Origin of the sequence: Bacillus cereus group sp. BceL291 (assembly GCF_051776705.1) — a bacterium.
Taxonomy (GTDB): Bacteria; Bacillota; Bacilli; order Bacillales; family Bacillaceae_G; genus Bacillus_A; species Bacillus_A cereus.
Genome location: NZ_JBPWAP010000032.1, coordinates 1 through 57,671 on the forward strand (window position 1 = coordinate 1; position 57,671 = coordinate 57,671).

Here is a 57,671-nt window from a genome sequence, read left to right on the forward strand (position 1 = left end):
TATCAGAGGAAGCCCTTCAAGGCGTTACCCTATCATTTGACTTCTCGAAATAATAGTTCTGCTGAATATTGAATCAGCGCCTAACCTTTTCAGTTAGGAACGTGTCGCACAGCTATAACATTGCAAAGCAAGCATTTGAAAATGTAGGAAGTACTGGGGAACAAATTATTCAAACATATACCGAATTAAAATCAGCTAATGTAACATTCGTACAATCAAAAGTGGCAGAAGAACAACCAAAAACAACGAAAGAAAAATTACAGATCAATATTGAATCTGCAAAAGCAGTAGTGAAGAAAGCGCAAGCTGTAAATGTAACAGATGGTTCAGTGAAATCATTGCAACAAAAAATTACAGTTGCAGAAGCTGTATTACAAGATGTGCAAGTAAAAGATGCACAGGTAGAAACGATGAATCGTACATTAGAGTATGCGATTTCACTTGTTGAAAAAAGTATGAACAAATAAGAGAGAAGAAAAGAAGCTTATCATGATAGGCTTCTTTTTTGTTATACTAAAAGTAGCATAGAAAGAAGGAGCGAATAATTTGGAACAGAAAAAGCTAAAAAGAATTCTTGAATATGTATGGATCGCGGTTGTGCTCCTTGTAGGATATTATTTATTAAAAGATAAAAGTATTTGGGTTTTATTCTTAATGACGTTTTTATTAGCAGGATTAGGAACGTTATTTATTAACTTCTTCTTTGATAGTTTGAATGCCTGGAAGAAGAAAAAGAAGGGCACGAAGTAAAGGAGGGAATATATGCAAAAGTGGAAGCTCATATATCAGGTGATTATTTTCTTAGTGCTTGTGGGTATTGGAATGATCAAATACTCGACACCAATAGGAAATTGGGCATGGTTTACAGCTTGCATCGGCATATTTTTCATTTTACAATCGTTAACGAAAAAATATAATAGTACAGAAAGATAGCTCGCCATTTTATCGGCGAGCTATTTTGTTATGCTTTTTTCTGTTCATCATTTGTTTTTTCAATAGCTAAATGACTATGCTTTCTAGAGTAGAAGAAATAGAAGCATAAGCCGACTATAAGCCAAACTGCAAAGCTAATCCATGTTGTTTTAGACAAATTGATCATTAAATATAAGCAGCAAAGAATCGCGACAACTGGTAGTACAGGTACGAAAGGTGTGCGGAATCCGCGTTTTAAGTCAGGATGTGTTTTTCGTAAAATAAGTACTGCGCAGCAAACGAATGTAAAGGCTGTTAACGTGCCGATGTTTACTAAATTCGCTAGCAAATGTAAATCTAAAAGGCCTGCTAATAAAGCGGCAACAACGCCAGTAATCCACGTATTTAATAAAGGGATTTTTACTTTTTTATTTACACGTGCTAACGCTTTTGGAAGTAGACCGTCACGGCTCATTGCATATGAAACGCGAACTTGTCCATACATAACGACTAAGAGGACGGTTGTCATTCCAGTCATCGCTCCAACAGCGAGTAGTCCTGCAATTGCATCTTCACCAACGAAGTGCAATGCAAATGCAACTGGATCAGAAACGTCTAATTGTGTATAAGGAACCATACCTGTTAAAACGAAAGATACAATCATATATAAAATAGTACAAATAAGAAGGGAACCAATAATACCAATTGGTAAATCACGCTGTGGTTTTTTCGTTTCTTCTGCAGCGGTTGCGATTGCATCAAAACCTAAAAAGGCGAAAAACACAGTGGCAGCGCCAGTAATAATACCGTCGTATCCGAATGGAATGAACGGTGTCCAGTTTTCAGGTTTTACATATTTTGCGCCTGCTACGATAAAGGCGATAATAACTGCTAGCTTGATAAGAACCATAATATTATTAATGCGAGCGCTTTCGCGTATACCGAAGCTTAAAAGACCGGTAATGATTAGTAAAATACAAACAGCGGGTAAATCGATGAGGCCACCTTTTCCTACGCCAGGGGCCGAGGCGATTATGGCGGGCAGGTGTATATTGAAACCTTGTAGTAATGATTGTAAATAACCAGACCAACCGACAGCTACTGCTGCAACGGCAAGTAAATATTCGAGCATTAAACACCATCCGACGATGAAGGCGACGACTTCTCCGACTGTCATATATGCGTAAGTATACACACTTCCTGAGACAGGAATAGAAGAAGCAAATTCAGCATAACAAAAGGCTACACAAGCACAAGTAAATGCAGCAATAAGGAATGATAGCATAATACCAGGACCAGAATGTTTTGCTGCAACAATACCTGTTAATACAAAGATCCCTGTCCCAATTACGGCGCCGATTCCTAAAAACGTTAAATCGAGTGCAGTTAATGTTCTATCTAGTTGCTTTGGTGACTCAGTACTAAGCGCTTTTTTTCGTAATAATGACTTCACTTTGGACTCTCTCCCCCCGTTTTTTCATTTCCATAACTGCGACTATAGTATGAGCCCATTAAAAAAGAGTAAGTAAGTGGAGGTGCAGTTATGGTATGGAGTTTTTTAAAATTACTGGATTAATCTTAATATAATTCAGAATATTTTGTCAAATAAAAATATGACAAATAAAATGCGGATCAATAGGGGAAACTACTTGCAGAAATGGACGTGGGTTAACGACCCACTGATTAAAGTTAAAGTAGGAGCAGATGCTATGTTATTTTATTTTGAACTTGTCGTCATTTTACTTTGTACGAAATTAGCTGGTGATATTAGTGTGAGACTTGGTCAGCCTTCTGTACTTGGTAAGTTACTTGTTGGTATTCTTATCGGTCCGGCTGTACTCGGTATTATTAATAGTTCTGAATTGATTGATGAACTGAGTGAGATTGGTGTTTTGTTGCTTATGTTTATGGCGGGACTTGAAACGGATTTAGAAGAGTTAAATCGGAATTTGAAATCGTCATTTGCAGTAGCGGCTGGTGGAATTATTTTTCCTTTCATCGGTGGTTATGTAACAGGATTGCTGTTTGGATTAATACAATCCCATGCCATTTTTTTAGGTTTATTACTTTGCGCGACATCGGTTAGTATTACGGTGCAGACGCTACGTGATTTAGGAAAAATGAATACGAGAGAAAGTACAACAATTTTAGGTGCTGCCGTATTTGATGATGTCATTGTCGTTATTTTATTAGCATTTGTAATGAGTTTTTTAGGAACACAAGATGTGAATATAACACTTGTCATTGTAAAGAAAATTATTTTCTTTGTAAGTATTGTTTTTATTGCATGGAAAGTCGTTCCTTGGATTATGAAAATGCTTGTCCCGCTTCGTGTAACAGAAGCGTTAATTAGCGCGGCTCTTATTATTTGCTTCTCTTTTTCTTATTACAGTGAAATGATGGGAATTGCAGGTATTATTGGAGCGTTTGCAGCGGGAATTGCTATTTCTCAAACAGAGTATAAGCATGAAGTGGAACATAAAATTGAACCGATTGCTTATGCAATATTTGTTCCAGTATTCTTCGTAAGTATCGGAATGGAAATTACATTTCAAGGTATTGGAAGCCAGCTTTGGTTCATTATTATTATGACTCTTATTGCAATTTTCACAAAGTTAATCGGATCAGGTTTAGGAGCGAGACTGACAGGATTTAATCTCCAATCTTCTATTAGTATTGGCGCGGGGATGGTATCACGTGGTGAAGTAGCGCTTATCATCGCAGCAAATGGACTTACGGCGAATTTATTAGCGAAAGAAAATTTCACAGCGATTGTTATTGTTGTTATATTGACGACGATTATTACACCACCACTTTTGAAGAAATATTTTGCATAGAGAGGAAGGGCTTATCTGATGTAGGTAAGCTCTTTTTTTATTCCTAAAAGCAACGATCATATAGCATGAAGCGTTTGTAATTATGGTAAAATCTATGTATGTGATATGACAAGGAGAGGGAAGTGTGAAGATTACGAAGGAGAAGGTTATTGGTGTAATCGTACTTATTGCAGTATGTATACCATTTACTGCATGGAAAGAATCAAAAGTGAAAGATTTTCCGGTTTCTATTTTTTCGGAAGAAGCAGATGGTGAGTACGGTCAGAAGCTGAAATATACTGCTTTTTTACCTGATGTTGCGATTTGGATGAACGGTTGGGAAAAGAAGTGGACAGAAGGGGAAAGAACTGTTTATCAAAAAGGGAATCGCATTGTAAATGTGTTTCATCCTCCTGGCGATGATGGTTATTACCTTCTTGAAGCAAGAGAAAATAAGTGAACGCAACCGTAAGAAGTGGAGGTTAAATAGTGAAAGCTTCAACATTACTATTTAAAATTGAAAGTAATATGGATCAATTTTCACCAGCTGAGAAGAAGGTTGCCATGTACATAATGGAGAATGCAGAGATTGTACCGAATTTAACGACGAAAGAAGTGTCAACGAATGCAGGCGCAAGTGAAGCGAGTGTCGTTCGCTTTTGTAAATCGATTGGAATCGGAAGTTTTAAAGCATTTAAGATAGCACTCGTTCGTGAATTAACTATTGCTGATTATAATATTAACGATTTTTCAGTGATGAATACAGAAGATGGACCGTATGATTTATTTAATAAAGTTACTTATGTGAATAAAGCTGCAATTGAGGCGAGTGTTACTGCAATAGATAAGAGAGAACTTGAGAAAGCTGCAGATCGTATTGTAAATGCCGATAAAATTATCTTTTATGGAGTAGGCGGATCAGCTACGCCAGCAATGGACGGAGCTTATAAATTTACGCGGCTTGGATTTACAGCGATGATGCTATCTGATTTTCATATGATGTTGCCACTTGTGACGAATTTAAAAGAAGGCGATATATTTGTTGCGATTTCAACATCTGGTCGAACGAAAGATGTGCTTGAAATGGCGCAGTATGCAAAGAGACAAGGTGCAACTGTTATTGGAATTACGAAACTAGATCAATCATCACCGTTATATAAAGAAGCGGATATTCGCCTTTGTATGCCAGATGTAGAACAAGATCATCGTATTGCGAGTATTGCTTCGAGAATGACGCAACTGAATATGATTGATGCTTTATATGTGATTACTTTCAATCGGATTGGTAATAAAGTATTGGATCAATTTATGGAGACGCGAGAAGAAGCGTTGCGGTTACGGAAGTTAAAGTAGAAGCAAAGATGAGGAGACTCATCTTTTTTTATCCCCCTATTTGCCGGGCAGTAAGACCCTCACTTCAAAATTCAGCGGAAGCAAAGAAAGTTAGGTGGGGATCAACTGCCCGTAAATGCCCGATTGGTGCGGGCTAATAATCAGTGGGGATGAACAAAACCCACACTGATTAAAGTTTCACTTTATGATCTTTGACAAAAATATGTCATGTCGTGAAATTTTATTTCATAAAATAAGAAAGAGTAATTGATTTTTAGTTTCTTAAAGTTATAATAAAAGTGTGAAATATAATTTCAAAGAGGGTGGCAATATGTTAGAAAATTTATCGACAGAACATCGTAATGAGAAAACAATGAATTTGGATGAGATGAGCATAAAAGAAGTGTTGCAAAGTATGAATGAAGAAGATCGAACTGTTGCGTTAGCAGTTGAAAAAGAGATAGAACAAATTGAAAAGGTTGTACAGACTGTTATTAAATCTTTTGAAGAAGAGGGACGTTTAATTTACATTGGTGCTGGTACGAGTGGTCGTTTAGGTATTCTAGATGCAGTGGAATGTCCGCCGACATTTGGCACGGATGATAAAATGGTGCAAGGATTTATAGCAGGTGGATTGAAAGCGTTTACTAAAGCGGTGGAAGGTGCCGAAGATCGCGAAGAGTTAGCAGAAGAAGATTTAAAAAGTATTGGATTAAATGAGAAAGATACAGTGATTGGAATTGCTGCAAGTGGCAGAACTCCTTACGTAATTGGCGGCTTGAAATACGCACAGAGTGTAGGAGCGAGTACAGCGAGTATTTCTTGTAATAAAAATGCTGAAATAAGTAAATATGCAAAGTTAAATGTGGAAGTAGAGACAGGTGCAGAAATATTAACAGGATCAACGCGTTTAAAAGCTGGTACAGCACAAAAATTAGTGTTGAATATGATTTCAACAGCTTCGATGATTGGTGTAGGAAAAGTATATAAAAACTTAATGGTAGATGTTCAATCCACAAATGAAAAGTTAGTAGAACGATCAAAACGAATTATTGTGGAAGCAACAGGCACTAGTTATGAAGTAGCGGCAGAGTATTATGAAAAGGCAGAACGTAACGTAAAAGCTGCCATTGTTATGGTGTTGTTGCAGTGCGAATATGGGGAAGCACTGGAGAAACTAAAATGCGCAAAAGGGTTTGTGAAGAAAGCACTATAAAATAATAGGGAGGGGGATTCTATTATGAAGAAAGAAGAGAGAATGGCCAAGGAAATTTCGGAGCAACTTGGAGGAATAAAAAATATTCGTAGTATTGCTCATTGTATGACGAGACTACGATTAACGCTTCATGATGAAAGTAAAGTAAATATGGACCTTTTAAAAAAAGTTGAAGGCGTTATGGGTGTTATAGAAGATGAGACGCTTCAAGTTGTCGTTGGTCCAGGAACAGTAAATAAAGTAGCAGCTGAAATGGAAGGCTTAACAGGACTACGAATTGGTGAGATAGCAGATCATCACCTTGAAGATATTGGGCAAGAGATGAAATCAGAGATTAAGAAGAAAAATAATACACCGGTGAAAAACTTTTTACGAAAAATAGGAAGTATTTTCATTCCGTTAATTCCAGGACTTGTTGCGTCAGGAATTATAAACGGGGTTGCTAACTTTGCGAAAAACGCTGGTGCTGATCCAAATGCAACGTGGTTACAAATGTTACTACTCATTGGCGGCGGTATCTTTACATTCTTAGGGATTTTAGTTGGTTGGAATACAGCGAAAGAGTTCGGCGGGACACCGGTTCTTGGGGCAATTGCTGGCATTTTAATTTTCAACCCGGCGATGGCAAACGTAAAATTGTTTGGTGAAGCATTAGTGCCCGGACGGGGCGGATTATTCGCAGTTATTTTTGCAGCATGGCTTATGGTTGTAGTGGAAAGACAAGTTCGAAAAGCAGTGCCGAATGCAGTTGATATTATCGTGACACCACTCATTACTGTATTAGTTGTAAGTATTGTAACAATGTTAGCCATTCAGCCATTAGCAGGTTTCTTATCAGATGGTATTACGAGCGGAATTAATGCGATTTTAAATATTGGCGGAGCATTTGCTGGCGCAGTACTTGCGGGAACATTTTTACCTCTTGTTATGGTCGGATTGCATCACGGTTTAACACCAATTCATATGGAATTTATTAATCAAACACACGTAACACCTTTATTACCAGTACTAGCAATGGCTGGTGCTGGCCAAGTGGGCGCAGCAATTGCGATTTATGTGAAAACAAAAAACAAACGACTTCGAAATGTAATTAAAGGTGGATTGCCAGTTGGCTTTTTAGGAATTGGTGAGCCGCTATTATACGGGGTTACATTACCACTTGGGAAACCGTTTATTACTGCTTGTTTAGGAGCGGCTGTCGGTGGTGCATTCCAAGCAGTTATGCAAACAGCTTCTCTTGGAATTGGCGTATCAGGGCTATCTTTAATTCCGTTAATTGCTGACAATAAATATTTACTATATTTCTTAGGTTTAGTAATTGCATATGCTTTCGGATTTATCTTTACGTACTTCTTCGGATTTAAAGAAGAAATGGCAGAAAACATATAGAGAAAGGGATTCCTTTCTCTTTTTCTATTAATAGAGAGGGAGATTTATATGATCGGAGTTTCCATTTATCTTTCAAAAGAACGAGTAGAGAAACAAGAAGAGTGGCTAAAAGTAGCGAAGGAACATGGGTTTACATCTATTTTTACATCACTGCACATTCCAGAAGATGATCCAAATACGTATAAAGAGTTAATTCAAATATTAGGGAAACAAGCTTTTGCACATGAAATGGAGCTAATGGTTGATGTTTCTCCAAAATCGTTACACCATTTAGGGCTAACATATGAAAATGTGGAAGAGCTATTGGACTGGGGTATTACCGGTTTAAGAATGGATTACGGCATTGCGCCAAAAGAAATTGCAAGCGTATCTCATAAGATGAAAGTAGCTTTAAATGCGAGTACGATTACAAAGTCATTTTGGAAAGAATTACTTACAGAACATATAAGAGTAGAGAATGTAGAAGCATGGCATAATTTTTACCCGCGCCCAGAGACAGGACTAGCAAAGTCCTTCTTACAAAAACAAAATCAATATTTACAGAAGTGCGGAATAAAGACAATGGCATTTATTCCAGGAGATGCGGAAAAACGTGGTCCGTTATATGAAGGGTTACCAACGTTAGAAAAACATCGCAATATGCGCCCGCTTGAAGCGTACTTAGAACTTGTACAAGATTGTGGTGTTGATAAAGTATTGATTGGAGATATAAGCGCAAGTTTAGAAAGTATGCAAGAAGTAGCTAGTGCAAGTAGAGGGATTATTCCATTGCGTTACAAATCATTTATAACTGATAAAGAAGTATTAAAAGTGGTAGAGCAAGTGCATACAAATAGACTAGATCCGTCTCGTGATGTTATTCGATCTGTAGAATCAAGGGAAGGAAATAGAGTGGTGATAAAGCCGATGCATACAATTGTAAGAAAGAAAGGGAGCATTACAATTGATAATGAATTGTACGGTAGATATGCAGGGGAGATGCAAGTTGCCACATATGATTTACCTGTAGATGAGAAAGTGAATGTTGTTGGAATGGTTGTGGAAGAGGACGTTTCTTTGCTGCCTTATATTGGCGCTGGAAAAATGTTCCAACTTTTTCTATGCGATAGAATAAAAGCTTGAATTAGCGCTATTTTGTAAGAAAACATTATCCGTAAAACGGATAATGTTTTTTGTTTTATTTAAAAAAGTATTTGACGAATGAAATAAAATACCGTATTGTTTTGACTTGTAAATAAAAGTTCACCATAACAAAACAAAAAGGAGAGTTCAAAATGAATCAATATATTGGGAATTTAATTATTCGTATCGTGTTAGGAGTTACGTTCTTTGCACATGGTTTAGCAAAGTTTCAATCAGGTATCGATAATGTAGCAGGATGGTTTACAAGCATCGGTTTACCAGGTGGCCTTGCATATGGCGTAGCAACTGTAGAATTAGTTGGTGGTATATTATTAATTATCGGTTTAGGTGTACGATATGTAGGATTGTTATTCGCTCTTATTTTAGCTGGAGCTATCGTAAAGGTAAATGGAGCAGCAGGTTTATTAGGAGATGGAAAGAATCCAGGATATGAATTAGATCTTGCATTATTATCAATGGGTGCGTATTTATTCGTAGTAAAAGCAGAAGGATATGTAGATCGTTTCTTAAAAGAGAAAGTAATGAAAACGAAGTAAATTTTATTTATAAATGTTGACTTGAAGAAGTATTGTAACTATAATGATTACAATGAATAGATTAAGAGTAAAACAATTTAAATATTTTTTTACACAAGATGTAACTATGTCGGTTACGTCTTGTGTAAAAATAAATAAACGGGAGGAAGAAATATGCCTAAATCAAATTTAGAAATTATTAAAAGCACGTATGAAGGATCAGCTTCTTCGAATGCAAAGCATTTAGCAGAAGCCCTCTCTGAAAAAGTGGAATGGACAGAGGCAGAAGGTTTTCCGTACGGCGGAACATATAAAGGCGTAGAAGCTATAATGGAAAATGTATTTAGCCGTTTAGGATCAGAATGGGATGATTATAAAGCAAGTGTAAATACATATCATGAAGTAAGCGGAAAAGATGTAATTATTGCTGAAGGTATGTATTCTGGAGTTTATAAAGAAACAGGAAAATCATTTGAAGCAGAATTTGTTCATGTATGGCAACTGGAGAACGGAAAAATCGTGAAGTTTAAGCAATATGTAGATAGTCATATTGTTAGGGAAGCAATGAAGAGCTAATGCTTTTTAAATGGATCGTAGGTATATGCATTACAATTATAGTAATTTTCTCGTCTATAGTTGGCGGAATGAAATTGCTTGCATATGTAGAAAAAGAAAATAAAAATATTCAAACCGAGCGAGCGACAAACGAAAAAGAGAAAAAAGCTGCAGAAGAAGCTCCGCAAATTAGTGAAGGTGAAATTATTTCTACTATGCATAAAATGGTGCACCAAAAGGTAAAATCCTCTGAAAAATGGGGATTTGTAGAGATGACAAAAAAGGAAATTTCTAATGTAAAAAGAGATATTGAAAATAGTACAGGTTTTCAATATAAAATGAAGTTATTTTCTATTATAAATAGGTGGGAAAAAGGAGATTTTTCTCAAACTGTTGAGGAGCATAACTTTTTATGGAGCCTTCAAGGTGGAGATACTGGCAAGGCGACGGAACGTTTATCGCCAGAAGAGGAAAAGCAGTATATAAGAGAAATGAAGAGTAAATAAAAACATCGCCAACCTAGATGACGATGTTTTTTCATTAAGAATGTTTTCGTATTAAAGGTCTAGTTGGCTGAACGGCAACAGTTTTGAAATGAGAAAATAAATAACATCCTGTTACAACGATAATTGTCCCTAAAATTTGTATCCACGTTAATTCTTCTCCGAGAAATATGAATGCTAAAATGGCTGTGAAAATTGGATTGAAGTTTAGAAAAATACCTGATGTAGTTGCGCCTAATTTTTGTACGCCAATATTCCAAAATACCATACAAAGAACTGTCGAAATAAGCCCAGTATATAAAAGTGATGTGATGAAAGAAGTATTTATATTTGAAACAGTGAAGCTACCTATGTTAAACGGTAGTAATAAAATAACGCCGAAAATACCAGAGTACAACGTTGCCATAAGTGGTGTAGTTGTTTTTGTTGCCCATTTACTACAAACAGAATAGATTCCCCAAATACAAACCGCTGCAATCATCCATAAATCACCGCTATTAAAATGTAGTGAAAATAAAAGCGAGAAATCACCTTTTAATAGGACGAGGATGACCCCGAAGAATGAAAGAATCATGGATAGGATTTGAAGTGTATTTACTTTTTCTTTTAGAAATAATACTGAAAATAATGCGATTGAAATTGCATTCAATGTAGAAATAAGACCTACATTCGTAGCGGATGTTTTTTCTAATGCTAAAAATTGAAAGATGTTAAAAAGAGCGACTCCTGAAATTCCCATTAATATTAACGGAATTATTGCGGTACGTGGTGGAAGGATTTTCTTTTCTTTAAGCCATACCATTGGTAATAAACAAACAATCGCAATCATCCATCTTAAATTTGTCAATGTCATCGGTGATGCATGATCGACGAGTGATTTTCCAACGACGAAATTTCCTCCCCATAATAAGCTCGTTAGTAATAGTAAAAAGACGTAAAAATAAGGCATGATAAAATCCCCTTTTTTGTAATCAATACGAATTGTAAATAATTTTAGCATTTTTCTTTATTATGTAATATATTATTTTGTATAATGGTGAAAACTCGATAAAATCTTTAGTTTAAAATGATATTTACAGAAAGATATTCAGTTTTATATAAATTATAAGTTGTTTTTTCGAATAATCATCGGTAAGAAAAAAGGAGGAATTGTAATGGAGTCGTCTGTTATTAAAGTGTTGGATGATTTGGATGTACAAATTTTAGATATATTGCAGAAGGATTCACAAGTAAGTAATGCAGAGCTGGCACGTCGCGTTAATTTATCACCGGCTGCGATGCATGCAAGAATAAAAAGGTTAGATGGGGAAGGTTTCATCGATAAGCAAGTTGCGATTTTAAATCAAGAAAAGCTTGGGTTTGATTTATTATGCTTTATTTTTATGAGTACGAATATTCATCAATTTGACAAGTTAGAAGTGTTGGAGAAAGAATTAGAATCGATGCCGGAAGTGTTAGAATGTCACTGTTTAACAGGAGAGTACGATTATTTATTAAAGGTTGCAAATCGTGATCGTAAAGAACTAGAGCAGTTTATTAGAAAGCTGAATAAGCTTGGTATTACACGTATACAGACGAGTTTGGCACTTCGTGAAATTAAATATTCAACAGTATTACCGATACGAGATGAGGAACCGAGCATCAATTAGATTGCTTGGTTTTTTGTTTGTATAAAGTGATTGACGAGGAGAAAAGAGAGCTGTATTATTATATGAAATTATGAATTAAAATTCATTTTAAGTTATAAATATTAATATCGAGGGCAAGGGGATGTAATATGAAAATCTGTAATGCGGTGACGAGTGATGTGAAAGAAATTTATAGTCTTATTGAGGTTTATGCAAAAGAGGGAGTTGTTTTACCACGTTCTCTTTTGTCTCTTTATCAATATTTGCAATGTTTATATGTTATGAAAGAAGACGAGAGAATTGTTGGAGTTGCTGGATTGCATGTATTAGGGGAAGATCTTGCAGAAATACGATCGTTAGTAGTTTCGCATACATATGCAGGGAAAGGAATAGGGCGTATGCTCGTAAATCATGTAATGGAGGAAGCTACGAAAATAAATGTAAGAAGAGTAATTTCCTTAACATATGAAACAGTATTTTTTCAAAAGTGTGGATTTGATTTTATAAATAAAGAAGCGTTGCCAGAGAAAGTATGGATTGATTGTAGACATTGTCCAAAGATGGATTATTGTGATGAAGTGGCGATGGTTCGGTATGTTGGATAAAAAATTTATAGAGAAAAAGTTCCCACTATTATTTACAGATATAGTGGGAACATGTATTTACATAAGAAATGGACAGGTTATTAAGAATTTGAATTCGTTTGTCTTACGGCAAAATTATAAAGTGGATCTTTAAGTTCATAGTTATACGTTAAACCGTCGACAATTCCTACAACCTTATCATTATCATAAAGGTCAAGCATAAATTGTGCCATTTGTTTTGCAGTGTGGAATTTCGGTACAACATTATCGTATTCGAACTCATCAATACCAAATGAACGTTTTGCAAATTCTGTTTCAGTTGCCCCAGGTGCTAAAACCTTTGCTTGCAGTTTTGCGCCTTGTTCTTTCAGTTCGTGAGACAGCCCTTCTGTAAAGGCACTTACATAAAATTTTGTAGCGCAATACGTAACAGCATCAGCGACAATCGTGTATCCGCCGCCCGATGAAACGTTAATAAGCTGTGTTCCGTCAACCATTGAATAATCTCGAACGAAAAGAGAAGAGAGTATTGTTAGTGCTTCTATATTGACATGCAACATCGTCTCGATTTTATTTAAATTTTGTTCGGCAATTGAGGCGAAATTACCAAAACCTGCGTTATTAATCCACGTTTCAATTTGAAAAGCTTGTAGGCTTTCATAAAGTTTATAAACATCTTCAGTAACAGATAAATCAGTTCGTCGAATGACAACATCTAACTCTGGATGCATTTCGTTAATTTTCAATTTTAATCCATCTAATTCTTCTTGTCTTCGAGCTACAAGTACTAAATTTTTCCCGCGAGATGCAAATGCTAAAGCTGCTTCATAACCAATTCCGGAACTTGCACCAGTAATAACAGTGTATTTCATATAAAATCCCCCTAAATTCAAATTTATTTATGGTTAGATTGTATTTGTTAGAGTATACTCTAAGTCAAATGTTTTTTATAAATTTGATACGTTCATAAAATATATAAGGATAAGCATGTGGAGGGAGTTTAGTATGTATACAATTAGTGAGGTAGCAAAATTATTAGGATTGAGCACACATACACTACGTTATTATGAAAAGGAAAATATATTGATTGCAAATCGTGATACAAATGGAAATCGACTTTACGAAGAGTCACATATAAAGTGGTTGCAGTTTGTAATGAAATTAAAACAAACGCAAATGCCAATAGCGAAAATAAGAGAATACGCTAGATTATATACAGAAGGGGCGCATACAACAGAAGCTCGTTTACAGCTCCTAGAAGATCATAGGAAATCTATTCAGATTCAAAGAGAAAACTTAGAGGTTACAGAGAAGATGCTTGAGAATAAAATTCGTGCATACAAAGGCTCATTGGAAAATAAATAGATGGTTGTTATGTGATGAAAAATGGATTTGATCTATGAGTATTTCATCATAGTGTATGGATAAATAAAAAAGAGCAGCTAGCAAAAGCTAACTGCTCCATTCAAGGGATCTCTCCAAGGGGGAGTGGAGAAAATATTATGTTACTAGCATTATTGACAGATTATTAGGAAATATACAAATAGGATGAAAGAAATTTTAAATAAACTTTCGGCATTGACAATTTTTAAAATGTTCATGTACAATATATATGAATGACATTCAGTCATTTTCGTGTGACAGGATGCAGTTAGCTTAGAAATGGAACAAATACAATGGTAAATGAGGATGATAGTTGTTTTTATATAGTATTGATGAAAGAGTATATTTTTTTAAAACAAAAATGACTGATAGTCAGTCATAAGAGGTGAGAGGTATGAAAAATAGAGCTTGGTTATATGTCATATTAACATGTATCTTTGAAATTTTTTGGGTGTTTGGTTTTAATACGGCTAATACTTGGTGGCATTGGATTATTATTTTAGGAGTTATCGCTGTTGATTTTCACTTCCTTTCTAAAGCGTGTGAACATCTTGCAACAGGAACTGTATATGCTATTTTCGCTGGAGCTGGTACGGTAGGTACTTTCTTAATGGATGTATTTCTTTTCGGTGGAAGTTTCAGCGCAGGCAAACTATTCTTCATTCTTATGGTAGTAGCCGGCGTTATCGGTTTAAAGTTAGCTGACAATAAAGAAGAAACTGTGGAAGGAGCTGCTTAAAAATGGGTTGGTTTTTCGTATTTTGTGCTGCAATTAGTGAAATAGTCGGTGTGATAGGACTTAAAATGTATAGTAAAGATAAGACATTAGCCAATGGTGCGATTTATATAGGTGGGTTTGCTACATCCTTCGCATTTTTGTATACTTCCTTCTTATTTTTACAAGTAAGTGTCGCGTATGCGGTTTGGATTGGTATCGGAACAGCAGGTGCAGTTTTGTTAAACATGTTCTTGTTTGGTGAGTCGAAAAGTAAAGCGCGTATCATTAGTGTGTTTCTTATTGTATGTGGAGTGACAGGATTAAAGGCACTTTCTTAAAGATATATTGTATTTTTATCTCCTAATTGTTTATTAGGAGATTTTATTATAAAAAAATGATTTCCTCTTAGAGTTCACTATCATTGACAGTACAATCGATTATCTTATAAAATGAGTGACAGTCATTCAATATGCGTGTGAAAGGGTTTAGATGATGAATAAAAAAGAGAAAATTGTCTATGCAGCTATTGAAGTGTTTCAGGAAAAGGGCGTCGAAAAAACGAAGATTTCTGATATCGTGAAATTAGCTGGCATTGCGCAAGGAACTTTCTATTTATATTTTCCTTCTAAGTTATCTGTTATGCCTGCAATAGCAGAAGTGATGGTTGAAAAGATGATACTTGCAGTGAAAGAAAAAGTGCAAAACGATGCGCCTTTCTCAAGTAAAGTGACGCAAGTAATAGATGCGGTGTTTCACTTTATAGCTGAATATCGTGAAATACAGGCTTTAATGTATGCTGGTCTTGCATCTACAGAACATATAAAAGAATGGGAAGCTGTGTATGAGCCCCTTTATATGTGGCTAAGTGAATTTTTAAATGAGGCAAAAGAAGCTGGTGAAATTCGTGATTCGGTTCACGCAGAGCGAACAGCGAAGTTATTTATCGCTCTAGTTGAATCAGCAGCGGAACAAGTGTATTTATATGATCATAAAGATGATGAGCAAGTCGATTTGCAAAAGGCAGAAGTACTAGATTTTTTAACACATGCACTACATATAAAGAAATAGTGAGATGAACCTGTCTGAAAAGGTAGGTTCATTTTTGAGGAAAACTGAATGATAGTCATTCATCTAATGCGTATGTATGTGTGGAAGGATAGTGTGAAATTCTAACGAGTAGGGGGGCATCTCTACTCATGACTAGCCCACAAATAGAAGGATAAAGAAAAAGCTTCTTGGGCATTATTTTTTGAGAGGAACTTACGGGAAGAGGTGTTAAAAAGTGAAGAAACCGATAAAAGAACAAAAGATGGTATTGGTCATTCTTTTGAGTAATATATTTATCGCTTTTTTAGGGATTGGATTAATCATTCCGGTTATGCCGTCCTTTATGAATGATATGCATTTAACAGGGAAGACGATGGGATATCTCGTTGCAGTGTTTGCAATGGCACAGCTCATTACTTCACCTATTACAGGCCGGTGGGTTGATCTTTACGGTAGAAAGAAAATGATAATCATTGGATTATTTATTTTTGGTGTTTCAGAGCTTCTTTTTGGATTAGGAAAAGATGTATGGATGCTTTATGTAGCAAGGGTATTAGGCGGAATTAGTGCTGCTTTTATTATGCCTGGTGTTACGGCGTATGTTGCGGATATTACATCTATTCAGGAACGTCCAAAGGCGATGGGATACTTATCTGCGGCTATTAGTACTGGATTCATTATAGGTCCTGGAATCGGCGGATTTATTGCAGAATACGGTATACGTGTGCCGTTTTTCGTTGCAGCAGTAATTGCTTTTATAGCATGTGTGATTTCGATCTTTATTTTAAAAGAACCGTTAACGAAAGAAGAACTTGCAGAGATTTCTTCTAATACGAAGGAATCAAGTTTTATTGGTGATTTAAAGAAATCATTACATCCAATGTATGCAATTGCATTTATTATCGTATTTGTACTCGCATTCGGATTATCAGCGTATGAAACAGTGTTTAGCTTGTTCTCTGATCATAAATTTGGCTTCTCGCCGAAAGATATCGCAGCAATTATTACAATTAGTTCAATCTTTGGGGTAGTTGTGCAAGTATTTATGTTTGGCAAATTGGTAGACATGTTCGGTGAGAAAGTGTTAATTCAAATATGTTTAATTGTAGGTGCAGTATTAGCATTCGTCTCAACTTTAGTCTTTAATTATTGGATTGTACTTCTCGTTACTTGCTTCATTTTCTTAGCATTTGATTTACTTCGTCCAGCTTTAACGACATTTTTATCAAAAGCAGCCGGAAAAGAGCAAGGATTCGTCGCTGGTATGAACTCGACTTATACGAGTTTAGGAAATATCGCAGGACCAGCGATGGGCGGAATATTATTTGATATGAATATTCATTATCCATATGCATTTTCAGGCGTTGTTTTAATAGTTGGTCTCGGCATTACATTTATGTGGAGAGAGAAACAGTTGGCTGAAAGTTTTGCGAAGTAATAAAACCCCTTACGACGGTAAGGGGTTTTTGTTTTATCCTGATTAAAGTTTCATTTTATAAACTTAACCCAAACCGTTTTAATTCAATAAAAATCCCCTCTAATTGCTTTCCTTTATCCGTTAATGTGTACTCTACACGAGGCGGAACTTCTGGATATACTTTTCTCGTTATAATGCCTTGAGATTCTAATTCTTTTAGTCGAAGAGATAATGTTTTTGGACTAATACCATCCATTGATTTTTGTAAATCACTAAAGCGTAATGTTCCTTCGATAAGAAGATCACGAATGATTAAAAACGTCCATTTTGTACTAATTACATCAAGCGTTTTAGCGATGGGACAAGGTATGCCAGGTAAACCTTTCGTTAATTCAACTGGATTTATATCGTTCATGGAACTAGCCTCCATAAAATTTTTTTAGATGAATTTGCTTTATAGTATCACAAAACTATACTTTTGGTAACTATATGAAAAAAATATCACTACTTCCATAAAGGAAGTTAGTGCATATACAATAGCAATACGAAACAAAAAGGATTTATATAAGGAGGTGGTGATTTCCATGGGGATAAAAAAGTTACTTGGATTTCTTAGTTTGTTTGTTATTTGTATTGTGCTTGTAGCATGTGGTGTGGAACAAAAAACTGAAGTTCAGTTATTAAAAGAAATGCCAAAGCCAAAAGCAATGACAATTGATCCCTCACTAAGTAAAAAAGAAGCGACAGAAATGGTTCATGCGGCGCAGCGTTTTTATGCATTTTGGGATACAGGTAAGGAGGAACTTATTCCGCAGACTGTTACTAAAGATTTCTTCGATAATACATTGCCGAAAGGGCGACCACAAGGCATTGAAGGATTAAAGTTTGCAGCGCAAAATTTTCGTAAAGTTGTGCCTGATATACATTGCGAGATTGAAGACTTATTAGTTGTTGGTGATAAAGTAACAGCCCGTCTTTCTTTTACAGGAACGCATAATGGTAAGAAAATTAATTTTTTTGCAATTGATATTTTACATGTGAAAGACGGAAAGATAACGGAAGATTGGCATTTAGAAGATAATCTTACACTACAGCAGCAACTCGGCTTAATAGCTGAAGAGTAGATCATATAGGGGAGAGAAAAGCGATGAAAAATATATTTATTATAAATGGACATGAAAAATACGGTACAAAGGAAGGACGATTAAATAAAACGTTAGTAGATTATATGGTTACTGTATTAGGCGAGAATCATCATGTGAAAACAACAACGATTCAAGATGGTTACAATATTAAAGAAGAACAAGATAAGTTTTTATGGGCCGATGTTGTGATTTATCAAACGCCAATTTACTGGTTTAGTGTACCGGGCTTATTTAAAACGTATATGGATGAAGTATATGAATACGGTTTGTTCTTTAAAGGGGCAGATGAATATGGAACAGGTGGTTTATTAAAAGAGAAAGAGTATATGTTCTCTACAACTTGGAATGCACCTAAAAAAGCATTTGGAGATAAGACGAAGTTCTTTGAAGGAGAAAGTTTAGAATCAGCGCTTAGTCATTTACACCGCGTGCAGAAGTTTCTCGGTATGAGTCCGTTAAAGAGTTTTGCTTGTTATGATGTGGTGAAGAATCCGGATATAGAGAAGTTTTTATTGAACTTGAAAGATCACTTAGATGGAGTAATTAAATAATAGTATGTGAAGAAGGTACTACTAAGGATGTAGTACCTTCTCCTTTTATAATGACTCACATTTTAAGACATGGATGGCTGTATCCATAACTTCGCAAAATTTGCCCAACCAAATGAATCAATTGTTACATTTTTTAAAGAAGAAGGGTATGTTTTTCTTTTTAGAACGTGATAGTTAAATAAAATGATGTGTTCTGCTTGTAAAAACTCTTCAATCTCATACATGAGTTCATAGCGCTTTTCTTTATTTTCTTCTAGTAAAAATGTATCTAGTAAACAGTTAATTTGTTTTTCGTAGTGCGGGTCCATGAACCGATTTACGAAGCAACTTTTATTTTTAAATACATTTAAGAATGCAATTTCATAATTGGCAGCAAATACTTCTCCCATGAAAATAATATCAGCATGTTTATCAATAGAGCGATTCATATAATCTGAAACGGGAAATGGGTGAAGCTCTACTTGTATACCTAAACTTTCACATCGTTCTTTTAAGAAATATGCATCATTTGCACTATCTTTAAATGCGAAGAAGTAAATATGTATCGTTTCTCCATTATATGTACTCTTTTTCAAATACTCTTTTGCCTTTTCTAAAGAGTAGGATCTTCTTGTTGCAAGGCGGCTTCTATCAGGGAAAAAGCTTGATGCAGCAATTGTCCGTCTACCCTCTATGTTACGAAGTATCATTTCAACATCATATAGTTCTCTCCAAGCTTTTCGAAAGTAAATGTCGTGATGAGGACCAGGTTTTGTAAAGTTGAAGCTAGCATAAATACAACCTATTTCTTCTATTTGTATATCATGCCTTTCATTTTCCTCTTCGTTTGGTAGTTCATAATCAGCATCTATTTGCACATGGTCAGGAATACCCCAAAATTCAATACGGTCTAATAACGCGCGCTCTTTAAAATAATGGGTGAACGCTTCGAGTACGATATTATCTTCAGAGTAATGAGCAAGTTTGAAAGGTCCAGTACCTATATAATGATGATTTTGAATACTCGTATCACGCGGTAAAATTGCGAGCTGCATTGAACTTACATAGTGTAAGAAAAATAAATTTGGTTTTGCTAAATGGAATCGAATTTGCAGTGGTGATGGTGTTTCAATTTCAACAATTTCTTCTGTTAACCATTCGAAAGGGGATTGAACTTGCTTTAGTCTTTCAAATGAAAACTGTACATCTTTAGAAGTTAAAATTGATTCATTGTGAAAATATATATCTTTTCGTAAATAAAAGGTCCACGTAAGTCCATCTTCACTTAATTCCCATGTATGCGCAATGTGAGGCTCCATTTTTTCAGTAACATCGTTATAGACAACTAACGTATCAAAAATTTGACTCGTAAGATGACTCTCTGTAGTTACAGCCACAAAAGCCGGATCTAATGGGAATATCTTTCTCGATATAGGAATCTTTAATACGTCGTACATATCATTTGAAGGTTCGTATCCAAAATGATGATGTAGTTTATTTTCTATCTTTTTTTGAAGTGCAAGGGGTAGGGGTTCTTTTAAAAGAAGAAAGATATCTTTTAATTTTTCTTGTGCTAACAGTTCATCTGTATAGGACTCAATCGCTTCTACGAAATTATGTATAAATAGAATTTCCGTTTTATTTCCGCGGCCTCGCCCTGGAGTCCAGCTAATTAATTGCTCCTCGCTCATTTTCTTTAATAAAATCTTTACGTTTTTCGTACTGCAATATAAAACATCCGCTAATTCTTGTAAGCTATTTCGCATATGTTGTTGATCTTGTGCATGTAGTCTTAGTCTAATGTAATAGTCCATAATTTTCATATATACACTTCCTTCTATCATAAAAGGGGAAACTCTTTAGAATATTCTAACCTTTTTCTTCCTTTTTTTCAAAGTAAAATAAGTAAGCATAAGGAGGGGAAACAATGGGATTTTGGAGTATGCATCGAAATATAAAAATTAGAATTATAACATCGTTTTTAACACGTACTGTGTCCACGATGATTTTTCCATTTATGGCGATTTATTTTTCCGTAAAGTTAGGTAGCGCGATTGCTGGTGCGTTACTACTTATTAATGTCATAGCTTCATTAGTAATTGGTTTATACGGTGGATATGTTGGAGACCGGCTTGGGCGTAAAAAGGTTATGATTATCGGTCAAAGTATACAAGTCATTTCCATTGCTTGTATGGGAGTTGCGAATTCGGATTACGTTGACTCACCGTGGTTAACATTTATCTTTATGCTAGTGAATAGTTTAGGATCGGGACTTATGAATCCTGCGACAGAAGCGATGTTAATTGATGTGAGTACACCTGAAAATCGAAAAGTGATGTACAGCATTAATTACTGGGCTATTAATTTATCGATTGCGATTGGAGCGATATTTGGAGGATTACTATTTGAAAACTATAGACTACAATTGTTTATCGTATTAACGCTTGTTGCCATTATGACTTTATATGTGATGGCTGTGTATATGGAAGAAGTGTATGTAGCACGAAAAACGATGGAGAAGAAAAATGTATTAAAAGATATGGCAGATAGTTATAAAGTCGTGATGAAAGATAAAGCATTTTTAATTTTTTGTGCAGCGAGTATATGTACATTATCGTTAGAGTTTCAAATTAATAATTATTTAGGGGTACGTTTGCAGAAGGAATTTGAAACGGTGCACTTTTTATTCGGGAATGGTTTTACGTTTGATTTAACAGGTATTCGCATGCTGAGCTGGATTTCTGCAGAGAATACAATTTTAGTTGTGTTATGTTCAGCACTTCTTATTAAAATGCTGAAAAGCTTCAACGATTTGAAAATCTTATATGTAGGCTTATTTATTTACACGATTGGATTTACAATACTCGGAACGAGCAATAGCTTATGGATTTTATTAATTGCAGGGCTTTTCCAAACAGTAGGCGAGATGATGTATGTGCCAGTGCGTCAATCTATTATGGCAGATATGGTGCCAAATGAGGCAAGAGGTTCTTATATGGCGATTAACGGAATGGTCTTTCAAGTGGCAAAAATGAACGGGGCATTAGGTGTTATGCTAGGTTCATTTATTGCATCTTGGGGTATGAGTGCTCTGTACTTTATCGTTGGTATGAGCAGTATTTTATTATTTATGAAGGCGATAGGGAGAGAGAAGTATGAGGGGGAGGTTTCTCAGATTGGATAAAACGATATGAAAAGCGATGTTAGAAATCGCTTTTCATATGGCTTTTAAAACGGATCAACTTCAGCTAAATCAGGATTGCTATTTGGGTTTGTTAATAAGACTTTCAGCTCACCTACTTCAGAGAGCGCAACGAGGATATAACCACTAATAAGGACGACGAGTCCGATGACCCTTAATGTTTGCAGCGTAATATCACGGCTATTGTTTTCGGAGTTGTCTTGGGGCGTTGAAGGTGGATTGTTATTCATAAATAGGGCTCCCATCTTTTGTATTTATATATGTGCGAAATCATTATTTAACTTATGGATAGGAATTATATAGTCATTTTCACTATATGAGAAATGCCTATGAAAAGTGATAAGGAATTTTTGGGCGAGAAAAGGGGGGAATCCAAAAGATTATTAAAACTGAACTTTTGGATTCCCCTCTTTTTATTTATCTTGCTATTTGTGGTGGTCGGATTTCCTGTAAACGACCAGTTGGTGAGGGCTAATGAATCAGTGGGGGATGAATAAAACCCCGCTGATTCATTATTTTCATGTAAATAAAAGGAGGTTAGTTAACCAAAGTAGTTATCCTAATATACGCAACGATTCTTCAATAAACGCTGGGATGTCCTCTGGCTGTCTACTTGTTACTAGCTGATTTTGACATACGACAACCTCTTTGTCATGAAAGTTCCCGCCGGCATTTTTTAAATCGACTTCAATAGATTTATATCCAGTTACATCGCGTCCTTCAAGTGTTTGTGCAGTGATGAGTAGCTGAGGTCCGTGACAAATAGCGAAAACAGGTTTTTCCGCATCCATAAATGCTTTACTAAAGCGAACAAAACGTTCATCGGCACGAAGTATATCTGGAGAAAATCCACCCGGTATGAAGAGGGCATCAAAGTTCTCTGGAGAAACATCATCAATACTTTTATCAATCACGACTTCACTTTTTCCTTGCTTACCGTGTACCGTTTTCCCTTTTTCCATTTCAATAGTTGTGAATTCATATCCCTTTTGTTTAAAAGCTTCTACTGGCTCTGTGTATTCTGTATCCTCGAAATAATCCGTTATTAAAATAGCAATTTTTTTACTCATTCTAATCCGCTCCTTATATTATATTATATTATATTATATTATCGGCTCCAGAATCTTCCTTGGGCAATGCCTTCTATAAATGATTCAATTGAAGTATTTGTTAAGTTGTAAACTCCTGCTCCATCCAGTTTAATCTTACTATGGTCCAAAGCATGAGGATTACTAAGGACATGAGCTATCGGTTTAAAATGTTTAAAAGTAGTTTCTGCAAATTCTAAAACAGGGGGTTGAATGACAGACTCACTACTAAACACTAATACTGCATCAAAAAGGGAGGAGTCTGTTGTTGTATAAGTATCAGTTACTTTAATGGAATCATTGAACTGATAAATTTTATTATCTATGATACTATAGTTAATTCGGTGTTGTACAAAAGCTTGAATCCATTCGGACAGAAGTGAGACGCTTGGGTCACCATTTAATAGAATTGCAACATTTTTGGAATCAGATTTAAAAATAGTATTGGACATACTTAGTGCAGGTGATTTTGCATCTGAATTTACTTCGTGATTTTCCTTAGGTAAAGGAGCTCCAATAATGTTAGCGACTTCTTGTGCTAATTGACGATCGACGTGGTTTAAGAGAGCAATTACATTTGCCTTCACCATGTCTGATTTACACTTCCCAACTTCAAAGCAAAAAGCTGCTTTTATGTGCTGCTTTTCAATAGGGCTCATACTATTGTAGAAAAGTTTAGCCTGAGAATAAAAGTTAAGAAAGCTTTTACTGCGACCTCTAATTTTATGCCCATCAATCTTTTCTTGATAATGTTCATATCCTCCTTGTTCGGCTTGGACGGTTGCAGGTTGATTGTTATTTAATCCATTAGGATGATAGCTTGTTTGACCGCGATGAATCTGCATTTGATGCATACCATCACGTTGATTATTATGAAAAGGACATACAGGCTGATTAATAGGAATTTGATGGAAATTAGGGCCCCCTAAACGAGATAATTGTGTATCTGTATAGGAGAATAATCTTCCTTGCAGAAGAGGGTCATTTGAAAAATCAATACCTGGTACGACATGACCAGGGTGAAAAGCTACCTGCTCTGTTTCAGCAAAGAAGTTATCAACATTTTTGTTCAGTGTCATTTTACCAACTAATTTTACGGGAACTTCTTCTTCTGGCCATAATTTCGTTGGATCTAAAATATCAAAATCAAATTTATGTTCATCTTCTTCTGGAATTAGCTGTAATCCAAGCTCCCATTCAGGATAATCCCCTTTTTCAATTGCTTCGTATAAATCTTGACGATGAAAATCAGGATTTTTCCCGGCAATCTTTTGAGCTTCATCCCATACTAATGAATGAACCCCGAGGGTAGGTTTCCAGTGAAACTTTACGAAATGGGCTTTTCCTTCTGCGTTAATGAGTCGAAATGTGTGAACTCCAAAACCTTCCATCATTCGTAAACTACGCGGAATAGCTCGGTCGCTCATTTGCCACATGACCATATGAGTGGACTCAGGATTATGCGCAACAAAGTCCCAAAAGGTATCATGAGCGCTAGCTCCTTGAGGAATATCATTATGTGGTTCTGGTTTAACTGCATGGACAAAATCAGGAAATTTAATAGCATCTTGGATAAAGAATACCGGCATATTATTACCCACTAAATCATAGTTTCCTTCATCTGTATAAAATTTTGTGGCGAATCCGCGTACATCTCTTACTGTGTCGTTGGATCCTTTAGAACCTTGAACGGTTGAGAACCGTACAAATACAGGTGTTTTCTTTGAAGGATTAGTAAGAAAATCTGCTTTCGTATATGTTTCTAAAGATTCATAAAGCTGAAAATAACCATGAGCGCCAACCCCGCGTGCATGAACAATCCTTTCGGGAATTCGTTCGTGATCAAAATGGGTCATTTTCTCACGAAAGTGAAAATCCTCCATTAAGGTTGGGCCTCTTAAGCCCATCTTTAAAGAAAATTCATCTTCAGCTATTTTTACCCCTTGATTTGTTGTTAAAGCATGTTTGCATTGATTGTCAGTAACGTGATGCTTCAATTGTTCCGTTTTTTTATTCACAATATAGGCCCCTCCTTTACTCTGTTAATTAATAGATACCCTTTTTATTAGGTCGTAAACATGTATTATCGTTTTTGTATGTAAAAATCATAAATATCGGTTGTTTCAGTGATTCTTGTTTGAGGAAGCAAAATAAAAAAGCCAAGGATAATTTATTTTCTCCTTGGCGTTTAAGATATTTCTTTTCGTTAAAACGAAGAAACGCGTTGCTTCGTTTTTGGTACAATAATAAATTTGATCCAGAGTAACCCGACAATCATAATGATAAGGCTATGTAAAAATTGACCTGTAGCAATGAGTATAACACTCGAAAATACAATGAGTTGAATACTTAGCAATATAAAGATTAAGCTAAGAAATTGTTTCATTCTTTCTTCAGTATGGATTGGATATAATGCTGCAATAATATTTCCCGAAAAATATTTCCATAGTGAACGAAGCTGCATAGAGATCATATATAGAACGATGTAAGTGATAGCACCTTTTACGTATATATTTGGTATGAAATATAAGGCGAAAGCACCGATCAATCCTAAGCGAATATATATACCGAAATAATCATTTCCACGTAAAAATGCTAGTGTATGTAAGTAGAAGAAAGTTGCTCGTTTTTTATGTAATAAAGGTTCAATCCAATTTGTAAGCCATTTTCTTTTATTTACTTGTTTATTCAGTTGCGGAACATCGGTGAAAATGCTAGCAAATTGATAAAAACGAACGTTCATTTTTTCTTCTTGCTCAATTATGTAATCCCACGGTATTCGTTTTGTAGGCTGTTTTTTCGTATATAGAAGTAGGAAAGCAAGTAGTAAGAGTAGTCCGCCCAATATGAGAACATTTGCGGAATAAAACAGTATGTAAATGATTAGGGCGTTACAAGTAATACGAATGATCAGCCATATATTTTTTTCGTGACTATCACGCCATATCCAATGTATGTACATGTTCCAGGCTTTCGTAATCATTAACACGATAAAGATTGTACATAAAAAAGGTACAGTTAATTGTAATGATTGCATAGCAAGTGGAACGAGAATAAGGAACGTAAATAACAATGGGAAAAGCTGAATGATGTAATTGTATAGAAGAGATTTTTTGAAATAAGATGTTAGTTTCTCTTCTAGTGCTAGTAAATAGACAGCATCAGGTTTTTGAATAAATGTACGGATAGGGCATCTCGTTATAATGAATGTAAGTACAATCGTTATAATTATTAAAGATATTCCTTTAGAAGGAGATGCTTTTAGAAACTGAGCATAATAATATGCGCCAACGCATGAAATAAAGATAAAGCTATATAGTAAACCGTTAATCATACGTGCAAAGTATGTAATGATATTTTGAATATGTTGTTGGAAGCGACTGCTCCATAGCGATTCGATTGACATGTTTTTCACCTCTTTGTTCTATTATATATGTTTTACAAAAGAAAAAACGAGCAAATTGCGTTATGCAACTTGCCCGTTTTTCTTTTTGTTATTTTTTTTCTGATCACGATTCATTAATGGATAGAAAGCAAATCCAATTACGAATAAACCAATTCCGAGAAGGAACGTTTTTATATCGGATGCGCCAGTTTTAATAACCCATAGTGCGTAGCAAAGTGCGATAACTGCGACTATGCCATCTGTAATTCTTGCCCGCATTTCATTTTTATATGTTTCACCAGTTGCGACTAGTTTTAACTGGAAGATTGGTGAAACGAGATATGGAATGAGGTAGGCCAGTGTTGATACGGTAATAACGAATGTATAAGCTTCCGCAATGGTTCCTGATAATGTTGAGAATAGGAATACTTGCGACATAATGTTTGTTAATCGTAATGAGTAAATTGGACTTCCTTTTTTATTTGTTTTCGTGAAGAAGGAAGGGAAGAAACCTTCTTTTGCTGCTTGATAAGGTACTTCTGAGCTTAATAAAATCCAGCCTAAGATAGAACCGAACAGGGAAGTAAGAGCAAGTAATGCCATCAGTTTCCCGCCGCCGTGACCCATTGCAGCATTTAGTGCATCTGCTAATGGACGTTCAGAAGTTTGTAATTTATCAACGTGAAGTACACCCATTGTTAAAATTGTAATTCCTAAGTAAATCGCAACTGTAATAAGTAATCCCGCAACTGTTGCACGTTTTACCGTTTTTGGAGAAACAGCACGGTTTGATAAAAGAACGGCTGATTCAATTCCGATAAACGCCCAAAGCGTTGTAAGAGCAGCTAAATTTACTTGTGAAAGAAGACCATGTGATGCACCTGATTTATCAATCATCGGTGTGTACCATTGTCCAAACTTAGAAGCTTCGAATGCAAATAACGTAACGACGATGAATAAAAGGAATCCAGTTACTTTCGTTGTTGTTGCTAAGAAGTTTAGTTTTCCAGCTCCGCTTACACCGTTTGTTAATATAATATGAGTTCCCCAAAGTAAGATGGAACAAATCGTAAATGTAATTAGTTTTCCGACTTCTACGTTAAACGAGCCGATTGAAAATAGTAGTCGCGTATCTTTCATAATTGGGAAGAAGAGTGATAAATATCCCGCAAATGATGTAATGATGGCAACGTTACTTGCCCAGTTTGCAACCCAATATCCCCATACCATACTGAAGCCAGCCATTTTTTTCTTTTTTGGTGTTGAGAATAAAGCATATGCATGACTTTGTGGCCCTGTCGTTAAATCAGGACGACGAATTGCTAAATTACCGAAAACAAGAGCTAGCATTAAAACACCAAACCCTGTAGTTAACCAAGCTAAAGTGACACCGAGTGGGCTTGCTGTTTGTGCCAACGTACTTGGTACCATGAAAATACCAGCGCCAACCATGTTACCGACAACGAAAGCTGTTAGTACCCAAAAGCCCCATTTTTTTTGTTGCATAGAAAAATACCTCCAAAGTTAGTATAACCAAGTCAAGCGAGGAGATATGTATGTCTTCCTGAGTCAGGAAGAGAAGTCCCAAACAAAACAAAAAAAGCACGTAATCTGCCGCTACATGCTTTCTATCTTATAAGAAACCCACGACATACCTCTCGATAGCTCTCCACAAACGAAACGTTTGTGACAGTTCTGCACTTATTAAATGCAGACCCAGCAAGCGTGCATGGTGGACACGACTTACTTCGGCAACCATTCCTTTCTCATTCCTTCATCAATGCCACTACATCTCCTGAAATGATACTCTTAATGACTGCAACCTCTACCTCACCGAGATACGAATGAGGATTTAAATATTAAATTAACGTATTTAAGAGTAACAAATGAATTTTTATACGTCAATGGATATAGTAATAATCAGATTATAGAGAACAGTTTGTGATTAAAAGTAAGAGGGATTGTTATGTGATATTTGAATTTTCGTAATATAATACATGTTATTAGCGCTAGATGATTGAAAAGGGGATGAAGTATATGTCTGTATGTCATAAACATTCAGTAATAGGTGTGCTAGATTCGGGTGTTGGGGGATTAACAGTTGCGAGCGAAATTATAAGACAATTGCCTAAAGAAAGCATTTATTATATTGGTGATAATAAGCGTTGTCCGTATGGGCCAAGAAGTGTAGAGGAGGTGCAATCTTTCGTATTTGAAATGGTTGAGTTCCTCAAACAGTTTCCATTAAAAGCGCTAGTCGTAGCATGTAATACTGCTGCAGCTGCTGCATTGAATGCGCTACAAGAAGCACTTTCCATTCCAGTTATTGGCGTTATACATCCAGGAGCAAGAGCGGCAATTAAAGTTACAAAGAAAGGGGAAATCGGGGTAATTGGAACTGTAGGTACGATAAAATCTAATATGTATGAAAAAGCATTACACGAGCTGGATACATATTTGGAAGTGCATAGCTATGCTTGCCCGACTTTAGCCACAGTTGTAGAAAATCAATTAGAAGATACAGCATATGTCACGCAGCAAGTGAAACAAGCTTTACTTCCATTAACGAAAGAAGATATAGATACGTTAATTCTTGGATGTACGCATTATCCACTTTTAGAGTCCTATATAAAAAAGGAACTAGGAGAAGACATAACGATTATTAGTTCTGCAGAAGAAACAGCGATAGAGTTCAGTACCATTTTACAGCATAAAGGAATTTTGTCTGACAATTTGAATCTGAAGCATCGCTTTTTTACAACGGGATCTGTTTTATCATTTGAACATATTGCTGAGCGATGGCTAGGGTATCAAATTTCTGTAGAATGTGTACATTTGCCTATGAAAAATGCGTGTATACATAATTAAGATTTAGTGAATTACTTTTTTAAATAAATGAGGTTCGTTTCATAAGAAGGAAAGAATAAGCTTTTAATTGAAGTGTTTAAGGGCAGTTCAATTAAAGGGGAGATTGGATTATGGAATTATTAAGATCTCAATTATTTGCTTTAGAGTATATTTCAAAATATGCAGAGAACGAAAAACGTGGGGCTAAAGCAACGATTAATCATATACTTAAAATGTCTAATATTACAGATGAAATATTTAAAGAAGCTGTCGCTAATTTAAAATCTCATGCAAGGATTGCTTTACACTTTCATCCAGACAGACTAGATTCGAATATGAAAAGTGTTGCTGAAGCACTGTTTGAGCAAGGAGTATATAAAAGTCAGTTTGAAACATTGCTATCTAATGGAAGCGTATCTGCTTACCCTGGTGGTGAACGTGACCTTTGGGAAAAGAGAATATTTGGAGGAGCATATCAATTAGAAGGCGTAACGAATGATCAACGGCCAAAATATGGAGCGCTAAATTTAATGTTACATCCAGATGGGCCGGCTCCGCGTTTTGGTTCATGTTATTTTCTCTTATCTCCAAAAGTTTCTTTGCGCTCTACATATACGTATTTAGATTCGCATCAAGATCCGAAAGAAAAGGGGACTTATGAGGAGTTTGATATGATTTTAGCTGCTCTTTTGGAAGAGACATTTGTAAGAGATTTTGCAATTGGTGAAGGGAATTTGACTCCAACAATATTAATTAATCATTTACTGGCTAACCTGAAAAGGCCGTTTATAGATTTAGTAAGCAAAGAGCCAGCCCGTAATCTTAATCATTATATCGAAGCGCAAATTCATGGAGAGATTTCTCTTAAAGAAGACGTAGAGGTGCTTGTTGCAGATCCTTCATTTAAGGGTACGGATGTAGGAAGAGTTTTAGAAGAAATTTGCCTGAAGTATGCGATTGATTTGTATTGGCACATCGGTTTTGTACTTGCGGTAGACGAAGTTCCGATGGATTTTAGAGGTTCAAAAATGCCATCTTTAGCAAGACGCATTGCACGGAATCATTGCATCGATGCAAATATAATTGGCTCTGCTGTAGTGGATTTGAAACGCAATCCATTATCTTGGAGTGATCGTGGAACTTATGAAGAAGTGCTTCAGGAATTAAAATTATTATGGCATGTTTTAGTTCGATTTGGAAAACCAAATCGGAAGTAGAACGAAATACTCCGTTTTTCGGAAGTATTTATATAGAAAAGAAGCTGATCTAAAAATAGATCAGCTTCTTTTTATAAGATTAAACTAAGTTTAATACAGTTACTTTTTCACGTGTCATAGACTCAAGGCTCTTACGAATACCTTGTGCGCCCATACCTGAACCTTTTACACCGATGAATGGGAAGTGGTCAGGGCCGCGCTCTGTGCGTCCGTTAATTTGTACAGAACCAGTTTCGATTTTGTTAGCAATTGCAAATGCTTTGTTAATGTCTTTAGTGAAGACACTTGCTTGCAGACCGAACTCTGATTTGTTAGCAATTTCAATTGCTTGTTCATCTGAAGAAACACGGATGATTGGAAGGATTGGGCCGAATGGCTCTTCCCAAGCAACTTTCATCTCTTCTGTTACGTGATCGATTAATGTTGGGTAAATTAAGTTACGCTCACGTTTGTTACCGATAACGATTGTAGCACCTTTTTCTACAGCGTCGTCAACTAAACCTTGAACGAAGTCAGCAGACTTGTCGTCAATTAATGGAACGATTGTGCTGTCTTGTTCTGGAGATCCAACTGATAGTTCAGCTACTTGCGCTTTTAATAAGCTAACAAGCTCGTCCGCTACGTTTTCGTGTACAAGTACACGTTTAATAGCTGTACAACGTTGACCAGAGTAAGAGAATGCACCGCTTACGATATGGTTTGCAGCATCTTGTAAGTCAGCATCTTCACGAACGATACCAGGATCTTTACCACCAAGTTCTAATACAAGTGGAATCATTGAAGCTTTTTTCGCTAAATGTTTACCTGTGTTTGTACCACCTGTGAACGATACCATATTGATGCCTTCGTGCTCTACTAAGTAGTCACCAATTACAGAACCGCGTCCTGTAGCTACGTTTACAAGACCTTTTGGAAGGCCAGCTTTGTGAAGTGCTTCAACCATTTTAATACCACTAATTGCACCTTGAGTTGCTGGTTTGAAAATAACAGCGTTACCCATAATTAATGCTGGTGCAAGTTTTGCAGCAGATAAGTTTACTGGGTAGTTAAATGGTGCGATTGCTAATACAACACCAAGTGGTGCGCGTTGGATAATCGCAAGTTTAGATTTTGTACCGCCCGGGAAGCTATCGCCCATCATGCTTTCTCCGTGCATATGTAAAGCTTCTTCGATCGTGTAACGAATGAAGTCAGCTGTACGAACAACTTCTTTCTTCGCATCTTTATATCCTTTACCGACTTCTTTCATAATGATATCGGCAATTTCATCCTGCATATTTACGAGCTCATCAGCCCATTTATATAAGTATTTTGCGCGATCTTGTAGGGAAGCTTCAGCCCATGATTTTTGAGCTTCTTTTGCAGATGCAATTGCTTCATCCACTTCTCCGCGAGTAATTGCTTGTACTTGTCCAATTACTTCGTGTAAGTATGGAGATGGAATTTCGATTGTTTCTCCTGAAGAGCTTTCTCTCCATTCTCCATTTAAATAAAATTTGTACGTATTGCTAGTTGTCATGATTAGTCCTCCTAAAATAGCAACTTGTAAGAGTGAGTATAAGGTGATTGTAGGGGGTTTGATAACATTTTTCAAATGAAATGTTTGTGAAAACGATTTCTTATTCTTTTTTTATTTTGTATACCCTTTCTTACAGAACATTCCTTTATTTCAGAATGATGTAGCGTATATTTTCATGCGGTTTGTGAAAAAATAATTGACAGAATACTCAATAAAGTTGTAAGATTATAAATGGAAAATAAATGAAGGGGGTGTGCGTAATGATTGTAATCGTAAATGTAATGGGCTTAGCTCTGTTAAATGGCAGAAAACATTCATATCATTACGCAACCCGTACGGATATATAGGGCATCTTTGTCTTATAAAAAGCGTACGTTGCGTATATCGTAACGTACGCTTTTTATGCATTCCTGTGCATATCGTCAAGCGGCGGTATGCTTTTTTTTGTTTATTTTCCCTTGTTTAGTTCCGATAAAAAACTTTGGAAGGTGGAAAAATGTGATGAGATTGTATGGGTTACGAAATGTAAATGTGATGGGTCTGGATAGTGGATAAAGAAATGAGAGGTAAACGAGAACGAGAAGGGAGAGGTTACATTGTTATCAGTATTACTAAAGTTAAAATGGTTTTTTAGGGAGCACTGGAAGAGATATAGTATTGCCATTGGAGCTCTTTTAATTGTGAATATAGTTGAAGTTATTCCCCCGAAAGTGTTAGGGGTTACGATAGATAATATAAAAACAGGAACGTTATCGAACGAAGCAATTATGCAATCTATTCTTATTTTAATAGGGGTTACAATCGTTGGGTATGGTCTTACTTTCGTATGGCAACATCAATTGTTTGGAGGTGCATTTGTACTTGAGAAAACGATGCGCTCTAAATTTATGGGGCATTTACTTAAGATGACGCCGACTTTTTATCAAAAAAATCGTACTGGCGACTTAATGGCGAGGGCAACGAATGATTTAAAAGCAATCGCTATGACAGCTGGTTTTGGTATATTAACGCTTGTGGATTCTAGTTTATACATGCTTACGATCGTTTTTATGATGGGATTTACAATTAGTTGGGAGCTTACATTTGCAGCGCTTATTCCGCTTCCAATTATGGCGTATGCGATGAATATATATGGAAAGAAATTGCATGAAAGATTTACCGTTGCGCAAGATGCGTTTGGTGATATGAACGATAAAGTGCTTGAATCAATCGCTGGTGTGCGTGTTATTCGTGCATACGTACAAGAGAATGCAGATGAGGAAAGATTTCATCACTTAGGAGATGACGTCTACGAAAAAAATATGAAAGTAGCGAGAATTGACGCATTATTCCAACCAACTGTGAAAATGCTTGTTGGCCTTAGTTATTTAATCGGTTTAGTGTACGGGGCATATCTTGTATTTCAATCAAAGGTAACACTTGGTGAACTTGTTTCATTTAACGTGTATTTAGGGATGATGATTTGGCCGATGTTTGCAATTGGTGAATTAATTAATGTTATGCAAAGAGGAAATGCTTCGCTTGACCGTGTGAATGAAACGTTAGCGTATGAACCAGATGTAAAGGATCCGAAACATCCAAAGCTTGTGCAAGAGCCGGATTATATTCAGTTTGATGACGTTACCTTTTCATATCCTTCATCAACTGAAACAAATTTAAAAAAGGTTTCGTTTACCTTAAAACAAGGGGAGACGCTTGGGGTTGTCGGAAAAACAGGAAGCGGGAAAACGACGCTTGTACGTCAGCTTCTTCGTCAATATCCACTTGGAGATGGAGATATTGCAGTTTCTGATGTGACATTAGATAAAATGACGAATGAAAATGTACTCGGCTGGATTGGTTATGTACCGCAGGAGCATATTTTGTTCTCAAAAACAGCGCGAGAAAATATTTTATTCGGAAATAGGGAAGCGACTGAAGAAGAACTAGAGAAAGCAATTGAAATTGCTGCGTTTAAAAAGGATTTAGAGTTTTTGCCAGAAGGGTTAGAAACGCTCGTTGGAGAGAAAGGTGTTTCTTTATCAGGAGGGCAAAAACAAAGGATCTCGATTGCAAGAGCTGTTATTCAAAATCCAGAAATTTTAATTTTGGACGATTCTTTATCAGCTGTAGATGCTCGTACGGAAGCAGCGATCATTGAAAATATAAGAACGGAAAGAAGCGGAAAGACGACGATTATTACGACGCATCGTTTATCAGCAGTGCAACATGCGGATTGGATTCTCGTTATGGATGAAGGCGCAGTTATAGAAGAAGGTACGCATGCTCAGCTTATCCAAAAGGGAGGATGGTATGCTGAACAGTTTGAAAGACAACAAGGTGAAAGTGAAAGTGCAGATAGTGGGGTGAAAATATGAGCGTTTCAAAACGATTGTTTCAATACGCGATGAAAGTGAAAGGGACGATTTTTGCTGCGATGTTAATGTTATTTATTTTCGTCATCGCAGAGCTTGCTGGTCCTTTCGTCGCTAAAACGATGATTGACGATCATATCGTCGGGATAGAGAAACCTTGGTATGAAACAGAACAGAGTGAAGATGCTGTTTCGTATAATGGGGCTTTTTATAAGCGAAGTGATCGCTTTGAACAAGGCGAGAAAAAAGGAAAAGAAGTACGCGTGATGCAAGTCGGTTTTCAATATTATTTTGTACCGAATAAAGTAAATGTAGAAGGATCACGTACTGTAAAAGGGGATATGATTACCGTTCAAAATGGTAAGGCGGTGCAAGTTTATAAAGCGAAAGCATTAACAAAGGAAGAAGTATTTGCATTTTATAAGCCAGAAATAAACCGTCTATTATTACTTGGTGGTGGCTATTTTGCTTTATTAGTAGTCGTATCATTATTTGCATACGGAAAGCAGTTCTTCTTGCAAAAGGCAGCGAACAAAATTATTCAAATTATGAGGGAAGATGTTTTTTCTCATATTCAAACGTTGCCAATTCGGTACTTTGATCATTTACCGGCGGGGAAAATTGTTTCGCGTGTGACGAATGATACAGAGGCCATTCGTGATTTATATGTAACGGTGCTGGCAACATTCGTTTCTAGTATCATCTATATTATTGGGATATTTGCTGCGCTATTTTTATTAGATGTGAAGCTCGCTTCATTATGTTTATTAATTATCCCAATTTTAATTGTTTGGGCGATTCTTTATAGAAAATACGCGTCTGTATACAATCATAAAATGCGCTCTCGTTTATCTGATATTAACGGAACAGTAAATGAATCCATTCAAGGGATGCCAATTATTCAAGCGTTCCGTCAAGAGCGTGAAACGAAAAAAGAGTTTGAAGAATTAAATGGCGATTATTTTAAGTATCAAAATAAAATTTTGAATTTAAATGCAGCAACTTCTCATAATTTAGTATCCGTATTAAGAAATATCGCTTTCACAGGTGTGATTTGGTATTTCGGTGGCGCTTCATTAAGTGCTACAGGCGTCATTTCTCTAGGGATACTGTATGCGTTCGTTGATTATTTAACACGATTGTTCTCACCGATTACAAATATGGTGAATCAGCTTGCTAACTTAGAACAATCGCGTGTTGCATCAGAGCGTGTTTTTGAATTGTTAGAGGAAAAAGGAGAAGCAGTAGAAGAAGAGCGTGTGCCTCGCTTACAAGGAAATGTGAAGTTTGATAATGTATCGTTTTCTTATAATGGGAAAGATGAAGTGTTAAAAAATATTTCTTTTGAAGCGAAACAAGGGGAGACCGTGGCACTTGTCGGTCATACTGGATCAGGAAAAAGTTCTATTATGAACGTACTCTTTCAGTTTTACGAGTTTGAAAAAGGAAAGCTTACGATTGATGGTCATGATGTAAAAGAGATGCCGAAACAAGCAACTCGTGAACATATGGGAATTGTACTGCAAGATCCGTTTTTATTTAGCGGAACAGTAGCATCTAATGTAAGTTTAGAAAATGAAAAAATTTCAACAGAGCGCATCGTAAAAGCATTGCGTGATGTTGGTGCTGAAAAATTTGCGAACAATATAAATGAAGAAATTACGGAGAAAGGAAGTACTCTTTCAACCGGAGAACGTCAGCTTATATCGTTTGCTAGGGCGCTCGCTTTTGACCCAGCCATTTTAATTTTAGATGAAGCGACATCTAGTATCGATACAGAAACAGAGGCGATGATTCAACAAGCGCTAGAAGTTGTGAAAAAAGGAAGAACGACATTTATTATCGCTCATCGACTTTCAACAATTAAAAGCGCAGATCAAATTATTGTGCTTGATAGAGGAACCATTTTAGAAAAAGGGTCTCATGATGAGCTAATGAAAAAGCGCGGGCGTTATTATGATATGTACAAAACGCAAATGGAAGGGAACCAGAGCGCTTAATAGGTATGGGAGAGAACTTGTGATTTTCACAAGTTCTTTTTTTAGTGAATCAGGGCAGTTAAATAAGAAGTATTATTTTACCTTTCGTACAATAAATGCTATATTAAAAAATGTTACTTATTTTTTGTATGTAGCATTATTTTTCCCTTTTGTTTGATTATGAAGAAAAAGGATAAACTAAATAAGAACATTTTCATTGAAAAATTGTTCAAGATTGCATACAATCAATATAGTTTTTAAATTCCTATCAGAATACTTGGAGGATTACTATCATGAAGAAATTATTTTCAGTGCTTGCAGTAACTACATTAGCGATCGGGATTGTAGCCGGCTGCGGTAAAGAAGAGAAAAAAGATACAGCTAGTCAAGACGCGTTACAAAAGATAAAACAAAGCGGTGAACTTGTAATTGGAACAGAAGGTACATACGCACCGTTCACATTCCATGATTCAAGCAATAAATTAACTGGATTTGACGTTGAACTATCAGAAGAAGTTGCAAAACGTTTAGGTGTAAAACCTGTATTTAAAGAAACACAATGGGATAGCTTACTTGCTGGTTTAGATGCAAAACGTTTCGATATGGTTGCAAACGAAGTTGGTATTCGTGAAGACCGTCAAAAGAAATATGATTTCTCTAAACCGTACGTTTCATCTTCAGCGGCATTAGTTATTGCAAAAGATAAAGATAAGCCTGCTACATTTGCTGATGTAAAAGGTTTAAAAGGAGCACAATCTTTAACGAGTAACTATGCAGATATTGCTAAGAAAAACGGTGCGGAAATTATTGGTGTAGAAGGATTTAGCCAAGCGGCAGAATTATTAGCTTCAGGACGCGTTGATTTTACAATTAATGATAAGTTATCAGTATTAAACTATTTAGAAACGAAAAAAGATGCAAAAATTAAAATTGTAGATACAGAAAAAGAAGCGTCACAAAGTGGATTCTTATTCCGTAAAGGTAGCACTAAGCTTGTACAAGAAGTAGATAAAGCGTTAGAAGATATGAAAAAAGACGGTACGTATGACAAAATAGCGAAAAAATGGTTCGGTGAAAATGTATCTAAGTAGTGCATTGGTTTCAGATCGATTGTCTACTTGGATAGATATTATGCAGTCTTCCTTCATGCCTATGCTGAAGGAAGCTGTTTTTACAACAATTCCATTAACGCTTATTACATTTATTATCGGGATTATACTGGCAACGTTAACAGCGCTCGCACGTATTTCTGGTAGTCGTATTTTACAATGGATTGCTCGTATCTATGTATCTATCATTCGCGGAACGCCACTTCTTGTACAGCTATTTATTATTTTCTATGGTCTTCCAACTCTTAATATTGAAGTTGAGCCATATACAGCAGCAGTTGTTGGATTTTCATTAAATGTCGGTGCATATGCATCTGAAATTATTCGTGCTTCTATCCTTTCCATTCCGAAAGGGCAGTGGGAAGCAGCTTATACAATTGGGATGACATATCCACAAGCATTAAAACGTGTTATTTTACCACAAGCAACGCGCGTATCAATCCCGCCGCTTTCGAATACATTTATTAGTTTAGTGAAAGATACTTCGTTAGCATCGTTAATTTTAGTAACAGAAATGTTCCGAAAAGCGCAGGAAATTGCGGCGATGAACTACGAGTTTTTAATTGTTTATTTTGAAGCAGGTCTTATTTATTGGGTTATTTGTTTCTTATTATCAATCGTACAACAGATGTTAGAAAAGCGTTCAGAACGCTACACATTAAAATAATCCTTTTACAAAAGGAGTTTTTGTTTTTATGATTTCAATTCAGCACTTACAAAAAAGTTTCGGAGATAATACCGTACTAAAGCATATAGATTTAACAGTTGAGAAGGGCGAGGTTGTTGTTATTATTGGGCCGTCTGGATCTGGTAAAACGACATTCTTACGTTGTCTCAATGTATTAGAAACGCCAAACGCTGGTAATATTCGTATCGGTAATAAAGAGCTTAACTTCTCTCAAAAAGTAACGAAGAAAGATATTGTTAATCTTCGTACGCAAACAGGTATGGTATTCCAGCACCATAATTTATTCCCGCATTTAACAGCACTTCAAAATGTAATGGAAGGGCTCGTTACAGTGAAAAAGATGGGGAAAGAAGAAGCGAAGAAAAAAGCAAACTATTTCCTTGAAAAAGTTGGTTTAGCAGATAAAGTGGACTTATATCCGTTCCAATTATCAGGCGGACAACAACAGCGCGTTGGAATTGCGCGCGCGCTTGCGATGGAGCCGGAAGTGTTACTATTTGATGAGCCGACGTCAGCGCTTGATCCTGAACTCGTTCAAGAAGTTCTGAAAGTAATGAAAGAACTTGCTAAAGAAGGCATGACGATGGTTATTGTAACGCACGAAATGCGTTTTGCACATCAAATTGCGAACCGTGTTATTTTCATGGATGGTGGTGTCGTTGTCGAACAAGGTACACCAGAAGAAGTATTTACAAATCCAAAAGAAGAACGTACGAAGAAGTTTTTACAAATGTTGCAATAAATTAAGGAAGGTCTCAAGGCATATGCCTTGAGACCTTTTTGCCATATATATTTATTTGTGGAATCCGCCAAGGCTTTGCTCAGCCATTGCAACTAGACGTTTTGTGATTTCTCCACCAACTGAACCGTTAGCGCGAGCCGTAGAATCTGCTCCTAATTGTACACCAAATTCTTGAGCGATTTCGTACTTCATTTGATCGATTGCAGCTGTTGCACCTGGTACTACTAATTGATTTGAAGAATTTTGGTTTGCCATAGGAATATATCCTCCTTAGAGTTATAAAAGTTTTTTTGGTTGGACTAGCTGGAGTTGAACCAGATTATCGCCCCGATTGGCGCTAATCCATCGGTAATTAAGTTTGTACTCATAGTATGGATGTTACCTAGAAAGATATACAAAATAATAATTTGTAAATTTTGTCAAAAAAACTTATTGATTTCGTAAATTATGAAATAAGAGTAATCGTTGTATTTTTAAGAAAACAGGCCAAACTAAGGAGGATATTAAATATAATTTTTTCATTGTAGCCTGCTACTTGTAGGCTAATTATTAGCTTCTTATTTATGATTTATTGAAATAAAAATGAAATCGGTAGCAACTTTATAGTTCTATTTTTAAGTAGGGATGGAGTGGGCACTCCTATGTCTGGATAGGTTGCTCTCTTCACTCTAAAAAAGAGAGGTTTTAAACGATAAAGTATGGAGGAATCATGATGGGGATTTGCCCGCTTTGCAACGCATTAGAATCACAAACATATTCTTGTCAAAATTGCCAAAGTATACTCCAAGATTATGGGAAGTCTGTAGATTACATAGATGATTATAGTGCCTATATGGATCAAGAATTATTAAGTGCAGTAGATGGTTTAACGCATAATAATTCAAATGAATATTGCAATCATATTTTTTATTGCGGAGTATGTAATGTGGAAACTGAGGTTGTAGTAAAACTTGTGTAAATAGAAAACTTCCACCTTATTATCTAGGTGGAAGTTTTTGTTTTTGCATTTGTGAGTGAATCATAGGAGAAGGGATACATTCGGTGTTTGATGAAGTCCCGGATTTTATTTGGGACATTTTTTCCTTTGCATCACGTAAAGAATGTTCAGTTAAGTAGATGGCATATTCGTAAAATAACTGGCGTGTCAGTTCACTTTGTTCTTTTAATTTGGCATCTTGGAATACAGTTCGCCCAGGTTTAGAGTTGGCTTCAAATAACCACGGATTTTCCTTTGTGTCTAAACCGATATCGAAACCAATCTCACCGATGTTTCCAGTTACTTGCTCGTCGAGTGCATAACTTATTTGCAGAGCTGTTTGTTTTAATTTATTTTCAATTTGAACTTGCTTCGTTGAATCTGGAAAAAGTTCTTGTAGCAATTTTGTATTACCGCCGCTATTTACATGCGTTGTTAAACTGCCTTTGCCGGCGATTTTGGCGACGATTGCACTAACTATCCAATTACCGAAATGATTTTTATTTGTATGAATGCGGAAATCAACAGGTTGACCATCAAAGCGAAGTAACGAAATACCTTGCTGTACGATAAACTTTTTTAAATCATGCCCTTTTAGTACATGGTTTAGAAGAGTTTCTAATGATTGATACTTTCTCAGTTTGTTTTCTTCATTTTCGCGATAACGACAGTAGTAGCAATTTTCTGTTTGAGAATAAAATATTTGATGAATATTTCTACCAAAGCTCCCGTGTATTGGTTTCATGTACACTGATTTATATGTGCCAAGAAACCGTTCTACTTGTTCGAAATGCTGAAATGCTTCTGTATTTGGTAATAAGGGTTTAATTGATTCGTCTTTCATAAGAAGTTGATGAACTTCCCATTTATTGAAAAACCCTGGGTTAAACCATGGAATGGAGTAGTCTTGTTCTAATTTTCTTTTTGCTCTGACAATTGGTTTGTAATTTTCCGCTTGTCGATTCGGTAGTCGATCGTAAATGACGTTTGGTAAAGGAACCTTTTTCTTTATCCATTGTTTCTCTCGAAAGAAATATCCTTCAATTGTTTCTTCTTCCCAGTTTATATGTTGAACGCCAAAGACGAATACGAACGGTCGTAATGAGAATGGTGGTGTTAACAACTCACTGAGAGCAATTGAACGATTTCCTAAAGGATTAGAAGAATCATCGTTAAAGCCAGTTGTGAAAATGCCGATCAATGGTCCGAAAATAATCGTTTGGTTTTGTGTGAATGCATGAATAGTAGTTGATTGAGGCAGTAAAAGTTTTTCGGCAATATGCTTTCCGATAATAATTTCGCGAGTAAAGGAATAATGAATTTTTACTTCTTCACTTGCTATATGACGTATGCCGAAGGAGAGGGATGTAATAGGTGGTGTAATAGAAAAAACGTAAGGTAAAGTAATGCTATTTGGATGTTCATCTGAAATATTTAATGTATATATATGTTCTTTCAAAATAGGTTTACCTCCTTTCATTATGGTGTAAAGCGACTGAATTTAAGTGGTCCGTGAAATATCTTTTCAGCTAATGAATCACTATGACGAATGTATTGTTCGTAAGGAGGGATCGTGTTGACATACATAAGCCAGATTGCACCTTTTTGATCCATAATTGTGGAAAGTTCTAGTTCAAATAACGAAGAATAAGACTGATCTAGTGTTTGGAATACTTCATTTATAATGTCGTGTAAAGCGTCGTGCAATAGTTGCACACCTGTACTAGATAGTACGTATTTAATTTTTGAAAATGAATGTAATGAATCATCGTCCGTTGTTGAGGGTAAAAGCTGATTAGGAAATGAGCTTTTTTGTATAAATTGACCGATAACATTCCAAGTTTGTTCTTTGTTTTTTTGCAAAATGGTTCGAATGTGCAGTGGATATGTTAATTGATTTGGTGGTTGTAGCATAGTGTGCGCTATGTAACGTGATGAACGTATGTTAGATTTACACCAAGATATAAATTCGTCTGTGCGTTTGATTGGAATAGAAGTATGGTATTTTTCATTTACTGTATCGATCTGAAACGTTTTATTTTTGTAAGCGACTCGATATAAGTTATCTTTAGAATGTATATTAGTGGGGCGTATAATAATATCTTTAGTTTTTAACAACAGTTTGAAAATGTTTTGTATCGTCGCAATTTCAAATTTTGGTATATAAGGAGACAGTTTTTTATTAGTGAGAAATAAATCATGTAGTTCACTTGAATTAATAAGTGTGTTATTTAAAAAGGTAGTGGAAGGACGATTGTGCAAAGAGTGAATAATTGATTTTACTTTTTCAAAGTTTGTTTCCTCTTGAAAAGAATAACGATCATATATATAAGAAGGAATAGGGAATGTTTGCTTTTTCCATTTTCCTGTATCTGTATCGTAAATAAGACCAGAAACAAGGTCTGTTTTAGGATCAATACAAAATGGCGTAAACTGGGCAACGACATTATGATAAAGCCGAGCGCGTTTAGCGATTTCGGTGTAATACGTTTGCTCATAATGAAGTTTAGAAGTTAAAAGGCCGAGAACCAACGAAATCACTCCTTTACTACTATTTGCATAATAGGCGAAGCTATATATTGCAAATACGTTTTTATACCATTATACTTTTGTCCGTATGATGATATGCTATAGTTTTGGAGAAGTGAAAGGTTGATTGTAATGAATATATGGTTAAATATGTTAACGACGACAGGACTCGGAGCAATTATTGGAGGATATACGAATCATTTAGCGATAAAAATGTTATTTCGTCCTCATCGTCCTATTTATATCGGAAAGTTTCAAGTTCCATTTACACCAGGGTTAATTCCGAAGCGGCGTGATGAACTTGCTGTTCAATTAGGAAAAATGGTTGTAGAACATTTGTTAACACCAGAAGGAATCGGAAAAAAGCTAACAAATGAAGAGTTTCAAAAAGGTTTAATTCACTGGGCGCAAGTGGAAGTGGATAAAGTAATTACGAATGAACAATCACTGCGATATATGTTAGAAAAATGGAATGTAGCACATGTAGAAGAAGAAGCGACTCGAAAAATCGAACATGTGATTACAGAAAAAATTCATGCATTTTTAGCAGAGTATTATACATATACATGGAAACAGGCTTTACCTCATTCTGTACATGAAAAGATAGAGAATGCGATTCCGAATGCCTCGGCGTTTATTTTAGAGCGAGGAATTAGCTTTTTTGAAAGTGAAGAAGGGAAAGCGCGTCTTTCAAAAATGATTGATGATTTCTTTGCTTCTCGTGGAACGCTACTTAACTTAGTTGGGATGTTTTTAGGAAATGTAAGTGTTGAGGATCGTGTGCAGCCAGAAGTTATTAAGTTTTTAGGGCAAGATGCTACAAAGCAGCTTTTAACTGACGTACTGCAAAAAGAGTGGGAAAAGTTAAAAGGAAGAGATGTAAAAGAATTAGAAGCATTTGTAGAGAAAGAAATGATTGTAAGCTCCGTGCTGTCAGCAGTTAAAGTAGAGGAAACAGTGAGTAAGTTTTTAAATCAATCTGTTCAGCAAGTATGTGAACCAGTTCGAGAAACAATTATTGAAAAAGTGGTTCCAAGTGTAGTAACGAAAGGCTTAAAGTGGGGAACAGAAAACGTAGAGAGTATACTAAACAATCTACACCTTGCGGAAATTGTCCAGCAAGAAGTGTCTACATTCTCAACAGAAAGATTAGAAGACTTAGTTCTGTCTATTACGAAAAACGAATTAAAAATGATTACGTATTTAGGAGCGTTATTAGGCGGAATGATCGGGCTCGTACAAGGATTGTTACTATTGTTTCTTAGATAATAAGGTGAGTACATAGAAATAAAAGTGAAATTTCTTCACATCTCTTGCATAGTTTGATATGGTAAGAAGAGGTGCGTATGTAAATGCACTGAAAAGGCAGTGCGTATGAAAAGCGCTAGCCTTCTAAAGGAGGAAAAATAAAATGACAAAGAACATTCATGATGTTGCATATGAATTACAAAAAGCAATCGCTGAAAACGATGACTTCAAAACTTTAAAAGAGAGCTACGCAGCAGTTCAAGCTGACACAGCTTCAAAGAACTTATTCGATGAGTTCCGTACAATGCAACTTAGCCTACAACAAAAAATGATGCAAGGCCAAGAAATCACTGAAGAAGACAACCAACAAGCACAAGAAGTTGTAGCTCGCATTCAACAAGATGCTAAAATTACAAAATTAATGGAAACTGAGCAACGCCTAAACGTTGTAATCGGTGACGTTAACAAAATTATCATGAAGCCACTTGAAGAATTATATAGCGCGCAACAACAAGCGTAATAGTGGAAGACGCTCCTAGTTTAGGAGCGTCTTTTTTGTTTAGGGAATTTAATAGTTATATCACAAAAGCTCCCTTTCAAAATAGCCATTTCTTATTGATTATTTTGAAAGGGATATGTAACACATCGGTTAATTTTTTTTATTGCTGTTAATTAAAGTTTTAATATTTTTTTCGTTCAAAAACTTTTCAATCTCTTTTTGTTTCCTCCCATTTATTTTCTCAAGGCGTTTCGTAAAAGAAAAATTGGCCTTGAATAAGTTACCATCTTGGGCGAGTTTGTCTAATTCTTGATCTAGCTCTACGAAAATATCCGTAGATGATGACATAAATTCATAGATTTCTTTTGAAGGTTTTTTATAATCATTAGGTAAATTATTATTACTAATAAACTCATGGAAATTCATATCGTTTTGTTTCGCTAAATCAATTAGTTTTTGTAATTTTTCTCGGTCAGATTCAGTGAAATTCTTATCAGAATTTGTTGAAGCGAGAGGAATTATATTTTCAGATAACTCCCAACTATAATCTATATAATTTTTTATATTTTGTCTCATTTCGTCTTCACTAATATTTTCATTTTTCTTTGAGGAACTAAATATATTTTCTGGAACTTTAATAGCAACATCTTTGATAGATTGTACATCATTTTTTTCCTTAGGCTGTACACTGTTTGAACAAGCTGATAGAAATAACATTGTAAGTAACATGAGTGGGTATAAAATATAATTTTTCATCTTAATCTCCTTTTGCATTAGTGTCGTTGCAAAATAGCTACATTCCATTTCAAATATTTAACTAAAGCTACGTATAGATGTTTTATTATTTGATAACATATGACTGATATTAGTAAGCCGATGCAAAAGGCTATGAATACATTGTAAACATCGGAATAACTGATTTGATGAAACCCTTTAAAGAATCCTAACCCTATTAATAATATAGGTGAAATAATTAATAACGGTGTAGCAATTATAAGTGCTAGAAGAAGCGGTAATAGAAAGAGTAATACGAAAAAGGCGATAATGATAAATATAAAGTTTAAAAGACTTAAGCTCATAACAGAAAACAGTGCTGTCATAATGTTTTTTAGGCTGCGTTTCTTGTCAGCTTTACTGATTACATATGAAATATTAAGTTCTTTAGCGATAGTTTTAGGGTTTCCTAGTTTTTTAGAAATTTTCTCTTCAGATATTCCATCTTGTTTACCACTAATAAAATGAGTTTCGTACTCCGAGATAATATCCTCCTTTTCTAAATTAGGCATATTCCGTAGGGAAGAACTAAGTTGCTCTAAAAATTCACTTTTGTTCATAATAATCACTTTCCTTTATAAAATGATAAATTACAGCTGAGAATCCTATCTTTTTTCTAAACAGCACACACAATCTATATTTACTTTTTGAAAGGCGATATACTAATCGTAAATAACATTCCAAATAATGGTTATTCCATTATTTACAAATATATCACTTGCTATTATTCTTTGCAAGGTACTATAAATTTGTTAATAATGTGAATAGGTGGAAGTATTTTTGTACATTTTTAGAAGAGATATAAAAATGTTATTTTAAGATAAACAAAAGGTTGTAAGCGCATTCTTTAAATCTTGTCAAAATAATATCGAATTCATATTGTTGGAAAAATAATGCATTTGTAATATAATGATAAATGATAATTCACCACATTAATTAACTAGGTGAAGTTAAAATCTTTATTACACACATTATGAAATAAAGGGTGATTAGTTTTGAGTACAGGTGTAAAAGCAAACGACGTGAAGACAAAAACAAAAGGAGCAGATCTTGTTGTTGATTGTTTAATTAAACAAGGTGTTACACATGTTTTCGGTATTCCAGGAGCAAAGATTGACTCTGTATTTGATGTATTGCAAGAAAGAGGACCAGAGTTAATCGTTTGTCGTCATGAACAAAATGCAGCATTTATGGCAGCTGCTATTGGTAGATTAACAGGGAAACCGGGCGTATGTCTTGTAACTTCAGGACCAGGGACATCAAATTTAGCGACAGGTCTTGTTACTGCGAATGCGGAGAGTGATCCCGTTGTTGCTTTAGCTGGTGCAGTACCGCGTACGGATCGATTAAAACGTACGCATCAATCTATGGATAATGCTGCACTATTCGAACCAATCACAAAATATAGCGTAGAAGTAGAGCATCCTGATAATGTGCCAGAAGCACTTAGTAATGCATTTCGAAGTGCGACTTCCACAAATCCGGGAGCTACTTTAGTAAGTCTTCCGCAAGACGTTATGACTGCGGAAACAACTGTAGAGTCTATCGGTGCGCTTTCTAAGCCGCAGCTTGGAATCGCTCCCACAAATGATATTACATATGTAGTAGAAAAAATAAAATCAGCGAAATTACCAGTTATTTTACTCGGTATGAGAGCGAGCACAAATGAAGTGACGAAAGCTGTTCGTAAATTAATTGCGGATACAGAACTTCCTGTCGTTGAAACATATCAAGCAGCTGGTGCGATTTCACGTGAGTTAGAAGATCATTTCTTCGGCCGCGTTGGATTATTCCGTAACCAACCAGGTGATATTTTACTAGAAGAAGCAGACCTTGTTATTTCTATCGGTTATGATCCAATCGAGTATGATCCAAAGTTCTGGAATAAACTTGGCGACAGAACGATTATTCATCTTGACGACCATCAAGCAGATATCGATCATGATTACCAACCAGAGCGTGAATTAATTGGTGATATTGCCTTAACGGTAAATAGCATCGCAGAAAAGTTACCGAAACTTGTGTTAAGTACGAAATCAGAAGCAGTGTTAGAACGATTACGCGCGAAATTATCAGAACAAGCAGAAGTTCCAAATCGTGCTTCAGAAGGTGTTACGCATCCACTTCAAGTGATTCGTACACTTCGTTCTTTAATTAGTGACGACACAACCGTTACATGTGACATCGGTTCCCATTCTATTTGGATGGCGAGATGTTTCCGTTCTTATGAACCACGTAGATTATTATTTAGTAACGGCATGCAAACGTTAGGTGTTGCACTTCCTTGGGCAATCGCAGCGACTTTAGTAGAACCAGGTAAAAAAGTAGTTTCCGTATCAGGTGACGGTGGTTTCTTATTCTCAGCGATGGAGTTAGAAACGGCGGTACGTTTAAATTCTCCAATCGTCCATCTTGTTTGGAGAGACGGCACATATGATATGGTTGCATTCCAACAAATGATGAAATACGGCAGAACATCAGCTACAGAGTTTGGCGATGTTGATCTTGTTAAATATGCGGAAAGTTTCGGGGCGTTAGGTCTTCGTGTTAACACGCCTGATGAATTAGAAGGTGTATTAAAAGAAGCATTAGCAGCAGACGGCCCTGTCATTATTGATATTCCAATTGACTATCGTGACAACATTAAATTAAGCGAAAAATTATTACCAAACCAATTAAACTAATGGAGGCAGATTTGAGATGACTGTTGCGCAATTAATTGATATTGATGCAAAAAAAACGAAAATGAGTAATGAAGTATATCAAACATCTACAATGCTTGCGCTATTAGATGGTATATATGATGGTGTGATTAGCTTTGAAGATTTGAAAAAACATGGTGATTTCGGCATCGGCACATTTGATCAATTAGACGGTGAAATGATTGCATTTGATAATGGATTTTATCATTTACGTTCAGACGGTTCAGCGGAAAAAGTAGAGCCAGAAGAAACAACGCCGTTTGCAACTGTAACGTTTTTTGAAAAAGAAATGAGTTATACGGTAGAGCGTCCGATGAATCGTGAAGAAGTTGAAGCGTTATTACATGAATTAATGCCAAGTAAAAACTTATTTTACGCTATTCGAATGGACGGTACGTTCCGTGAAGTAAGAACGAGAACTGTTCCAAGACAAGAAAAACCGTATACACCACTCGTTGAAGTGACGAAATCGCAACCAATCTTTTCGTTTGAAAATACAGAAGGTACGCTTGCTGGATTTTGGACACCAGATTACGCACAAGGTATTGGGGTAGCTGGATTCCACTTACATTACATTGATGATGAAAGAAGCGGAGGCGGACATGTTTTCGACTATGTTGTAGAAAACTGCACGATCCAAATTTGTCAAAAAGCTCATATGCATTTAGCACTTCCAGAAACAGCAGATTTTATGGCGGCTGAATTATCAAGAGAAAACTTAGAGGATAATATTGCAACTGCGGAAGGTGCAGAGTAAGAGGGAAAGACTGTTCCATTTTGGAACAGTCTTCTTTTATTCGTAATGTTATTATTTTTCGATAAATCGATATTTCTTGTCGAACCGTTGATATCGCTTACTTCTTTGAAACAAACGGATGTCCCTCATAATAAAAACGCCACGGATAATGTACAGCTTCTTCTGCATAGTCGATATTAATACGAGGTCCTGCTGTTATTTTATATTGTGATGATATGTGTTCTTCTTTTGGAACTAATTCAATATGTAACGTATCACTTTGTAACGATACACCGCGTTCTTCTAAAGTAATTCCGAGGGCACGGCATAGTTTGCCAGGACCGTTCGTTAAATTTTTGTACTGCGCTTTTGTAATTTCGGTCTTATTGTAGCGCGCTAGTTTTATTTCTTCTATTCCATCTACCGGCTCAAGAGCTCGAATGAGAACACCTTGCGGGGTGCCCACTGGCGCTGTAATAACGTTAAAGCAATGATACATACCGTAAATTAAATATACGTAAGCATGCCCTGGTGCACCAAACATAACTTCTGTGCGATCTGTTCGTCTGCCTCCGTAACTATGTGCGGCCTTATCATCTGGGCCTTTATATGCTTCTACTTCTACAATGATTCCGCTTCGCTTTATTCCGTCTACAATATGAACAAGTTTTTGCCCGAGTAATTTTTTTGCGACTTCTAACGTATCGCCTTCATAAAAGGAAGGAGGTGCCTGCATTGTACTATCTCCTTTACTAAGTGTATATGTATATAGTAAACCAAATTTTCAGTAGTAATTCTAACTCGTTCTATTTATCGGGTTTATTTCATAAATTATGGATAGAGTACAACAGCGAAGAGGGGGAGTGCGACATGATTTATCGCTTACTAGCTCTTAATATAGATGGGACACTACTATACAACAATGGAAAAATTGCAAAAGGATTAAGAGAAACAATTGAATTTGTAAAAAGAAAAGATGTATACGTTACGTTATTTACGAGTCGTAATTTTCAATCCGCTCATAAAGTAGCAAAGGCGTTAAAATTAGATTCTATATTAGTGACACATGGTGGTGCTTTCGTTTCAGCAACGTTAGATAAGCCGCACGTTCAAAGAAGATTATCTGAAGAGAAGACTTTTAACATTGTGCAAGTGTTAGAGCACTTTGATTGTAACGTACGTATTTCTCATGAACGGTTTTCAATCGGAAATCGTGAGAGAAATACACCAAACTTAATTGCGCGCACTGTATTATCAAGTGCAGACCCGTTATTTTATCCAGTTCAATTTGTAGATTCGTTAGGTGATGCGCTTCGTGACCATCCGGTAGCGGCGCCAAAAATTGATGTTCTTTTCCAAACTAAAGGTGAAAAAGAACGCGGGCTAAATACATTAAGAAAAGCATTCCAAGATGTAGAGTATGTTGAATGTGATTCAAAACGAATAGAAATTTTACCGCAAAATGTATCAAAGTTACGTGGATTACAATTGCTTGGAGAGCATTTAAATATTTCGCTAAATGAAATGGTTGCGATTGGAGATAGTATGGAAGATTTAGAGGTTATTGAAAACGTGGGACTTGGGGTAGCGATGGGGAACGCGCCTGTAGAATTAAAGCAAGCAGCAGATTGGATTACACGTTCAAATAGCGAAAACGGTGTAGAGTATATGATTAAAGAGCATTTCCGTAAGCAATTCCCGCTTCCGTTTTTGAAGAATCATAAAAATACACCGAAACGATGACAGAAAAACGTAGCTTTTTGGCTACGTTTTTTTGTTTATCTTATTAAAAACAGTGAAAGCGTTTTAAAATATGAATTGTGTATGAAATCTATACAATTCACTTGAATCCTTTAGAAAACTAATGTAAAGTGGATGATGTTGCCAAAACAGTTACACCACATGAAATATTCTTCAGATTAATTTTATTGGGCTCCCATACGTAAAAGTATTTCCGCATGACAGTTTAGTTCACGTATTATTTCAAAAATGAATTGTAGCAATCTTATTAAGTAGTTGTAGTGTTTCTTTGTTTTATTTAAATGGATTATTTTAAGTTAATGTGAGTAAGGTTTGGTACATATGATATGTACTTCTTTTTGTGGTTTTAGGAAGTTTAAAAGGGGGAATGAATTTCTTGAGGAAATCATTTAATCAAAAAATTAAAAAGTTAAGTAGTAGTTTAATAGTTGTATTACTAATATGTATGAATTTTTTAATCCATTTACCATTTAAAGCAGAGGCAGCTACAACAGAATTAAAAGGTTTAGGTGATGTATCTTATTACAACGCCATCATTTTTGGAGATCATAGTGCAACGAGTGCGGATATTGAAGGTGCGATGGCTGTTCAGAAAAATATGAACGCATCAAGTTATACAGTCGTAGCGGCTGCAACTGGAGCAAATAACTTAGCTGGAGCAACTTGGGTAGATGAAGGATATCCATCATTATTACTAGGCGGTCAATTTACGAAAGCGGGAGCAGGACAAGTAATTATTCAAGATGGAACAGTGGCGATGACAAAAGACGGTGACCCAGATGGCGCAATGAAAACATCATATGACCGTATCTCTTATAAAGAGCAAGCGGAGATTGATGCTAAGTTTAAAGAATTTAGAAAAGACGTTGATAGCGTAATTGAGGATGCGGGCCAATTACATACTGATAAACCAAAATCGGGTATGACCTTTGGAATCGGTGAAGATGTAAAGAATCCTAATATTTATGTCTCTTCAGGATTAGAAGGGCAAGAACCATTCAATGTAAAGGATGTTTATCTTCCAAATGTAAGTAACAAAGATTTTATTGTTATTCATTCAGATGCAGAAGAAGTTAATTTTGGTGGCGGTGCAATCCTGTATGATACGACAGATAAGGGCGGGTTCACATTAGTTAATACCTCTCAAGCATATGACCCTAATTCCTTCTTCACTGAGTTAGCTAGTAAAGTCATTTGGGTGTTCCCTAATGCTAAAAAGATAACAACTAAAGGATATGGTGTAGTAGGTAGTGTGTTTGCACCTAATGCAGTTGTAGAAACAAAAGGTGGTTCTATTAATGGACAAGCCTATGTTGGAGGATTACACCAAAGAGATGGTTTTGAGGTTCATAACTTTAAATTTAACTGGCCAAAGTGGAATAAGCCAGCAGCTGAAAAAGGACATTTATAAATTAAAAAAGTTGATGAAAACGATGAAAATATTGTTTTAAAAGACGCAAAATTTGATGTTATAGACAAAGATAATAACGTTGTGGCTACTGTTACAACAAACGAAAAGGGTATTGCGGAAGTTAAAGATTTACCACTTGGTGACTATTTTGTAAAAGAAATAAATGCACCAGAAGGATATATAAAAGTTGATACACCAGTCAAAGTAACAATTGATAATACAAACGTAATTGAACTTGTTATGAAGAATACGAGAAAAGTAGAGAATGGCCAATTTAAATTATTGAAAAAAGATAGTGAATCTGGTCAACTTCTACCAGGTGCAAAATTTGATGTTATCGATAAAGATGGGAAAGTTGTGGAAACAATTGTTACAGATGATAAAGGTGAAGCCTTATCGAAACAACTTCCAGTTGGAAGCTATACATTAAAAGAAGTAGAAGCACCGAAAGGATATGAATTATCATCTAGTTCAGTTTCTGTTGATGTAGAGGCCAATAAAGTAGTGACTGTAGATGTGGTGAATAAAAAGATCCCCGAAAAAGTAACGGGTCAATTCGAAATCGTGAAAGTAGATGCGGAAGATAAAACGAAAGTATTATCAGATGCAGAATTCGAAGTGTATAAAGATGGTAAAAAAGTAGATACGTTACGAACAGATAAAACTGGTAAAGTAGTTTCACAGAAATTAGAGCCAGGAAAGTACACATTAAAAGAAACGAAAGCACCACAAGGATATAAGTTGTTAAAAGAAGAAATTGAAGTCGTTGTGGAAGCAAACAAAGTAGTAGAAGTACAAGTAGAAAACGCAAAAGAACTAGGAAGCTTACAAGTAATCAAAAAGGATTCGGAGAGTGGAAAAGTTCTAGCAGGTGCAGAATTTAAATTAAAGAACGAAGCTGGTCAAGTAGTTGGAGAAGCGAAAACAACGAATAAAGACGGTGTTGTGAAATTCGAAAACTTAGTGCCAGGAAAGTACACGTTAGAGGAAACGAAAGCGCCGGAAGGTTATAAAGCGTTAGAAGTAACAGTAGAAGTAAATGTTGTAGCAAATGAAGTAGTAAAACAAGAAGTTATGAATGAAAAAGTGAAAGAAGAAATTACAGGTCAATTAGAAATTACAAAGGTAGACGCTAATAATACAAATAAAATATTAGCAGGCGCAGTGTTTGAAATTTGGAAAGACGGAACAAAAATCGACACATTAACAACAAACAAGAGCGGTAAAGCGACTTCTAAGAAGTTAGAACCAGGAGATTACACTTTAAAAGAAATCCAAGCGCCAGAAGGATATACTTTATCCGATAAGGAAATGAAATTTACGATTTCTAATGAAAAAATTGAAGTTGTAAAGCTTCAAATTACAAATGAAAAAGATACAGAAAAAGGTCCGGAAAAACCAGGTGAAGGAACAGAGAAGCCGGGTGAAGGAACAGAAAAGCCAGGTGAAGGAACAGAAAAGCCAGGTGAAGGAACAGAAAAGCCAGGCGAAGGAACAGAAAAGCCAGGTGAAGGAACAGAGAAGCCAAGTGAAGGAACAGAGAAGCCAGGTGAAGGAACAGAAAAGCCAGGCGAAGGAACAGAAAAACCAGGCGAAGGAACAGAAAAACCAGGTGAAGGAACAGAGAAGCCAGGTGAAGGAACAGAGAAACCAGGTGAAGGAACAGAAAAACCAGGTGAAGGAACAGAAAAACCAGGTGAAGGAACAGAAAAGCCAGGTGAAGGAACAGAAAAGCCAGGTGAAGGAACAGAGAAGCCAGGTGAAGGAACAGAAAAGCCGGGTGAAGGAACAGAAAAACCAGGTGAAGGAACAGAGAAGCCGGGTGAAGGAACAGAAAAACCAGGTGAGGGAGTAGAAAAACCTAATTTACCAGAAAAAGGACAAGGTTCTTCTAATAATCAACAACTTCCAGCTACAGGACACAATACGAATTACGTTCCATTCATCGGTTTTATGCTTCTGCTATTAGGAATACGTTTAAGATTCATGGCTAAAAATAGCTAAAAGATGTATAAAAGGCATCAGAGATATATAATCTCTGATGCCTTTTAAGTGAATACAGATAAAATGAAAATATCTATATGGAATGATAAATATGTTAAGCTTCAATTACGCTAAGCATTCTGTTTATAAATGCAGCTGCGTGTGCACGTTGTGATGGTCCTTTTGGTACGAATTGATTAAATTCATTACCTTTTACAATTCCGTATCCATACACTCTTTGTACTTCTTCTTTAGCGTAAATTAAGTTTTGGTCTACGAATGGTAGTTCAACTTGTTTTGCAAAAATACCAGCGTGTTTTAGAGAACGATCGATCATAATAACAGCTTCTTCGCGTGTAATTGTAGTATTTGGATCAAATGTATTATCACCACGTCCGCGGATTATACCTGCGCTTGCTGCACGATTAATACCGTCTCTTAACGATGGGTGTACTTGTTCTAAGTCTGTGAAATTAGCATTTCCACTTGGTAATTGTAAAGCACGAGTAATTAGTGTAGCAAATTCAGCACGCGTTACAAGACGTTCTGGGAAGTACTTGCCGTTCCCTTCTCCTTGCATAATGCCTCTAGCTGCTAATTGACGAATGTCTTGTTCATACCATCCACCTGTAATGTCATCAGTTACGGGATTTTTTTGATTTTCCTTATAGTATGTTTCAGTTCCTTTTAAGAAAGCATCCCATTGTCCGCGTTGAATCATAAACGCAGGGCAGTTTTTTCCTGACCAAAATTGGTGTTTTTGGACCTTATCTAGAGAAATATTTAAGTCGTTCATTAAATAAGCTGCCAATTTACGGGCATTTTCTACCGCTTTTTCATAGTTTCCATCTTGATTAACGGCAATTTCAATTCCGATAGATTCATAGTTTCCAGTTTTATTTCCAGCATGCCATCCAACTTCATTTACTGGAAGATGTTGGTAAATCTCTTTATCATCTACTGTGAAATGCCAAGATGCGGCGCGATCAGCTGTTCCGCGTGCTTGATTATCTAAGAATTTTGCATGATTTAGAGCATTGGCACCCTTCGCTGTATTAGCTGTTTCGTGAATCGTAATATATTTAGGTACCATCGGGTAGCCAGGGCGAATATCGTCATTTCCTTTTGGGACAATCATTTCTTTAAATGTAACGCCATAAATATTGTTTGTTTGTAGAGCTTCTGGCGATCTCAATAAACTATTTTTAGCAGTACGACTGTTTTTTAATAATGAAGCTTTTGTACCTTCAAATGTAGCAGAAGGTGCATAAATCCATTTTGCTGTTTCATTTATTTGGACTTTAAACCAATTTCCAGCTTGTTCAGTAGGAGTTATGACTTGTGGCTGTAGTTTCCCTTCTTCTTTAAATGATTGGAACGGAAGGGCATGTATGGAAGCTTCTTCTTTTACGATTAATTTTTGATTAGATAGTTTATGAATCTCTTGAACTTCTAAGCTATTATCATTGTTATCTATCCATCCAGCGCCAGTTGGCGTCGTTATGTAATAAGCATTTCCTTTTTTCTTTGTCGCCGTTACGACTTGTTCTGTAATCTCGATATTCGATTTGTTTTTTAAATCATTCGCGGTATATAATGAATGTTTTTTTGAAGTGTATAGTAGGAATTGGCTAGTAACCTCGATATCTTCTTCATGAGTACTATGCTCATTAACATGCTCTTTAATACTTTTAAAAACTTGATCTTCCGTATATACTTCAGCGGATTTTTCAGCACTCTCTGCAAATGAATAAGTAGGTGCAAGAACAGTTTGTAATGCAAGAGAGAGAGTTAAAACACTATAAAATTTCTTTTTCATATTTTTTTTAACACATTAGATTATGGAATCTAGTGTTAACATTCCTCCTTTTTATATTGTATTTTCACTATGTATCGATTTTAGTACTAATAAATTTTAACAAGAGAAAATCATGATGTCTATATACATGAGCGATATTCATAAAAAGAATTATTTGAAAAAATGTAAGAGATACAGGTAAAACCTTCTGTATTGACCTGTAAACGCCCTTCAAGTAAACTAAAGAGAGTTTGCAAATGAAAAGGTGATAATGTTGTTAATTTCAATTAAAACGTTACAAGATGATCGTTTTTTACGTCCGCTACAAAATATTGGCGGCTTATTTTTTGAAGATAGTACGATTGGATTTGAACAAGAGGAAGCAAATCTTATCGTTGATATACACATTGAGGATAATGTGAAAGCATCCGCTCGATTAACGGATGTTAGCACAGGAAATGTGTATGAAGAAACATTCTCGAAAGATTTATCTGCTTTCACAGATGAAAAAGAGCGTATGAAGCAAGTGAAGCATGTTGTTTCTTATGTATATCTTTCTGTTCTTCAGCAGTTAACTGGTATTGAACAAAGCTGGGGTATTTTAACGGGAGTACGTCCGACGAAACTTCTTCATAAAATGCTTCAAAATGGTATGTCAAAAGAAGAAGCGCATCAAGAGCTTCGTGAAAGTTATTTAATTCATGAAGAGAAAATTGAACTTCTTCAGCGCATTGTTGATTGCCAATTAGCAGTTGTTCCGGATTTATACCGTTTGAAAGAAGAAGTAAGTATTTATATCGGTATTCCGTTCTGCCCAACGAAATGTGCATATTGTACATTCCCGGCTTATGCGATTAATGGACGCCAAGGCTCTGTTGATTCGTTCTTGGGTGGTTTACATTATGAAGTTCGTGAAATTGGTAAGTTTTTAAAAGAAAAAGGTGTAAAAGTTACGACGATTTATTACGGCGGCGGTACACCTACAAGTATTACAGCAGAAGAGATGGATATGCTGTATGAAGAAATGTATGAAGCGTTCCCAGATGTGAAAAATGTGCGTGAAGTAACAGTTGAGGCAGGTCGCCCAGATACGATCACGCCAGCAAAGCTAGAAGTTTTAAATAAATGGAATATTGACCGTATTAGTATTAATCCGCAGTCATACCATCAAGAGACACTAAAAGCAATTGGACGTCATCATACTGTAGAAGAAACAATTGAGAAATACCATTTAGCTCGTGAAATGGGAATGAACAATATTAATATGGACTTAATTATTGGTCTTCCTGGTGAAGGGTTAGATATCTTCAAACATACGTTAGATGAAACAGAAAAGTTAATGCCAGAATCATTAACAGTTCATACGTTATCATTCAAACGTGCTTCTGAAATGACGCAAAACAAACGTAAATATAAAGTAGCAGGTCGCGAAGAAATTACAGCGATGATGCACGAAGCAGAAGAGTGGACGCAAAAGCATAATTACGTACCATATTACCTATATCGTCAAAAGAATATTTTAGGTAACTTAGAGAACGTTGGTTATGCAATGCCGACGCAAGAAAGTATTTACAACATTGTCATTATGGAAGAAGTACAATCAATTATCGGACTTGGTTGTGGTGCATCAAGTAAATTTGTTCATCCGAAGACAGGAGCAATTACGCACTTCGCAAATCCGAAAGATCCAAAATCATATAACGATGGCTTTGTGAAATATACAGAAGATAAACTGAAAATTTTAGAAGAGCTATTTGCATAAGAAGAAAGAGGTTGTTCCGAGTCGGAACAACCTCTTTTTTATCCTGCAGTAACGGGCGGTCCGATTATATCTTGTCAGTTTTTGTCGGTAAGTCGATATATTCGAAAAATCGCTGATATAATTCGAGTTGCGCTGATATATTTTGAAAATCGCTGATATATTTCAAGTTACGGTCGATATATCTGGAAAATCGCCGGTATAATTTCATTTACCGTCTAGCGGTACCGTATGTAAAACTATGTCGATAATAATCAGAAAAATTAGTCAAAACATTAAAGGACAATGTCTACTTATGGACGAAATGATAGATTTATGAAAGAGAAAAGGGGGAAATTGTTGGCATGTACATGACGATAGGGAGAATTTTTGATTTATCAGTTGGTAAGTATCCGAATAAAGAGGCGTTAGTGGAACCTGAAAAGAATATTCGCTGGACGTATAAACAGTGGGATGAACAAATAAATAAAACAGCGCACGCTCTATTAGAAGAAGGGGTAAGAAAGGGAGATACTGTATCTGTTTACTTATA

The 57,671-nt window shown here is 35.9% G+C and carries 55 protein-coding genes, 2 pseudogenes and 1 riboswitch (1 of these 58 running past the window's edge); of the genes and pseudogenes, 39 read left to right on the forward strand and 18 right to left on the reverse strand.

Annotated features, from left to right (window positions below; all coding sequences use genetic code 11):
• Positions 1 to 107: 107 nt before the first annotated feature.
• From ACS2CR_RS19600 to ACS2CR_RS19610, 3 genes and pseudogenes are all read left to right on the forward strand, one after another.
• Positions 108 to 467: pseudogene (locus ACS2CR_RS19600) on the forward strand (LamG-like jellyroll fold domain-containing protein); the annotation flags it as partial.
• 79 nt (positions 468 to 546) lie between these two features.
• Positions 547 to 750, forward strand: coding sequence for a hypothetical protein (locus ACS2CR_RS19605; protein WP_000435800.1), 204 nt, complete (start codon positions 547 to 549; stop codon positions 748 to 750).
• 12 nt (positions 751 to 762) lie between these two features.
• Positions 763 to 933, forward strand: coding sequence for a hypothetical protein (locus tag ACS2CR_RS19610; protein ID WP_001174850.1), 171 nt, complete (start codon positions 763 to 765; stop codon positions 931 to 933).
• Between the two features lie 28 nt (positions 934 to 961).
• Here the strand turns inward: ACS2CR_RS19610 and ACS2CR_RS19615 are convergent, their stop codons facing one another.
• Complete coding sequence (locus ACS2CR_RS19615; RefSeq protein WP_053512557.1) at positions 962 to 2,365, reverse strand: amino acid permease; 1,404 nt, start codon at positions 2,363 to 2,365, stop codon at positions 962 to 964.
• 160 nt (positions 2,366 to 2,525) lie between these two features.
• Between ACS2CR_RS19615 and ACS2CR_RS19620 the strand changes: the two genes are divergently transcribed.
• From ACS2CR_RS19620 to ACS2CR_RS19660, 9 genes are all read left to right on the forward strand, one after another.
• On the forward strand, positions 2,526 to 3,749 hold the full coding sequence (locus ACS2CR_RS19620; protein WP_140159915.1) for a cation:proton antiporter: 1,224 nt from the start codon (positions 2,526 to 2,528) through the stop codon (positions 3,747 to 3,749).
• 124 nt (positions 3,750 to 3,873) lie between these two features.
• Entirely contained in the window at positions 3,874 to 4,188 is a 315-nt protein-coding gene (locus ACS2CR_RS19625; protein WP_000704958.1) for a hypothetical protein, read from the forward strand.
• Between the two features lie 29 nt (positions 4,189 to 4,217).
• A complete protein-coding gene (locus ACS2CR_RS19630) occupies positions 4,218 to 5,081 on the forward strand; it encodes a MurR/RpiR family transcriptional regulator (RefSeq protein WP_000648172.1) in 864 nt (287 codons plus the stop codon).
• 310 nt (positions 5,082 to 5,391) lie between these two features.
• Positions 5,392 to 6,276 carry an N-acetylmuramic acid 6-phosphate etherase gene (gene murQ / locus ACS2CR_RS19635; RefSeq protein ID WP_053512556.1) on the forward strand — a complete coding sequence of 295 codons (885 nt, stop codon included), beginning with the start codon at positions 5,392 to 5,394 and terminating at the stop codon, positions 6,274 to 6,276.
• A gap of 24 nt (positions 6,277 to 6,300) precedes the next feature.
• Positions 6,301 to 7,665, forward strand: coding sequence for a PTS transporter subunit EIIC (locus ACS2CR_RS19640; RefSeq protein WP_000711291.1), 1,365 nt, complete (start codon positions 6,301 to 6,303; stop codon positions 7,663 to 7,665).
• 48 nt (positions 7,666 to 7,713) lie between these two features.
• Positions 7,714 to 8,787: a DUF871 domain-containing protein gene (locus ACS2CR_RS19645; protein ID WP_000580612.1), complete on the forward strand. Its 1,074-nt coding sequence runs from the start codon at positions 7,714 to 7,716 to the stop codon at positions 8,785 to 8,787.
• Between the two features lie 152 nt (positions 8,788 to 8,939).
• Entirely contained in the window at positions 8,940 to 9,344 is a 405-nt protein-coding gene (locus tag ACS2CR_RS19650; protein ID WP_001077751.1) for a DoxX family protein, read from the forward strand.
• 153 nt (positions 9,345 to 9,497) lie between these two features.
• Positions 9,498 to 9,899 (forward strand): nuclear transport factor 2 family protein, encoded by a 402-nt coding sequence (locus tag ACS2CR_RS19655; RefSeq protein WP_053512555.1) that lies wholly within the window; start codon positions 9,498 to 9,500, stop codon positions 9,897 to 9,899.
• Positions 9,899 to 10,384, forward strand: a complete 486-nt coding sequence (locus tag ACS2CR_RS19660) for a PRK06770 family protein (protein ID WP_053512554.1) — start codon at positions 9,899 to 9,901, stop codon at positions 10,382 to 10,384. The genes ACS2CR_RS19655 and ACS2CR_RS19660 overlap by 1 nt, the downstream gene beginning before the upstream one ends.
• A 34-nt stretch (positions 10,385 to 10,418) precedes the next feature.
• On the opposite strand, the gene ACS2CR_RS19665 is transcribed toward ACS2CR_RS19660, so the two are convergent.
• Positions 10,419 to 11,330 carry a DMT family transporter gene (locus ACS2CR_RS19665; RefSeq protein ID WP_042890525.1) on the reverse strand — a complete coding sequence of 304 codons (912 nt, stop codon included), beginning with the start codon at positions 11,328 to 11,330 and terminating at the stop codon, positions 10,419 to 10,421.
• A gap of 205 nt (positions 11,331 to 11,535) precedes the next feature.
• Between ACS2CR_RS19665 and ACS2CR_RS19670 the strand changes: the two genes are divergently transcribed.
• Complete coding sequence (locus ACS2CR_RS19670; protein ID WP_016109291.1) at positions 11,536 to 12,030, forward strand: Lrp/AsnC family transcriptional regulator; 495 nt, start codon at positions 11,536 to 11,538, stop codon at positions 12,028 to 12,030.
• Positions 12,031 to 12,158: 128 nt separating this feature from the next.
• The gene (locus ACS2CR_RS19675; RefSeq protein WP_000686662.1) at positions 12,159 to 12,614 is read left to right on the forward strand and encodes an N-acetyltransferase; all 456 of its coding nucleotides are present in this window, start codon (positions 12,159 to 12,161) and stop codon (positions 12,612 to 12,614) included.
• 80 nt (positions 12,615 to 12,694) lie between these two features.
• Here the strand turns inward: ACS2CR_RS19675 and ACS2CR_RS19680 are convergent, their stop codons facing one another.
• Positions 12,695 to 13,465: an SDR family NAD(P)-dependent oxidoreductase gene (locus ACS2CR_RS19680; protein WP_000878073.1), complete on the reverse strand. Its 771-nt coding sequence runs from the start codon at positions 13,463 to 13,465 to the stop codon at positions 12,695 to 12,697.
• A gap of 133 nt (positions 13,466 to 13,598) precedes the next feature.
• On the opposite strand from ACS2CR_RS19680, the gene ACS2CR_RS19685 reads away from it, so the two are divergent.
• The 5 genes from ACS2CR_RS19685 (at position 13,599) to ACS2CR_RS19705 (ending at position 17,179) form a co-directional block, all read left to right on the forward strand.
• Positions 13,599 to 13,958: a MerR family transcriptional regulator gene (locus ACS2CR_RS19685; RefSeq protein ID WP_000288059.1), complete on the forward strand. Its 360-nt coding sequence runs from the start codon at positions 13,599 to 13,601 to the stop codon at positions 13,956 to 13,958.
• Positions 13,959 to 14,370: 412 nt separating this feature from the next.
• Positions 14,371 to 14,715: a DMT family transporter gene (locus ACS2CR_RS19690; RefSeq protein ID WP_000796018.1), complete on the forward strand. Its 345-nt coding sequence runs from the start codon at positions 14,371 to 14,373 to the stop codon at positions 14,713 to 14,715.
• A 2-nt stretch (positions 14,716 to 14,717) separates the two neighbouring features.
• On the forward strand, positions 14,718 to 15,032 hold the full coding sequence (locus ACS2CR_RS19695) for a DMT family transporter (protein ID WP_000539671.1): 315 nt from the start codon (positions 14,718 to 14,720) through the stop codon (positions 15,030 to 15,032).
• Between the two features lie 151 nt (positions 15,033 to 15,183).
• Positions 15,184 to 15,762, forward strand: coding sequence for a TetR family transcriptional regulator (locus ACS2CR_RS19700; protein WP_001999151.1), 579 nt, complete (start codon positions 15,184 to 15,186; stop codon positions 15,760 to 15,762).
• 214 nt (positions 15,763 to 15,976) lie between these two features.
• Entirely contained in the window at positions 15,977 to 17,179 is a 1,203-nt protein-coding gene (locus ACS2CR_RS19705; protein WP_053512553.1) for an MFS transporter, read from the forward strand.
• Between the two features lie 55 nt (positions 17,180 to 17,234).
• On the opposite strand, the gene ACS2CR_RS19710 is transcribed toward ACS2CR_RS19705, so the two are convergent.
• A complete protein-coding gene (locus ACS2CR_RS19710) occupies positions 17,235 to 17,573 on the reverse strand; it encodes a winged helix-turn-helix transcriptional regulator (protein WP_000997917.1) in 339 nt (112 codons plus the stop codon).
• Between the two features lie 169 nt (positions 17,574 to 17,742).
• Here ACS2CR_RS19710 and ACS2CR_RS19715 point away from each other — a divergent pair, with 169 nt between their 5' ends.
• Positions 17,743 to 18,282: an ester cyclase gene (locus ACS2CR_RS19715; protein ID WP_053512552.1), complete on the forward strand. Its 540-nt coding sequence runs from the start codon at positions 17,743 to 17,745 to the stop codon at positions 18,280 to 18,282.
• A 23-nt stretch (positions 18,283 to 18,305) separates the two neighbouring features.
• Entirely contained in the window at positions 18,306 to 18,854 is a 549-nt protein-coding gene (locus ACS2CR_RS19720; protein ID WP_000789183.1) for an NAD(P)H-dependent oxidoreductase, read from the forward strand.
• A gap of 62 nt (positions 18,855 to 18,916) precedes the next feature.
• On the opposite strand, the gene ACS2CR_RS19725 is transcribed toward ACS2CR_RS19720, so the two are convergent.
• Positions 18,917 to 20,677, reverse strand: coding sequence for an SgrR family transcriptional regulator (locus ACS2CR_RS19725; RefSeq protein ID WP_140159914.1), 1,761 nt, complete (start codon positions 20,675 to 20,677; stop codon positions 18,917 to 18,919).
• An 83-nt stretch (positions 20,678 to 20,760) separates the two neighbouring features.
• Between ACS2CR_RS19725 and ACS2CR_RS19730 the strand changes: the two genes are divergently transcribed.
• Positions 20,761 to 22,017, forward strand: a complete 1,257-nt coding sequence (locus ACS2CR_RS19730) for an MDR family MFS transporter (protein ID WP_098296045.1) — start codon at positions 20,761 to 20,763, stop codon at positions 22,015 to 22,017.
• Between the two features lie 44 nt (positions 22,018 to 22,061).
• Here the strand turns inward: ACS2CR_RS19730 and ACS2CR_RS19735 are convergent, their stop codons facing one another.
• The gene (locus ACS2CR_RS19735; protein WP_001063872.1) at positions 22,062 to 22,265 is read right to left on the reverse strand and encodes a hypothetical protein; all 204 of its coding nucleotides are present in this window, start codon (positions 22,263 to 22,265) and stop codon (positions 22,062 to 22,064) included.
• A gap of 99 nt (positions 22,266 to 22,364) precedes the next feature.
• Here ACS2CR_RS19735 and ACS2CR_RS19740 point away from each other — a divergent pair, with 99 nt between their 5' ends.
• Positions 22,365 to 22,532: a hypothetical protein gene (locus ACS2CR_RS19740; protein ID WP_170924163.1), complete on the forward strand. Its 168-nt coding sequence runs from the start codon at positions 22,365 to 22,367 to the stop codon at positions 22,530 to 22,532.
• Positions 22,533 to 22,589: 57 nt separating this feature from the next.
• Here the strand turns inward: ACS2CR_RS19740 and ACS2CR_RS19745 are convergent, their stop codons facing one another.
• From ACS2CR_RS19745 to ACS2CR_RS19760, 4 genes are all read right to left on the reverse strand, one after another.
• The gene (locus ACS2CR_RS19745) at positions 22,590 to 23,105 is read right to left on the reverse strand and encodes a type 1 glutamine amidotransferase domain-containing protein (RefSeq protein ID WP_000037532.1); all 516 of its coding nucleotides are present in this window, start codon (positions 23,103 to 23,105) and stop codon (positions 22,590 to 22,592) included.
• A 38-nt stretch (positions 23,106 to 23,143) separates the two neighbouring features.
• The gene (locus ACS2CR_RS19750) at positions 23,144 to 25,141 is read right to left on the reverse strand and encodes a catalase (protein ID WP_053512550.1); all 1,998 of its coding nucleotides are present in this window, start codon (positions 25,139 to 25,141) and stop codon (positions 23,144 to 23,146) included.
• 188 nt (positions 25,142 to 25,329) lie between these two features.
• Positions 25,330 to 26,529, reverse strand: a complete 1,200-nt coding sequence (locus ACS2CR_RS19755; RefSeq protein WP_053512549.1) for an ABC transporter permease — start codon at positions 26,527 to 26,529, stop codon at positions 25,330 to 25,332.
• 60 nt (positions 26,530 to 26,589) lie between these two features.
• The gene (locus ACS2CR_RS19760) at positions 26,590 to 28,014 is read right to left on the reverse strand and encodes an amino acid permease (RefSeq protein ID WP_053512548.1); all 1,425 of its coding nucleotides are present in this window, start codon (positions 28,012 to 28,014) and stop codon (positions 26,590 to 26,592) included.
• A gap of 148 nt (positions 28,015 to 28,162) precedes the next feature.
• Positions 28,163 to 28,344, reverse strand: a riboswitch (Lysine riboswitch).
• 201 nt (positions 28,345 to 28,545) lie between these two features.
• On the opposite strand from ACS2CR_RS19760, the gene racE reads away from it, so the two are divergent.
• On the forward strand, positions 28,546 to 29,376 hold the full coding sequence (gene racE, locus ACS2CR_RS19765; RefSeq protein ID WP_053512547.1) for a glutamate racemase: 831 nt from the start codon (positions 28,546 to 28,548) through the stop codon (positions 29,374 to 29,376).
• Between the two features lie 110 nt (positions 29,377 to 29,486).
• A complete protein-coding gene (locus ACS2CR_RS19770; protein WP_053512546.1) occupies positions 29,487 to 30,572 on the forward strand; it encodes a DUF3626 domain-containing protein in 1,086 nt (361 codons plus the stop codon).
• A 79-nt stretch (positions 30,573 to 30,651) separates the two neighbouring features.
• Here the strand turns inward: ACS2CR_RS19770 and gapN are convergent, their stop codons facing one another.
• On the reverse strand, positions 30,652 to 32,091 hold the full coding sequence (gene gapN, locus ACS2CR_RS19775; RefSeq protein ID WP_000213634.1) for an NADP-dependent glyceraldehyde-3-phosphate dehydrogenase: 1,440 nt from the start codon (positions 32,089 to 32,091) through the stop codon (positions 30,652 to 30,654).
• A 596-nt stretch (positions 32,092 to 32,687) separates the two neighbouring features.
• Here gapN and ACS2CR_RS19780 point away from each other — a divergent pair.
• From ACS2CR_RS19780 to ACS2CR_RS19800, 5 genes are all read left to right on the forward strand, one after another.
• Positions 32,688 to 34,448: an ABC transporter ATP-binding protein gene (locus ACS2CR_RS19780; protein WP_000953785.1), complete on the forward strand. Its 1,761-nt coding sequence runs from the start codon at positions 32,688 to 32,690 to the stop codon at positions 34,446 to 34,448.
• On the forward strand, positions 34,445 to 36,445 hold the full coding sequence (locus ACS2CR_RS19785) for an ABC transporter ATP-binding protein (protein WP_053512545.1): 2,001 nt from the start codon (positions 34,445 to 34,447) through the stop codon (positions 36,443 to 36,445). The genes ACS2CR_RS19780 and ACS2CR_RS19785 overlap by 4 nt, the downstream gene beginning before the upstream one ends.
• Before the next feature lie 272 nt (positions 36,446 to 36,717).
• Positions 36,718 to 37,515: an amino acid ABC transporter substrate-binding protein gene (locus ACS2CR_RS19790; RefSeq protein ID WP_053512544.1), complete on the forward strand. Its 798-nt coding sequence runs from the start codon at positions 36,718 to 36,720 to the stop codon at positions 37,513 to 37,515.
• Positions 37,502 to 38,200, forward strand: coding sequence for an amino acid ABC transporter permease (locus ACS2CR_RS19795; RefSeq protein WP_000281496.1), 699 nt, complete (start codon positions 37,502 to 37,504; stop codon positions 38,198 to 38,200). Before ACS2CR_RS19790 ends, ACS2CR_RS19795 begins: the two co-directional genes overlap by 14 nt.
• Positions 38,201 to 38,228: 28 nt before the next feature.
• Entirely contained in the window at positions 38,229 to 38,963 is a 735-nt protein-coding gene (locus tag ACS2CR_RS19800; RefSeq protein WP_000623610.1) for an amino acid ABC transporter ATP-binding protein, read from the forward strand.
• Positions 38,964 to 39,014: 51 nt separating this feature from the next.
• On the opposite strand, the gene sasP is transcribed toward ACS2CR_RS19800, so the two are convergent.
• The gene (gene sasP / locus ACS2CR_RS19805) at positions 39,015 to 39,218 is read right to left on the reverse strand and encodes a small acid-soluble spore protein, SasP family (protein ID WP_000013338.1); all 204 of its coding nucleotides are present in this window, start codon (positions 39,216 to 39,218) and stop codon (positions 39,015 to 39,017) included.
• Between the two features lie 457 nt (positions 39,219 to 39,675).
• Between sasP and ACS2CR_RS19810 the strand changes: the two genes are divergently transcribed.
• Positions 39,676 to 39,921: a hypothetical protein gene (locus ACS2CR_RS19810; protein ID WP_000510474.1), complete on the forward strand. Its 246-nt coding sequence runs from the start codon at positions 39,676 to 39,678 to the stop codon at positions 39,919 to 39,921.
• A gap of 19 nt (positions 39,922 to 39,940) precedes the next feature.
• On the opposite strand, the gene ACS2CR_RS19815 is transcribed toward ACS2CR_RS19810, so the two are convergent.
• Positions 39,941 to 41,398 (reverse strand): YheC/YheD family endospore coat-associated protein, encoded by a 1,458-nt coding sequence (locus ACS2CR_RS19815; RefSeq protein ID WP_053512543.1) that lies wholly within the window; start codon positions 41,396 to 41,398, stop codon positions 39,941 to 39,943.
• 20 nt (positions 41,399 to 41,418) lie between these two features.
• Positions 41,419 to 42,471 (reverse strand): YheC/YheD family endospore coat-associated protein, encoded by a 1,053-nt coding sequence (locus tag ACS2CR_RS19820; protein ID WP_053512542.1) that lies wholly within the window; start codon positions 42,469 to 42,471, stop codon positions 41,419 to 41,421.
• Between the two features lie 129 nt (positions 42,472 to 42,600).
• Here ACS2CR_RS19820 and ACS2CR_RS19825 point away from each other — a divergent pair, with 129 nt between their 5' ends.
• Both ACS2CR_RS19825 and ACS2CR_RS19830 read left to right on the forward strand, forming a co-directional pair.
• Positions 42,601 to 43,737: a DUF445 domain-containing protein gene (locus tag ACS2CR_RS19825; protein WP_140159913.1), complete on the forward strand. Its 1,137-nt coding sequence runs from the start codon at positions 42,601 to 42,603 to the stop codon at positions 43,735 to 43,737.
• Between the two features lie 142 nt (positions 43,738 to 43,879).
• On the forward strand, positions 43,880 to 44,236 hold the full coding sequence (locus ACS2CR_RS19830) for a YlbF/YmcA family competence regulator (protein ID WP_000164610.1): 357 nt from the start codon (positions 43,880 to 43,882) through the stop codon (positions 44,234 to 44,236).
• Positions 44,237 to 44,365: 129 nt separating this feature from the next.
• Here the strand turns inward: ACS2CR_RS19830 and ACS2CR_RS19835 are convergent, their stop codons facing one another.
• Together ACS2CR_RS19835 and ACS2CR_RS19840 are read right to left on the reverse strand one after the other, a co-directional pair.
• The gene (locus ACS2CR_RS19835; protein WP_053512540.1) at positions 44,366 to 44,971 is read right to left on the reverse strand and encodes an NDxxF motif lipoprotein; all 606 of its coding nucleotides are present in this window, start codon (positions 44,969 to 44,971) and stop codon (positions 44,366 to 44,368) included.
• A gap of 17 nt (positions 44,972 to 44,988) precedes the next feature.
• A complete protein-coding gene (locus ACS2CR_RS19840) occupies positions 44,989 to 45,549 on the reverse strand; it encodes an HAAS signaling domain-containing protein (RefSeq protein WP_053512539.1) in 561 nt (186 codons plus the stop codon).
• Positions 45,550 to 45,984: 435 nt separating this feature from the next.
• Here ACS2CR_RS19840 and alsS point away from each other — a divergent pair, with 435 nt between their 5' ends.
• Entirely contained in the window at positions 45,985 to 47,673 is a 1,689-nt protein-coding gene (alsS, locus tag ACS2CR_RS19845; RefSeq protein ID WP_023521267.1) for an acetolactate synthase AlsS, read from the forward strand.
• Between the two features lie 16 nt (positions 47,674 to 47,689).
• On the forward strand, positions 47,690 to 48,448 hold the full coding sequence (gene alsD, locus ACS2CR_RS19850) for an alpha-acetolactate decarboxylase (protein WP_000215008.1): 759 nt from the start codon (positions 47,690 to 47,692) through the stop codon (positions 48,446 to 48,448).
• A gap of 97 nt (positions 48,449 to 48,545) precedes the next feature.
• Here alsD and ACS2CR_RS19855 read toward each other — a convergent pair whose 3' ends face one another.
• A complete protein-coding gene (locus ACS2CR_RS19855; protein ID WP_016109307.1) occupies positions 48,546 to 49,163 on the reverse strand; it encodes a DNA-3-methyladenine glycosylase in 618 nt (205 codons plus the stop codon).
• Between the two features lie 134 nt (positions 49,164 to 49,297).
• On the opposite strand from ACS2CR_RS19855, the gene ACS2CR_RS19860 reads away from it, so the two are divergent.
• Positions 49,298 to 50,170 (forward strand): Cof-type HAD-IIB family hydrolase, encoded by an 873-nt coding sequence (locus ACS2CR_RS19860; protein ID WP_016109308.1) that lies wholly within the window; start codon positions 49,298 to 49,300, stop codon positions 50,168 to 50,170.
• 385 nt (positions 50,171 to 50,555) lie between these two features.
• Positions 50,556 to 53,603 (forward strand): annotated as a pseudogene (locus ACS2CR_RS19865) (SpaA isopeptide-forming pilin-related protein).
• A 94-nt stretch (positions 53,604 to 53,697) separates the two neighbouring features.
• Here ACS2CR_RS19865 and ACS2CR_RS19870 read toward each other — a convergent pair.
• The gene (locus tag ACS2CR_RS19870; RefSeq protein ID WP_000726535.1) at positions 53,698 to 55,401 is read right to left on the reverse strand and encodes an S-layer homology domain-containing protein; all 1,704 of its coding nucleotides are present in this window, start codon (positions 55,399 to 55,401) and stop codon (positions 53,698 to 53,700) included.
• Between the two features lie 250 nt (positions 55,402 to 55,651).
• Between ACS2CR_RS19870 and ACS2CR_RS19875 the strand changes: the two genes are divergently transcribed.
• Positions 55,652 to 57,142 (forward strand): coproporphyrinogen III oxidase, encoded by a 1,491-nt coding sequence (locus ACS2CR_RS19875; RefSeq protein WP_001999181.1) that lies wholly within the window; start codon positions 55,652 to 55,654, stop codon positions 57,140 to 57,142.
• Positions 57,143 to 57,483: 341 nt separating this feature from the next.
• Positions 57,484 to 57,671 carry the 5' end (the start) of a fatty acid--CoA ligase gene (locus ACS2CR_RS19880; RefSeq protein ID WP_000282000.1) on the forward strand. It continues 1,369 nt past the right edge of the window, so 188 of the gene's 1,557 nt are visible here — the first part of the coding sequence; the start codon lies at positions 57,484 to 57,486; its stop codon lies beyond the right edge, outside the window.

What these genes read in the sequence shown, in the direction of transcription:
- ACS2CR_RS19610 (WP_001174850.1), top strand. Translation starts at nt 763, where the DNA reads ATGCAAAAGTGGAAGCTCATATATCAGGTGATTATTTTCTTAGTGCTT.
- ACS2CR_RS19620 (WP_140159915.1), top strand. Translation starts at nt 2,526, where the DNA reads ATGACAAATAAAATGCGGATCAATAGGGGAAACTACTTGCAGAAATGG.
- murQ (WP_053512556.1), top strand. Translation starts at nt 5,392, where the DNA reads ATGTTAGAAAATTTATCGACAGAACATCGTAATGAGAAAACAATGAAT.
- ACS2CR_RS19640 (WP_000711291.1), top strand. Translation starts at nt 6,301, where the DNA reads ATGAAGAAAGAAGAGAGAATGGCCAAGGAAATTTCGGAGCAACTTGGA.
- ACS2CR_RS19645 (WP_000580612.1), top strand. Translation starts at nt 7,714, where the DNA reads ATGATCGGAGTTTCCATTTATCTTTCAAAAGAACGAGTAGAGAAACAA.
- ACS2CR_RS19650 (WP_001077751.1), top strand. Translation starts at nt 8,940, where the DNA reads ATGAATCAATATATTGGGAATTTAATTATTCGTATCGTGTTAGGAGTT.
- ACS2CR_RS19655 (WP_053512555.1), top strand. Translation starts at nt 9,498, where the DNA reads ATGCCTAAATCAAATTTAGAAATTATTAAAAGCACGTATGAAGGATCA.
- ACS2CR_RS19660 (WP_053512554.1), top strand. Translation starts at nt 9,899, where the DNA reads ATGCTTTTTAAATGGATCGTAGGTATATGCATTACAATTATAGTAATT.
- ACS2CR_RS19665 (WP_042890525.1), bottom strand. Translation starts at nt 11,330, where the DNA reads ATGCCTTATTTTTACGTCTTTTTACTATTACTAACGAGCTTATTATGG.
- ACS2CR_RS19670 (WP_016109291.1), top strand. Translation starts at nt 11,536, where the DNA reads ATGGAGTCGTCTGTTATTAAAGTGTTGGATGATTTGGATGTACAAATT.
- ACS2CR_RS19675 (WP_000686662.1), top strand. Translation starts at nt 12,159, where the DNA reads ATGAAAATCTGTAATGCGGTGACGAGTGATGTGAAAGAAATTTATAGT.
- ACS2CR_RS19680 (WP_000878073.1), bottom strand. Translation starts at nt 13,465, where the DNA reads ATGAAATACACTGTTATTACTGGTGCAAGTTCCGGAATTGGTTATGAA.
- ACS2CR_RS19685 (WP_000288059.1), top strand. Translation starts at nt 13,599, where the DNA reads ATGTATACAATTAGTGAGGTAGCAAAATTATTAGGATTGAGCACACAT.
- ACS2CR_RS19690 (WP_000796018.1), top strand. Translation starts at nt 14,371, where the DNA reads ATGAAAAATAGAGCTTGGTTATATGTCATATTAACATGTATCTTTGAA.
- ACS2CR_RS19695 (WP_000539671.1), top strand. Translation starts at nt 14,718, where the DNA reads ATGGGTTGGTTTTTCGTATTTTGTGCTGCAATTAGTGAAATAGTCGGT.
- ACS2CR_RS19700 (WP_001999151.1), top strand. Translation starts at nt 15,184, where the DNA reads ATGATGAATAAAAAAGAGAAAATTGTCTATGCAGCTATTGAAGTGTTT.
- ACS2CR_RS19710 (WP_000997917.1), bottom strand. Translation starts at nt 17,573, where the DNA reads ATGAACGATATAAATCCAGTTGAATTAACGAAAGGTTTACCTGGCATA.
- ACS2CR_RS19715 (WP_053512552.1), top strand. Translation starts at nt 17,743, where the DNA reads ATGGGGATAAAAAAGTTACTTGGATTTCTTAGTTTGTTTGTTATTTGT.
- ACS2CR_RS19720 (WP_000789183.1), top strand. Translation starts at nt 18,306, where the DNA reads ATGAAAAATATATTTATTATAAATGGACATGAAAAATACGGTACAAAG.
- ACS2CR_RS19725 (WP_140159914.1), bottom strand. Translation starts at nt 20,677, where the DNA reads ATGATAGAAGGAAGTGTATATATGAAAATTATGGACTATTACATTAGA.
- ACS2CR_RS19730 (WP_098296045.1), top strand. Translation starts at nt 20,761, where the DNA reads ATGGGATTTTGGAGTATGCATCGAAATATAAAAATTAGAATTATAACA.
- ACS2CR_RS19735 (WP_001063872.1), bottom strand. Translation starts at nt 22,265, where the DNA reads ATGAATAACAATCCACCTTCAACGCCCCAAGACAACTCCGAAAACAAT.
- ACS2CR_RS19740 (WP_170924163.1), top strand. Translation starts at nt 22,365, where the DNA reads ATGAAAAGTGATAAGGAATTTTTGGGCGAGAAAAGGGGGGAATCCAAA.
- ACS2CR_RS19745 (WP_000037532.1), bottom strand. Translation starts at nt 23,105, where the DNA reads ATGAGTAAAAAAATTGCTATTTTAATAACGGATTATTTCGAGGATACA.
- ACS2CR_RS19755 (WP_053512549.1), bottom strand. Translation starts at nt 26,529, where the DNA reads ATGTCAATCGAATCGCTATGGAGCAGTCGCTTCCAACAACATATTCAA.
- ACS2CR_RS19760 (WP_053512548.1), bottom strand. Translation starts at nt 28,014, where the DNA reads ATGCAACAAAAAAAATGGGGCTTTTGGGTACTAACAGCTTTCGTTGTC.
- racE (WP_053512547.1), top strand. Translation starts at nt 28,546, where the DNA reads ATGTCTGTATGTCATAAACATTCAGTAATAGGTGTGCTAGATTCGGGT.
- ACS2CR_RS19770 (WP_053512546.1), top strand. Translation starts at nt 29,487, where the DNA reads ATGGAATTATTAAGATCTCAATTATTTGCTTTAGAGTATATTTCAAAA.
- gapN (WP_000213634.1), bottom strand. Translation starts at nt 32,091, where the DNA reads ATGACAACTAGCAATACGTACAAATTTTATTTAAATGGAGAATGGAGA.
- ACS2CR_RS19785 (WP_053512545.1), top strand. Translation starts at nt 34,445, where the DNA reads ATGAGCGTTTCAAAACGATTGTTTCAATACGCGATGAAAGTGAAAGGG.
- ACS2CR_RS19790 (WP_053512544.1), top strand. Translation starts at nt 36,718, where the DNA reads ATGAAGAAATTATTTTCAGTGCTTGCAGTAACTACATTAGCGATCGGG.
- ACS2CR_RS19795 (WP_000281496.1), top strand. Translation starts at nt 37,502, where the DNA reads ATGTATCTAAGTAGTGCATTGGTTTCAGATCGATTGTCTACTTGGATA.
- ACS2CR_RS19800 (WP_000623610.1), top strand. Translation starts at nt 38,229, where the DNA reads ATGATTTCAATTCAGCACTTACAAAAAAGTTTCGGAGATAATACCGTA.
- sasP (WP_000013338.1), bottom strand. Translation starts at nt 39,218, where the DNA reads ATGGCAAACCAAAATTCTTCAAATCAATTAGTAGTACCAGGTGCAACA.
- ACS2CR_RS19810 (WP_000510474.1), top strand. Translation starts at nt 39,676, where the DNA reads ATGGGGATTTGCCCGCTTTGCAACGCATTAGAATCACAAACATATTCT.
- ACS2CR_RS19825 (WP_140159913.1), top strand. Translation starts at nt 42,601, where the DNA reads ATGAATATATGGTTAAATATGTTAACGACGACAGGACTCGGAGCAATT.
- ACS2CR_RS19830 (WP_000164610.1), top strand. Translation starts at nt 43,880, where the DNA reads ATGACAAAGAACATTCATGATGTTGCATATGAATTACAAAAAGCAATC.
- ACS2CR_RS19835 (WP_053512540.1), bottom strand. Translation starts at nt 44,971, where the DNA reads ATGAAAAATTATATTTTATACCCACTCATGTTACTTACAATGTTATTT.
- ACS2CR_RS19840 (WP_053512539.1), bottom strand. Translation starts at nt 45,549, where the DNA reads ATGAACAAAAGTGAATTTTTAGAGCAACTTAGTTCTTCCCTACGGAAT.
- alsD (WP_000215008.1), top strand. Translation starts at nt 47,690, where the DNA reads ATGACTGTTGCGCAATTAATTGATATTGATGCAAAAAAAACGAAAATG.
- ACS2CR_RS19855 (WP_016109307.1), bottom strand. Translation starts at nt 49,163, where the DNA reads ATGCAGGCACCTCCTTCCTTTTATGAAGGCGATACGTTAGAAGTCGCA.
- ACS2CR_RS19860 (WP_016109308.1), top strand. Translation starts at nt 49,298, where the DNA reads ATGATTTATCGCTTACTAGCTCTTAATATAGATGGGACACTACTATAC.
- ACS2CR_RS19870 (WP_000726535.1), bottom strand. Translation starts at nt 55,401, where the DNA reads ATGAAAAAGAAATTTTATAGTGTTTTAACTCTCTCTCTTGCATTACAA.
- ACS2CR_RS19875 (WP_001999181.1), top strand. Translation starts at nt 55,652, where the DNA reads ATGTTGTTAATTTCAATTAAAACGTTACAAGATGATCGTTTTTTACGT.